At 32.9% G+C, this 57,671-nt stretch carries 52 protein-coding genes and 1 riboswitch (2 of these 53 only partly in view); of the genes, 10 read left to right on the top strand and 42 right to left on the bottom strand.

Going from position 1 to position 57,671, the window contains the following annotated elements; genetic code table 11:
* The 4 genes from gcvP to FUA26_RS09920 all read left to right on the top strand — a co-directional run.
* Positions 1 to 721, top strand: the end of a protein-coding gene (gene gcvP / locus FUA26_RS09935) for an aminomethyl-transferring glycine dehydrogenase (RefSeq protein WP_147135224.1). It extends 2,129 nt beyond the left edge of the window; the window shows 721 of its 2,850 coding nt (coding positions 2,130–2,850); its start codon lies beyond the left edge, outside the window; the stop codon is at positions 719 to 721.
* A 93-nt stretch (positions 722 to 814) separates the two neighbouring features.
* A complete protein-coding gene (locus FUA26_RS09930; protein ID WP_147135222.1) occupies positions 815 to 1,873 on the top strand; it encodes a 3-oxoacyl-ACP synthase III family protein in 1,059 nt (352 codons plus the stop codon).
* A gap of 1 nt (position 1,874) precedes the next feature.
* The gene (locus tag FUA26_RS09925; protein WP_147135220.1) at positions 1,875 to 2,402 is read left to right on the top strand and encodes a class I SAM-dependent methyltransferase; all 528 of its coding nucleotides are present in this window, start codon (positions 1,875 to 1,877) and stop codon (positions 2,400 to 2,402) included.
* 49 nt (positions 2,403 to 2,451) lie between these two features.
* Positions 2,452 to 3,300 carry a glycosyltransferase family 2 protein gene (locus FUA26_RS09920; protein WP_147135217.1) on the top strand — a complete coding sequence of 283 codons (849 nt, stop codon included), beginning with the start codon at positions 2,452 to 2,454 and terminating at the stop codon, positions 3,298 to 3,300.
* A gap of 29 nt (positions 3,301 to 3,329) precedes the next feature.
* Here FUA26_RS09920 and FUA26_RS09915 read toward each other — a convergent pair whose 3' ends face one another.
* Positions 3,330 to 4,136 carry a DNA/RNA non-specific endonuclease gene (locus FUA26_RS09915; protein WP_147135214.1) on the bottom strand — a complete coding sequence of 269 codons (807 nt, stop codon included), beginning with the start codon at positions 4,134 to 4,136 and terminating at the stop codon, positions 3,330 to 3,332.
* 1 nt (position 4,137) lies between these two features.
* Positions 4,138 to 5,760 (bottom strand): alkaline phosphatase PafA, encoded by a 1,623-nt coding sequence (pafA, locus tag FUA26_RS09910; RefSeq protein ID WP_147135211.1) that lies wholly within the window; start codon positions 5,758 to 5,760, stop codon positions 4,138 to 4,140.
* Positions 5,761 to 5,874: 114 nt separating this feature from the next.
* Between pafA and FUA26_RS09905 the strand changes: the two genes are divergently transcribed.
* Together FUA26_RS09905 and FUA26_RS09900 are read left to right on the top strand one after the other, a co-directional pair.
* Complete coding sequence (locus FUA26_RS09905) at positions 5,875 to 6,612, top strand: MlaE family ABC transporter permease (protein WP_147135208.1); 738 nt, start codon at positions 5,875 to 5,877, stop codon at positions 6,610 to 6,612.
* Positions 6,612 to 7,379, top strand: a complete 768-nt coding sequence (locus FUA26_RS09900) for an ABC transporter ATP-binding protein (protein WP_147135205.1) — start codon at positions 6,612 to 6,614, stop codon at positions 7,377 to 7,379. The genes FUA26_RS09905 and FUA26_RS09900 overlap by 1 nt, the downstream gene beginning before the upstream one ends.
* A 12-nt stretch (positions 7,380 to 7,391) precedes the next feature.
* On the opposite strand, the gene FUA26_RS09895 is transcribed toward FUA26_RS09900, so the two are convergent.
* From FUA26_RS09895 to rsgA, 13 genes are all read right to left on the bottom strand, one after another.
* On the bottom strand, positions 7,392 to 9,803 hold the full coding sequence (locus FUA26_RS09895) for a glycoside hydrolase family 88 protein (RefSeq protein ID WP_147135202.1): 2,412 nt from the start codon (positions 9,801 to 9,803) through the stop codon (positions 7,392 to 7,394).
* Between the two features lie 104 nt (positions 9,804 to 9,907).
* Entirely contained in the window at positions 9,908 to 11,380 is a 1,473-nt protein-coding gene (locus tag FUA26_RS09890; RefSeq protein WP_147135199.1) for a DUF389 domain-containing protein, read from the bottom strand.
* A gap of 6 nt (positions 11,381 to 11,386) precedes the next feature.
* The gene (locus FUA26_RS09885; RefSeq protein WP_147135195.1) at positions 11,387 to 12,466 is read right to left on the bottom strand and encodes a mannose-1-phosphate guanylyltransferase; all 1,080 of its coding nucleotides are present in this window, start codon (positions 12,464 to 12,466) and stop codon (positions 11,387 to 11,389) included.
* Positions 12,459 to 13,067, bottom strand: a complete 609-nt coding sequence (locus tag FUA26_RS09880) for a SprT-like domain-containing protein (RefSeq protein WP_147135192.1) — start codon at positions 13,065 to 13,067, stop codon at positions 12,459 to 12,461. Before FUA26_RS09880 ends, FUA26_RS09885 begins: the two co-directional genes overlap by 8 nt.
* Before the next feature lie 91 nt (positions 13,068 to 13,158).
* Positions 13,159 to 14,136 carry a polyprenyl synthetase family protein gene (locus tag FUA26_RS09875; protein ID WP_147135189.1) on the bottom strand — a complete coding sequence of 326 codons (978 nt, stop codon included), beginning with the start codon at positions 14,134 to 14,136 and terminating at the stop codon, positions 13,159 to 13,161.
* Between the two features lie 117 nt (positions 14,137 to 14,253).
* On the bottom strand, positions 14,254 to 15,297 hold the full coding sequence (rlmN, locus tag FUA26_RS09870; protein WP_147135187.1) for a 23S rRNA (adenine(2503)-C(2))-methyltransferase RlmN: 1,044 nt from the start codon (positions 15,295 to 15,297) through the stop codon (positions 14,254 to 14,256).
* A 263-nt stretch (positions 15,298 to 15,560) separates the two neighbouring features.
* Positions 15,561 to 16,610, bottom strand: coding sequence for a tRNA preQ1(34) S-adenosylmethionine ribosyltransferase-isomerase QueA (queA, locus tag FUA26_RS09865; protein WP_147135184.1), 1,050 nt, complete (start codon positions 16,608 to 16,610; stop codon positions 15,561 to 15,563).
* Between the two features lie 136 nt (positions 16,611 to 16,746).
* Positions 16,747 to 17,973, bottom strand: coding sequence for a 3-phosphoshikimate 1-carboxyvinyltransferase (locus FUA26_RS09860; RefSeq protein ID WP_147135181.1), 1,227 nt, complete (start codon positions 17,971 to 17,973; stop codon positions 16,747 to 16,749).
* Between the two features lie 116 nt (positions 17,974 to 18,089).
* A complete protein-coding gene (locus FUA26_RS09855) occupies positions 18,090 to 18,416 on the bottom strand; it encodes a nucleotide pyrophosphohydrolase (RefSeq protein WP_147135178.1) in 327 nt (108 codons plus the stop codon).
* Complete coding sequence (locus FUA26_RS09850) at positions 18,416 to 20,356, bottom strand: DUF3857 domain-containing protein (RefSeq protein ID WP_147135175.1); 1,941 nt, start codon at positions 20,354 to 20,356, stop codon at positions 18,416 to 18,418. Before FUA26_RS09850 ends, FUA26_RS09855 begins: the two co-directional genes overlap by 1 nt.
* Positions 20,357 to 22,264 (bottom strand): DUF3857 domain-containing protein, encoded by a 1,908-nt coding sequence (locus FUA26_RS09845; RefSeq protein WP_147135172.1) that lies wholly within the window; start codon positions 22,262 to 22,264, stop codon positions 20,357 to 20,359.
* A gap of 140 nt (positions 22,265 to 22,404) precedes the next feature.
* Entirely contained in the window at positions 22,405 to 22,857 is a 453-nt protein-coding gene (dtd, locus tag FUA26_RS09840; RefSeq protein ID WP_147135169.1) for a D-aminoacyl-tRNA deacylase, read from the bottom strand.
* Complete coding sequence (rsgA, locus tag FUA26_RS09835; RefSeq protein WP_147135166.1) at positions 22,854 to 23,807, bottom strand: ribosome small subunit-dependent GTPase A; 954 nt, start codon at positions 23,805 to 23,807, stop codon at positions 22,854 to 22,856. Before rsgA ends, dtd begins: the two co-directional genes overlap by 4 nt.
* A gap of 216 nt (positions 23,808 to 24,023) precedes the next feature.
* Here rsgA and FUA26_RS09830 point away from each other — a divergent pair, with 216 nt between their 5' ends.
* The gene (locus tag FUA26_RS09830) at positions 24,024 to 24,476 is read left to right on the top strand and encodes a hypothetical protein (protein ID WP_147135163.1); all 453 of its coding nucleotides are present in this window, start codon (positions 24,024 to 24,026) and stop codon (positions 24,474 to 24,476) included.
* Positions 24,477 to 24,530: 54 nt separating this feature from the next.
* Here FUA26_RS09830 and FUA26_RS09825 read toward each other — a convergent pair whose 3' ends face one another.
* From FUA26_RS09825 to FUA26_RS09810, 4 genes are all read right to left on the bottom strand, one after another.
* Positions 24,531 to 25,613: a bifunctional 3-deoxy-7-phosphoheptulonate synthase/chorismate mutase type II gene (locus FUA26_RS09825; protein ID WP_147135160.1), complete on the bottom strand. Its 1,083-nt coding sequence runs from the start codon at positions 25,611 to 25,613 to the stop codon at positions 24,531 to 24,533.
* Positions 25,614 to 25,693: 80 nt separating this feature from the next.
* The gene (locus FUA26_RS09820; protein ID WP_147135157.1) at positions 25,694 to 26,545 is read right to left on the bottom strand and encodes a prephenate dehydrogenase; all 852 of its coding nucleotides are present in this window, start codon (positions 26,543 to 26,545) and stop codon (positions 25,694 to 25,696) included.
* Positions 26,546 to 26,627: 82 nt separating this feature from the next.
* Positions 26,628 to 27,776 (bottom strand): pyridoxal phosphate-dependent aminotransferase, encoded by a 1,149-nt coding sequence (locus FUA26_RS09815; RefSeq protein WP_147135155.1) that lies wholly within the window; start codon positions 27,774 to 27,776, stop codon positions 26,628 to 26,630.
* Complete coding sequence (locus FUA26_RS09810) at positions 27,773 to 28,600, bottom strand: prephenate dehydratase (RefSeq protein ID WP_147135152.1); 828 nt, start codon at positions 28,598 to 28,600, stop codon at positions 27,773 to 27,775. The genes FUA26_RS09815 and FUA26_RS09810 overlap by 4 nt, the downstream gene beginning before the upstream one ends.
* A 376-nt stretch (positions 28,601 to 28,976) precedes the next feature.
* Here FUA26_RS09810 and gldA point away from each other — a divergent pair, with 376 nt between their 5' ends.
* Positions 28,977 to 29,870 (top strand): gliding motility-associated ABC transporter ATP-binding subunit GldA, encoded by an 894-nt coding sequence (gldA, locus tag FUA26_RS09805; RefSeq protein WP_147135149.1) that lies wholly within the window; start codon positions 28,977 to 28,979, stop codon positions 29,868 to 29,870.
* Positions 29,871 to 29,932: 62 nt separating this feature from the next.
* Here the strand turns inward: gldA and FUA26_RS09800 are convergent, their stop codons facing one another.
* Positions 29,933 to 31,549, bottom strand: a complete 1,617-nt coding sequence (locus tag FUA26_RS09800) for a T9SS type A sorting domain-containing protein (protein WP_147135146.1) — start codon at positions 31,547 to 31,549, stop codon at positions 29,933 to 29,935.
* Positions 31,550 to 32,006: 457 nt separating this feature from the next.
* On the opposite strand from FUA26_RS09800, the gene pta reads away from it, so the two are divergent.
* Positions 32,007 to 34,094, top strand: a complete 2,088-nt coding sequence (pta, locus tag FUA26_RS09795) for a phosphate acetyltransferase (RefSeq protein WP_147135145.1) — start codon at positions 32,007 to 32,009, stop codon at positions 34,092 to 34,094.
* Between the two features lie 4 nt (positions 34,095 to 34,098).
* On the top strand, positions 34,099 to 35,286 hold the full coding sequence (locus FUA26_RS09790) for an acetate/propionate family kinase (RefSeq protein WP_147135142.1): 1,188 nt from the start codon (positions 34,099 to 34,101) through the stop codon (positions 35,284 to 35,286).
* On the opposite strand, the gene FUA26_RS09785 is transcribed toward FUA26_RS09790, so the two are convergent.
* The 22 genes from FUA26_RS09785 to thrA form a co-directional block, all read right to left on the bottom strand.
* Entirely contained in the window at positions 35,272 to 36,018 is a 747-nt protein-coding gene (locus FUA26_RS09785; protein ID WP_147135139.1) for a head GIN domain-containing protein, read from the bottom strand. The genes FUA26_RS09790 and FUA26_RS09785 overlap by 15 nt on opposite strands.
* A gap of 33 nt (positions 36,019 to 36,051) precedes the next feature.
* Entirely contained in the window at positions 36,052 to 37,149 is a 1,098-nt protein-coding gene (locus FUA26_RS09780; RefSeq protein ID WP_147135136.1) for an acyloxyacyl hydrolase, read from the bottom strand.
* A gap of 31 nt (positions 37,150 to 37,180) precedes the next feature.
* Positions 37,181 to 38,134 (bottom strand): methylenetetrahydrofolate reductase, encoded by a 954-nt coding sequence (locus tag FUA26_RS09775; RefSeq protein ID WP_147135133.1) that lies wholly within the window; start codon positions 38,132 to 38,134, stop codon positions 37,181 to 37,183.
* A 517-nt stretch (positions 38,135 to 38,651) separates the two neighbouring features.
* Positions 38,652 to 38,888 carry a hypothetical protein gene (locus FUA26_RS09770; RefSeq protein WP_147135130.1) on the bottom strand — a complete coding sequence of 79 codons (237 nt, stop codon included), beginning with the start codon at positions 38,886 to 38,888 and terminating at the stop codon, positions 38,652 to 38,654.
* 8 nt (positions 38,889 to 38,896) lie between these two features.
* Complete coding sequence (metH, locus tag FUA26_RS09765) at positions 38,897 to 41,596, bottom strand: methionine synthase (protein ID WP_147135127.1); 2,700 nt, start codon at positions 41,594 to 41,596, stop codon at positions 38,897 to 38,899.
* A 2-nt stretch (positions 41,597 to 41,598) separates the two neighbouring features.
* Positions 41,599 to 41,955 (bottom strand): four helix bundle protein, encoded by a 357-nt coding sequence (locus FUA26_RS15770; RefSeq protein ID WP_222611759.1) that lies wholly within the window; start codon positions 41,953 to 41,955, stop codon positions 41,599 to 41,601.
* A 60-nt stretch (positions 41,956 to 42,015) separates the two neighbouring features.
* Positions 42,016 to 43,017, bottom strand: coding sequence for a homocysteine S-methyltransferase family protein (locus FUA26_RS09760; protein WP_147135124.1), 1,002 nt, complete (start codon positions 43,015 to 43,017; stop codon positions 42,016 to 42,018).
* A gap of 131 nt (positions 43,018 to 43,148) precedes the next feature.
* A riboswitch (SAM riboswitch) is annotated at positions 43,149 to 43,257 on the bottom strand.
* Between the two features lie 82 nt (positions 43,258 to 43,339).
* Positions 43,340 to 44,230 (bottom strand): cysteine synthase CysM, encoded by an 891-nt coding sequence (cysM, locus tag FUA26_RS09755; protein WP_147135121.1) that lies wholly within the window; start codon positions 44,228 to 44,230, stop codon positions 43,340 to 43,342.
* Positions 44,217 to 44,957, bottom strand: coding sequence for a serine O-acetyltransferase EpsC (gene epsC / locus FUA26_RS09750; RefSeq protein WP_147135118.1), 741 nt, complete (start codon positions 44,955 to 44,957; stop codon positions 44,217 to 44,219). Before epsC ends, cysM begins: the two co-directional genes overlap by 14 nt.
* A 102-nt stretch (positions 44,958 to 45,059) precedes the next feature.
* A complete protein-coding gene (locus FUA26_RS09745; RefSeq protein ID WP_147135115.1) occupies positions 45,060 to 46,115 on the bottom strand; it encodes an NAD(P)/FAD-dependent oxidoreductase in 1,056 nt (351 codons plus the stop codon).
* Entirely contained in the window at positions 46,112 to 46,702 is a 591-nt protein-coding gene (locus tag FUA26_RS09740) for a precorrin-2 dehydrogenase/sirohydrochlorin ferrochelatase family protein (RefSeq protein ID WP_147135112.1), read from the bottom strand. Before FUA26_RS09740 ends, FUA26_RS09745 begins: the two co-directional genes overlap by 4 nt.
* Positions 46,703 to 46,705: 3 nt before the next feature.
* Positions 46,706 to 47,467 carry a uroporphyrinogen-III C-methyltransferase gene (cobA, locus tag FUA26_RS09735; protein WP_147135109.1) on the bottom strand — a complete coding sequence of 254 codons (762 nt, stop codon included), beginning with the start codon at positions 47,465 to 47,467 and terminating at the stop codon, positions 46,706 to 46,708.
* 13 nt (positions 47,468 to 47,480) lie between these two features.
* Positions 47,481 to 49,574, bottom strand: coding sequence for a HEPN domain-containing protein (locus tag FUA26_RS09730; protein ID WP_147135107.1), 2,094 nt, complete (start codon positions 49,572 to 49,574; stop codon positions 47,481 to 47,483).
* Between the two features lie 171 nt (positions 49,575 to 49,745).
* Positions 49,746 to 50,993, bottom strand: a complete 1,248-nt coding sequence (locus FUA26_RS09725; protein ID WP_147135104.1) for a sulfate adenylyltransferase subunit 1 — start codon at positions 50,991 to 50,993, stop codon at positions 49,746 to 49,748.
* Positions 50,994 to 51,074: 81 nt separating this feature from the next.
* Positions 51,075 to 51,980, bottom strand: a complete 906-nt coding sequence (gene cysD, locus FUA26_RS09720) for a sulfate adenylyltransferase subunit CysD (protein ID WP_147135102.1) — start codon at positions 51,978 to 51,980, stop codon at positions 51,075 to 51,077.
* Positions 51,981 to 51,992: 12 nt separating this feature from the next.
* Positions 51,993 to 52,613: a phosphoadenosine phosphosulfate reductase domain-containing protein gene (locus FUA26_RS09715; protein ID WP_147135099.1), complete on the bottom strand. Its 621-nt coding sequence runs from the start codon at positions 52,611 to 52,613 to the stop codon at positions 51,993 to 51,995.
* Between the two features lie 11 nt (positions 52,614 to 52,624).
* Positions 52,625 to 52,882, bottom strand: coding sequence for a DUF2061 domain-containing protein (locus tag FUA26_RS09710; protein WP_147135097.1), 258 nt, complete (start codon positions 52,880 to 52,882; stop codon positions 52,625 to 52,627).
* A gap of 167 nt (positions 52,883 to 53,049) precedes the next feature.
* Positions 53,050 to 53,463 (bottom strand): RrF2 family transcriptional regulator, encoded by a 414-nt coding sequence (locus FUA26_RS09705; RefSeq protein ID WP_147135094.1) that lies wholly within the window; start codon positions 53,461 to 53,463, stop codon positions 53,050 to 53,052.
* Between the two features lie 93 nt (positions 53,464 to 53,556).
* Positions 53,557 to 54,027 (bottom strand): Hsp20/alpha crystallin family protein, encoded by a 471-nt coding sequence (locus tag FUA26_RS09700; protein WP_147135091.1) that lies wholly within the window; start codon positions 54,025 to 54,027, stop codon positions 53,557 to 53,559.
* 51 nt (positions 54,028 to 54,078) lie between these two features.
* Positions 54,079 to 54,465 (bottom strand): hypothetical protein, encoded by a 387-nt coding sequence (locus tag FUA26_RS09695; protein ID WP_147135088.1) that lies wholly within the window; start codon positions 54,463 to 54,465, stop codon positions 54,079 to 54,081.
* A gap of 267 nt (positions 54,466 to 54,732) precedes the next feature.
* Entirely contained in the window at positions 54,733 to 55,905 is a 1,173-nt protein-coding gene (locus tag FUA26_RS09690) for a trans-sulfuration enzyme family protein (RefSeq protein WP_147135085.1), read from the bottom strand.
* Positions 55,906 to 56,117: 212 nt separating this feature from the next.
* Positions 56,118 to 57,671, bottom strand: partial view of a bifunctional aspartate kinase/homoserine dehydrogenase I gene (gene thrA, locus FUA26_RS09685; protein WP_147135083.1) — the 3' end only. 1,845 nt of this gene lie beyond the right edge of the window; 1,554 of the gene's 3,399 nt are visible here — the last part of the coding sequence; the start codon falls outside the window, past its right edge; its stop codon occupies positions 56,118 to 56,120.

Raw genomic sequence — 57,671 nt, 5'->3', positions numbered from 1 at the left:
CCCAGGTGTTGGCCCAATTTGTGTTGCCAAACAGTTAGCACCATTTTTACCTGGTAATCCATTATTTAAAACTGGTGGCGAAAAAGCTATTTCTGCTATTTCAGCTGCCCCTTTTGGGTCTGCATTAGCATGCTTAATTTCATATGGCTATATAAAAATGTTAGGCGCTGAGGGTTTAACACAATCTACTAAAATGGCTATTTTAAATGCCAACTACATAAAACACAGGTTAGATGGTCATTTTAACACACTATATTCAGGTGAACGCGGTAGAGCTGCACATGAAATGATTGTAGATTGCAGACCTTTTAAAGCAAATGGTATTGAAGTAACAGACATTGCAAAACGCTTAATGGATTACGGTTTTCATGCCCCAACAGTATCATTCCCGGTAGCGGGCACATTAATGATTGAACCTACTGAAAGTGAAAGCAAAGGCGAAATTGATAGATTTTGTGATGCCATGATTTCTATTAAAAATGAAATTGATAACACTACAAAAGATGATGCTAACAATGTATTAAAAAATGCACCACATACTTTAGATGTTATTACCGCCAATGAGTGGTATTATCCTTACTCTAGAGAAACGGCAGCTTTTCCATTAGATTACCTTAGAGATAATAAATTTTGGCCAACCGTAAGACGTGTTGATGATGCCTACGGAGATAGGAATTTAATATGCTCTTGCGCACCTATAGAAGACTATATAGAGGCTTAATTTTGCTTGTTGAACATCGTAATAAAAAAGTAATTAAAATTGCTTTTTTGTTTTTACAAGGTAAATTAGCCTTTTAGTAAACTAAATTGCATTATGACTATTAAAATAACCGGCACAGGAAGCTATATACCTGACACCATTGAAAAAAATGAACGTTTTCACAACCATGAATTTTTAAACACAGATGGTTCTGTAATTAATGCCCCTAATGAGGTTATTGTTGAAAAATTTAAAGCTATTACCGGCATTTCTGAACGTAGATATGCAAAAAAACATCACACCTCATCTGATTTAGGTTTTTTTGCTGCCGAAAAAGCTATTAAAGATGCCAACATAGATCCTGAAACTTTAGACTATATTATTGTAGCTCATAACTTTGGTGATGTAAAACACAACACCATTCAAGCAGATATAATTCCTTCTTTAGCAACCAGAATTAAGCATAGTTTACGCATTAAAAACCCAAAATGTATAGCCTACGATATTCTTTTTGGTTGCCCTGGCTGGGTAGAAGGTGTTATACAAGCCCAAGCTTTTATTAAAGCTGGTATGGCTAAACGCTGTTTAGTAATTGGTACCGAAACACTATCTAGAGTGGTTGATAAACACGATAGAGATTCTATGATATTTTCTGATGGCGCTGGTGCTACTATTGTTGAAGCTACAAATGAAGAAGGCGGTATTTTAGCACATGAATCGGCTAGTTTCACCTATGATGAAGCTTATTATTTATACTTTGGAAATTCAAATAATCCTGATTTAGATAAAGACACGCGTTATATAAAAATGGACGGCCGTAAAATTTATGAGTTTGCACTTTTAAACGTTCCTAAAGCCATGAAAGCGTGTTTAGATAAAAGTGGAACTGATATTTCTGAAGTTAAAAAAATATTCATTCATCAAGCCAATGAAAAAATGGATGAAGCCATTTTAAAACGTTTTTATAGGCTTTATAGAACCGATATTCCTGAAAACGTCATGCCTATGAGCATTCAAAAATTAGGAAATAGTTCGGTTGCAACCGTTCCTACACTATTTGATTTGGTAAAAAACAACCAATTAGAAAACCACAACATTAACAAAGGCGATGTGGTTATTTTTGCAAGTGTGGGCGCCGGTATGCACATAAACGCCATTGTTTATAAATATTAAAATGTACGAAAAAAGCTTTCCTAATAAACGCTTTAAACACACGTTAACGTTTTTACAAAAGCATATAAAAAACACCGAAACAATTTTAGATTTAGGTGTACAAAATCCGTTTTCTGAAATAATGAAAACACAAGGTTTTTCAGTTAAAAACACTAATGGTGAAGATTTAGACGAAGATATTAGCACCATAATTAATGCAAAAACAGATGTGGTTACTGCCTTTGAAATTTTTGAACACTTACTGTCGCCATACACTGTTTTAAAAAATATAAAAGCCAATAAATTGGTGGCTAGCATACCATTAAAGCTATGGTTTTCTGCCGCTTACAGAAGCAAAACAGATGTTTGGGACAGACATTACCATGAGTTTGAAGATTGGCAATTTGATTGGTTACTTGAAAAAACTGGCTGGAAAATTATTGATAGTAAAAAATGGACTAACCCAACTAAAAAAATTGGTATTCGTCCCTTTTTACGCTGGTTTACCCCAAGGTATTATATTGTGTACGCTGAAAGAATACACAAATAAGCCTCATAAAAAACTTGCTGTTTGATTTTTTTATATTGAAATTTATCAAATGAAATTTTATGTTGTAATACCAGCACATAACGAAGAAACCTCAATTGGTTTAACCTTAAATTCGCTTATTAATCAAACGCTTCAACCCAAACAAGTTGTGGTTGTAAATGATAATTCTACTGATAAAACAGGAAGTATTGTTGAGGCTTTGGCTAACAAACACCCTTTTATAAAACTCGTCAATTCAAAATCTACCAATCAACATTTACCCGGAGCCAAAATTATAAACGCTTTTTACAAAGGTTTTAATGTTTTAGATGATGATTATGATGCTATTTGTAAGTTTGATGCAGATTTGATTTTTCCAGAAAATTATCTTGAAACCATAGCTAATCATTTTCAGAAAAACCCAAAATTAGGTTTGGCAGCGGGCTTTTGTTATATTAAAAAAAATAACGATTGGGTTTTAGAAAACCTTACCAGAAAAGACCACATTCGTGGAGCCCTTAAAACCTATAAAAAAGACTGTTTTTTTGATATAGGAAAACTTAAACCATCAATGGGCTGGGACACTGTTGATGAACTTTTAGCTAAATACTATAATTGGGAAATTTTAACGGATGCTTCGTTACATGTAAAACACTTAAAACCAACGGGAATTAGTTACAACAAAGCTTCAAAATACATGCAAGGTGAAGCTATGTACAAAATGCGTTATGGCTTTACTATAACTTGTATTTCTGCATTAAAACTTGCTTACAAAAAGAAAAGCTTCAAACTTTTTAAAGATTATATGAGCGGTTTTTTTAAAGCTGCAAAAGAAAAACCAGAGCAACTTGTAACCAAAGAACAAGGTAAATTTATTAGAAATTTACGATGGAAAGGTATGCTTGGTAAGATACTTTAGTTTTAAAATGTTTTTACAAAAAAACTAAACTAAAAGCTCCAACCTTTATAACTTTTTGAAGCTTCTAAAGTGTTTTCAATAGTATCATTTAAAGCAGGGAAAAAATCTATACCTGTTAAATTTTCAATAGTATCAACTGGCACAACAAATTCATATAAAGGTTTGTTAGAATCTTTATGCGGTAGTAAAAAAGCTATCATTTTTGGGTTAGCAGTATTGGCATCAATCAACACTTTATAAAACTGGTTTGGTACAGAAACATTTTCATTACCAATAGTTTTCATATTGCCCTTTAAAACACCGCCTGTAACCACGTAAACACCATTGTATTTTTGAGCCCAATACCTCACTTTTTGCTCTAACCTATTCCAAATACCTGAATTAAAGGCATGATTTTGCGGGCTAATATTGCTTGTTAAAAATGTTTCATCATGAGCTTCTTTACTAAATCGTCTATCTGCAGCAGGACATAAATGCCCTTTATCATATCCGGAATTTTTATAATTACGCCAATGTGCGGCATCGGTTTTTACAGCTTTATCAATTTCAAAATATGGTCTTTTAAAATTTGTATTTGAAAGGTGCGTTTTTTTTAATTCATAAGCAACCCATTCAGCTTGCTCATGTAGTTCGCTATATGATAATGAGTAATTATTATGATGTATTATTTGCCCCGTAGTTGATGTTGGTAAAAAATACGAATTAGTAGTGTTTTTTACCTTTGTACCATGAGTTACTATTTTGGCTTTTTCTTCTTCATTTAAAAGGTTTTCATAAGTAAAAACCACTAAAAGAATGAGTATTGCCAGTATTGAAAAAAATGTTTTTTTACGCATATTATTTTAAAACAAACTCTAAAGGTTGCCCTGTAGCACCGTTAGGAAAACTTATACCTAAAAGTGCTGAAACTGTTGGTGCAATATCAGGAATTACTGTTTTTTGTAATGTTTGTCCGTTTTTTATGCCGTTACCAAAAAACAGTAATGGTACATGTGTATCATAATTAAAACCTGTACCGTGTGATGTACCTGTGGCTCTGTAATAAATGTGCCCTGGATATGGTATTATTAAAACATCACCAGATTGTTTTTGGTTATAGCCGTTTTGTAAAGTATTTTCAATGCCTTTATCAAATGATGTGGTACTCATTGTTGTTGCCGAAAATACTTTATATACATTTTTGTATGCAATGAGTTCATTAACTAAGGTTTCCTGAACTTCAGATAATTTTAAACCTAAACTTAGTAATTTTTCTCTATTTAAAAAAACCTGATGATTACTAACATTTTTAATTAAACTATCTGCTTTAAACATACGCAGCATAAACGCATTTAGTTTTTCTTTAGTTTCGGTGTAGGTTACATAACCCGCAGGAATTTTTACAGATTTTAAATAATTAGGCACATCTACAGCACCATGATCGGCAGTTAAAAACACCGTATAATTTCCTGTTCCTACTTCATCATCTAAAACTTTAAACAAACGTTCTAATTCTTTATCTAAACGTAAGTAGGTGTCTTCAACTTCTTTTGAATTAACACCAAACTTATGCCCAACATAATCAGTACTTGAAAAACTAACAGTAAGCACATCTGTATCACTATCTTTTCCTAAGTCTTCATTTTTAATGGCTTCAATTGCAAAATCTGTTACAATGCTATTACCGTAAGGTGTTTCTTTAAGTATATCATAACCGCCATTAATTAAAAACATAGATTTTAAATTATACGGAAAAGTAGCTTCTTTTTTACCATTAAACTTACCTTCAAATGTATTTAAATCGGTACCACTTTCAGTGTAAGTATCAATATCATATAAAGTATTCCATTCTTTTAAATATGACTTAACAACGCCTGAGTTATTAAATTTTTGAACCCATTTTGGTAATGTTTTCATATAATAAGTGCTGCTAACAAAATTACCTTCTTTTTTACCCCTAAACCAGTATGCTGCATTGGCAGTATGTCCTGCTGGTAAAATAGCACCTCTATCTTTAATTGATATCCCTATACTTTTTCCGCGCATTTGAGTAAACAATCGGTTTTCATCAGCAAAGGTGGTGGTTTTCATTCTATGAGGAGACATGCGCTCTTTTAAAGAAGTTGTTCCAACGGGCATAACACTATCATCTTGTGCGCAATATACCATTGCATCAATTGCTTTATCATACCAATCGTTAGCTATTATACCATGATGTTTGGGTGTTGTTCCTGTATAAATTGAGGCGTGACCTGGCCCTGTGTAGGTTGGTATGTAATTGTAATGATGGTTTTTGCAGTTATAGCCTTCTCTTATCATTCGTTTAAAGCCGCCATTACCATATTTACTTTCAAAACGTGTTAAATAATCATACCGCATTTGATCTACAACAATACCTACTACTAACTTTGTTTTATTATTTTGAGCTTGAACAAATAAACTCATAAACACCATAATTATGGATACAAAACCTCTATTCATTTTCTATTTATATATTTTAAAGGCACCAAAAATAGTACTTTTAAAATAGCATTATTTAAAATTAAGGTTAAATACCACTAAGTTTTTTTTACTTTAGCAGTAACAAAATTTTCTATGAAATACCTTCATAACATTGGTTTATATTTTTTAATGATTGCAGAAATGTTTAAAAAGCCAACAAAATGGCCTGTTATGCGCTCATTAATACTAAAAGACATAGACGATTTAATAATAAACTCGCTAGGTATTATTGCTTTTATATCGTTTTTTGTTGGTGGTGTTGTAACCATACAAACTGCTTTAAATATAGATAACCCTTTAATACCACGGTATTTGGTTGGTTTTGCCACTAGGCAATCGGTTATTTTAGAGTTTGCACCAACATTTACCTCTATCATTATGGCTGGTAAAGTAGGCTCTTTTATAACGTCAAGTATAGGTACCATGCGTGTTACAGAACAAATTGATGCGCTTGAAGTTATGGGTATAAACTCATTAAACTACTTAGTTTTTCCAAAAACAGTAGCTTTAATGCTTTACCCATTTGCCATTGCTATTGGTATGTTTTTAGGCATTTTAGGCGGTATGGCTGCTAGTATTTTTGGTGGTTACTCTACCCTAACAGATTATATAACTGGTATACAAACAGATTTTGATACATTTCATGTAACCTATGCTTTTATAAAAACCTTTGTGTTTGCTTTTATTTTAGCAACAGTACCGTCGTTTTATGGGTATTACATGAAAGGTGGCGCCCTAGAAGTTGGTAAAGCTAGTACCACGGCCTTTGTGTGGACATCTGTAGTTATAATTCTTTTAAACTATATAATAACCGGAATGCTTTTAGGATAATGATAGAGGTTAAAAATTTACATAAATCATTTGGTAATACCGAAATTTTAAAAGGTATTAGCACCACTTTTGAAAAAGGAAAAACCAATCTTATAATTGGGCAAAGTGGCTCAGGTAAAACTGTATTTTTAAAATGCTTATTAGGTTTATTTAGTTATGAAGAAGGAAGCATTGCTTATGATGGTAAAATTTTTTCTAGTTTAACCGAAGACCAAAAACGCGATTTACGTGCCGAAATTGGCATGGTATTTCAAGGAAGTGCTCTTTTTGATTCTATGACCATTGCACAAAACGTAATGTTCCCGCTACAAATGTTTACTAAAATGAGTAAAAGCGAAATGGAAGATAGAGCCGACCTTGTTTTAAAACGTGTAAACTTACCCGATGCTCATAATAAAATGCCTAGTGAAGCCTCTGGTGGTATGCAAAAACGTGTAGCTATAGCACGTGCCATTGTAAATAACCCTAAGTACTTGTTTTGTGATGAACCAAACTCTGGTTTAGACCCTAAAACAGCCATTGTAATTGACAATTTAATACAAGAAATAACCGATGAGTACCAAATTGTAACAGTAATTAACTCTCATGATATGAACTCGGTTATGGAAATTGGCGAAAAAATTGTGTTTTTAAGAAATGGATTAAAAGCCTGGGAAGGTTCCAATAAAACCATTTTTAAAACCGATAACGAATCTGTTACAGACTTTGTGTATTCTTCAAATTTATTTAAAAAAGTACGTCAAATGTACTTAGAAGAAAACGCATAAATTAATTTAAATTTACTCGGGTTTTTCTAAAATTATACCTTGAACATTCGAGTTGTAATTTTCATAATCATACCATGGGCCATTAAGCCACAACAATACTTTATACCCTTGGTTAGCAACTACTATAGGGCGAATGTTTCTGTAATTTGAATTTGAAGTAACTGCTTTCCATGAAATAGTATTAATATCATCGTTTAAACCAATATTAGCTTCATAAATTTCGTGTACACCACCCAAATCGTTTCCTGTTGAAGGATCAACATCTGATGAAATATATACTTTACTAGGATTTTCAGGATCAAAAGCCATTAATCCTGTATAGCTGCTTTCTTCTTTATATAAATACTTTCCTGCATAGGCAATTTCTCTATCATGCCATTGTTTTCCGTCCCATGACACTATTCTATATCTATGGTCAGCATCATTTATATATAAAGAATATCCAATATGTGGGTTATTATTTTCATCGGTGGCCATGGCACAAGTCCATGCACTATTTGGTACGCTTTCGGTTATAATAGATTTATTGTAAGTATTACTTCCAATATATAATTTTTCGCCTTCAGAAGTTCTTAAAGCACCCGCTTTTAAATCTTTAATTTTTGTGCCATCGGCTTTATAAAATGCGCCATTTTTAAATTCTACATAAAAAAGATTATTTCCGTACTGACGTGGATGACCATCTGTATACGAAATACCAACAGTATTATCATTCACTTGAAAATATCTAGCATACGGACGCTGGTAGCCTTTAATATCATTTGCTATAAAATGGGTATATTCTCCCCAGGTGTTGCCATGGTTTGAAGACGTTATAAACGAAGGATTGAATGTTTCACCGCTTCTGAAAAAATTATATAATTTATCTTCATTTTTTAAATAGTACAAGTTCATGTAAGTAACACCATTTTTATGGTTATACTCATGCTTTATAGTATTTGTTTTTTCCCATTTTAAGTAATTTGGAGCAGAAGCTGTACTGTAATAATGCACCTTTTCATTACCATGTTTTGCCCACACTGCCAGAACGCTTTCATCTGGTTTTACATATAATGCTGGTACATTATGGTCATCTCTTTGTAATTGTTTGTGTAACGTTATGGTACTATCATTTTTTTCAGATTTTAGGTCGTAAACCCCCAAACGCACATCTCCACTTTGCCCACTTAATCCTGCAATTAATAATTTATTATTATTAATAATAGCTCTTGGGTCTTGATACCAACACCAGCCACCATCAGTCATAAAGGTTTTGTATTGTGTATCTCTAGCTAATGGATGAAATGTGTTTAAATATTTATACATTTGGGCTCCTGCAGCTAAAAAAGCACCTATACCATATACTTCTGTGTAATCTTTAAAACTCTCTCCTGGTGCTGCACCAATTGGTTGTACGTAGCCCAACATGCCGTTTTCATTTACACATTTTGTTAGAGCGTTCCAAGCTTTAAATAATACAGACTCATATGTAGCCTTATCAAGTAAACCGTTATTAATACCCCATGCAATTCCGTAAGTAAAAAACGATGTGCCGCTGGTTTCTACAGTTTCATAAACATCTAGCCCTCCTAAAATACCTGCAGACCAAGTACCATCATTACGTTGTGTTTTTAATAATGTTTGTGCTATTTTTTTAAAAGTATCTTCATAAAACGTGCGGCCTTTCCAATTTTTAGGCAAATCTGGAATCATGAGTGCTAAACCACCAAAAACCCAACCATTACCGCGTGACCAGAATATCTTATTACCATTATTTTCACGTTTATCAAAATACGATTTATCTCTAAAAAACAACTGCGCTTCTTCATCCCAAAGTTCATTATAGGTTTTGTGGTATTGGGTATCCATGTAATGTAAGTACGTAGTATCTTTAGTTATTTTTGCTAGTTTAGCCCAAACTGGTGGTGCCATAAAAAGGGCATCGCACCAATTCCATTGATATTCTTTTCCTCTTTCACTTTTTATTATAGAATCGAACCTTTGTTTTGTGGGTTGTATTTTAGCTATATGTTTTAACCTAATATTTTGATGAAGATTGAGATACATTTGCCCAACAGCATGATCATCGGCATGGTACATACGTTTATGTAATTGCCATTTATTTTTGTTACCAATTTGCGTGAGCCAGTTAATATATTTTGGATAGTGTGATACTTCTGAAAGCTGAAACATACCTGCGTAAAGTGCAGCGTTTGTCCAATCTAATTCATGATGTTTTTTTCTGTTATGCCATTTTTTTCTATGTTCTTCAGATGGCAAAGCTCTATACTTGCCCATGTCTTCAAAAGTTTCAATTTGCCAATTGGCCACTTTTTCTGTAAGTTTTAAAACTTCTTTAGGATTTGGTGTTTTTATAGTTTCGTCTTTTGTTTCGCAATTGAAACATAAAAATATAACCATCAAATAGAAGATAATTTGTTTCATGAAATAGTTTAGTTTAGTTGAAATAACATACTATACAATCGATTGTATTTTTCAAAAATAAAAATATAATTCATTTATAAAAAATATTTTTATTGTAGTGTTTTTTAATTGGCCCTTTTAACTACCAAAGAATCTAAATCTAACTTTTGTTTAAACCATTTTTCAAGCTTAGCTCTTTCGGTTTTTCGGGTAGCATCGTTAGTTAGTGAATCAATCCATTTAACTTCAAAAACTGATATGGTATCAATTTTTTTAAAGTTAGATTTTATAACATTTGAAAACGAAATACTTTCTATTTTTTCGTAGTTAATTTGAACTTCAGCAATGAGTTCTTCAAACGGAATAAAGTTTTTTTCAAAACGTTCTAAAGATTTTAAACGTTGTTCTAAATAGTTAATTTTACCTTGTTGCGAAAGTAAATCTAAAGAATCTCTTAATCGTAATTCTTTCATATACTTAAACCCATCAACCGAACTATTACGGTTTTGATTAAAGACAAGTTGTGTGTTTTCTTTAATCAATGCAGGGTAATCTTCAAGTCTTTTTTTAAGTATTGTAATGGTTGACTCCGGAATTTCATCTAAACCAAAAGAGTTTAATTCAATAATACCATCAGCTTCATCACCATATTTATATGTTGTATTCTTTTTAATATATTCGGCATGTGGTAATGCGCCTAATTCGGTTTCTATAAATCGTATAGCATCTCTGTTAAATGTACTTTCTTTGTAAACACTCCAAAATGTAAATGATGCCGGAATCATTACTATTATTGCTATTAATGATGCTAGTTGTGCTATACGCTTACGCTTTTTAGAGTTGGCATATTTAAGCATTGGAAAGCGTAAAATTTTAAGCACTAAAAATGTTGCAAGCGCAATAAAAATGGTATTTATTGTGAATAAATACATAGCTTGCCCAAAGTATTCCCAATTTGCTTTTGCTAAACCATAACCTGCTGTACACAATGGTGGCATTAAAGCCGTTGCAATAGCAACACCAAAAATTACTGATGCTATTGTGCCTTTTTTGGTACGTGCTATTATTAATGCTGAACCACCAAAAAATGCTATTAAAACATCACGTATATCTGGCTTTACACGTCCTAAAAGCTCTGAAGTATCTTCACTTAACGGGAAAAACCTAAAAAACAAAAACGCTGTTAGCAAACTTAAAACTATCATAATAGCCAAGTTTATTAACGAGCGTTTTAATGTATCAATATCGTTTATAGCAATAGAAAGCCCCACGCCTAAAATTGGCCCCATAAGTGGCGAAATTAACATGGCACCAATTACAACTGCTGTTGAGTTTGCATTTAAACCAATAGAAGCCACAAAAATAGAACAAATTAAAATCCAAGCGGTGGCGCCTTTAAAGGGTATATCACCTTTAATGGCAGCAATAGTGGCATCTCTATCAGTATCATCTCTAAAATCTAATAGTTCACTAAAAAAGGTTTTTATACTTTTAAATAAACCTTGCGCATCTTTTTTTACTGCTTGTTTAGATTGCTCTACGCTTTTTTGTGGTTTCACCTCATCATCAGTGAAATTGAATTTGCTTTCTTCGCTCATAAAATTTTACCCGTATTGTTCTCCAAATTTGTCTTTTACTTTTTGAAGTACTTTTTTAATGTCTTGTTCTTTTGCTTTAGGATAAATAAGTAAAACATCTTCTTTATCTACCACAATATAATCATTTAAACCATCTACAACTACAATTTTATTGTTTTTGGTTCTAATCATATTTCCTGAGGCATCCTCGGTTAAAGTTCGGGCATTTACAACGGCATTCCCATTGTTATTAGCGCCTAATTTATTGTATAAACTTCCCCAAGTTCCTAAATCGTTCCAATCAAATTCTGCAGCAATAACCTTTACGTTATTAGATTTTTCCATAATAGCATAATCTACAGAAATATTTTCGGCTAACGGATAATTTTCTTTAATGAAAGCTTCTTCTTCATCTGTGTTATACACTGAAATACCTGCTTCAAAATGTTTGTATAATTCGGGTTGATTACTTTCAAAAGCTTTTACAACGCTTTTTGCACTCCACATAAAAATACCTGCATTCCATAAAAAATTACCTTGAGAAATGAACGATTTAGCAGTTTCATAATCTGGCTTTTCTCTAAATTGATTTACTGCTTTTATAGCTTCAGAAGCATTTTTATCAAATTCAATATAACCGTAACCTGTATTTGGAAATGTTGGTTGAATACCAAGTGTCATTAACGCCTCATTATCGGCACAATAATCAAATGCTGTTTGTACGTTTTTGGCAAAGATTACTTCATCTTCAATCCAATGATCACTTGGTGCCACAATCATTACAGCATCTGGATTTTCTTTTTGAATTTTTAATGATGCATATAAAATACAAGGCGCCGTATTACGCATTGCGGGTTCTAAAACTACTTGGCGTTGTTTAACTTCGGGCAACTGCTGTAAAACCAAATCATTATAACGCTCGTTAGTTAAAATGAAAATATTTTCTTTAGGAATTAAGCGTGATAATCTTTGAAATGTTTTTTGAATAAGCGTATCGCCTGTTCCTAACATGTCATGAAACTGTTTAGGAAATTCTTGTGTGCTTACCGGCCAAAACCTTGAGCCTACACCTCCTGCCATTAAAATGGCGTAATAATTTTTATTCATGGTTGTTTTGTATAAGTTCTACTTCTGCATTTGGGTTAAAAAGATACAATTTTCCTGTTTTTATTTCAACACATTCAAAACGTTTTGTACGTTTTTTCCCTTTTTTAAATATTTTACCGTTATAGAGTTTAAAAATACTGTTTAAAGGTAACTGAAACACATAAACTTTATTATTGGGCGCGTTAAATTGCTTTAATGCTAAGGCCAATTGCGTATCTGTATCGCTAGATGCTTTAGGGTTTTTAAAATGATTGGCCAACAAAGGCAACAAATTATGGGGAAATACCTGAGGATTTAAAAATGGTAACATTAAACGCTGGAATGTATATTTCCACTCTTTACCATGTGGTTTTATGTGTGTTCCGTATGTTTTATAGGCTTCAAAATGGGCAATTTCATGTACAAGTGTTATTAAAAAACGGTAGCTATTTAAATTAGCATTTACGGTTATTTGATGTTTACCATTTGGCAAAGACCTATAATCTCCGTGACGGGTTTTACGCTCATTTTTAATTTTAACTACTAAATTATCATGTGCTAATAATTGTTGTAATTGTGCCCATGCCGCTTGCGGAATATAGTTTTGTATTGGGGTATGCATTGGGGTAAAGTTACAAGAATTTTTACATGCAAAAAAAGTAGGCTTTTAATAAAAAGTTATTTTTAAGAAAATAAAAAAGGGTTGGTATTGCCTATTTTTTTCTATCAATTACATAATTTACCATTAACTCTAAAGAGGTTTTAAACTCTGAATCTGGGTAATCATTTAACATTGATAAGGCCTCCGTTTGAAATGCTTTCATTTTATTAATAGCATACTCTAAACCTCCATTATTTTTAACAAACTCTATAACTTGCTTTACCCGCTTTGTATCTTTATTATGATTTTTTATAGAATTTATTAACCAACGCTTATCTTTTTTATTGGCATTATTAAGGGCGTAAATTAAAGGCAAGGTCATTTTTTGCTCTTTAATATCAATACCGGTTGGTTTTCCTATAGCTGCATTACCATAATCAAATAAATCATCTTTAATTTGAAATGCCATACCTATAAGCTCACCAAACTTGCGCATTTTTTCAACATGTTGAGACTCTGGTTTAACGGATGCCGCCCCCAAACTACAACAAGCTGCTATTAAAGTTGCTGTTTTTTGACGAATAATTTCATAGTAAACTTCTTCGGTAATATCAAGTTTTCTGGCCTTTTCAATTTGCAACAACTCGCCTTCACTCATTTCGCGTACAGCTACCGAAATTATTTTAAGCAAGTCAAAATCATTATTATCAATTGATAACAACAAACCTTTAGACAGTAGAAAATCTCCAATTAAAACGGCTATTTTATTTTTCCAAAGTGCATTTACAGAGAAGAATCCGCGTCTTCGGTTACTATCATCAACAACATCATCATGCACTAAAGTAGCTGTATGAATAAGCTCTATTACTGAAGCACCACGATAAGTACGCTCTCTAACCTCGCCACCAGATACCATTTTAGCAACTAAAAACACAAACATTGGCCGCATTTGCTTGCCTTTGCGGTTTACAATATAATGGGTTATTCTGTTTAACAATGCCACTTTACTAGACATTGAAAGCTGAAACTTTTGTTCAAAAAGTTCCATTTCAAAAGCTATGGGTTGTTTAATTTGCTCTACTATTTTCAATGTGTAGTTTTTGAGAGTTTACAAAGATAGCACTTCAATTGTACTTATAATTATTTTTAATGCCATTTTATGTATCTAGCGCATAGCATTTAACACTACAGTTTTAGATAAGAGTTGCTATTTACTTTTATTAGCTAATTGACCGCAAGCGGCATCAATATCTTTACCACGGCTACGGCGTACGGTTACTGTAATATTATTTGCCTCTAATACGTTTTTATACATGTTTAAAGCTTCAGGGTTTGCTTGCTGAAACATACCGTCATCAATGGGGTTATACTCAATTAAGTTTACTTTACTTGGTGCAAACTTGCAAAAGTTAACTAATGCATCAACATCTTTACGTTTATCATTAATACCACGCCAAACAACATACTCATAGGTTATTCTGTTTTTAGTTTTTGCGTACCAATACTCTAACGCTTCTCTTAAATCTTTAAGTGGAAAATTTTCATTAAATGGCATTATTGTAGTGCGTACCTCATCAATTGCCGAGTGTAATGATACAGCTAATTTGAATTTAACACCATCATCGGCCATTTTTTTTATCATTTTTGGCACACCTGATGTTGATACTACTATACGTTTTGGCGACATTGACAAGCCTTCGGGTGATGTTATTTTATCAATGGCTTTTAATACATTGTTGTAATTCATGAGTGGTTCGCCCATGCCCATAAATACAATATTGCTTAATGGCCTGTTGTGGTATAGTTTGCTTTCTTTATCTATGGCCACTACTTGGTCATATATTTCATCGGGGTTTAAATTACGCATGCGTTTTAGGCGTGCGGTGGCGCAGAATTTACAGTCTAAACTACAACCTACTTGACTTGACACGCATGCGGTGGTTCTGGTTTCGGTTGGTATTAAAACAGATTCTACTACTAAACCATCATGCAGGCGTATGGCGTTTTTTATAGTGCCATCTGTACTGCGTTGCATGGTATCAACTTCAACGTGGTTTATTACAAAGTTGTTTTCTAGCATTTGGCGTGTTTGTAATGAAATGTTTGTCATATCATCAAAACTGTGTGCTGATTTTTGCCACAACCACTCATAAACTTGATTGCCACGAAATGCTTTATCGCCTTGTTTTACAAAGAAATCTCTAAGTTGTTCTTTGGTTAAAGCGCGTATGTCTGTTTTATTTTGTGCCATATGTTTGCAAAAATAGTGAAAGGAAACCTAAATACGATTTTTGGTGTAGAATTATGCTTGGTTTTGCATTAGGGATTGAGGCTTTTGTTGAAGCTCTTTTTGTGTTGTTGCACCTATGCAACACAAAAAAGCGACTGCCGAAAGCCCGACCCCTTGTGGGTAATGCCCTAAATATTTTTAGCTAATATATTGTGAGGTGCTTTGTGTTTTTATTAAAAAAAAGCCCCGATTTACGAGGCTTTTTATTGTTTATATTTTGTTTGTTAGATGATTAACATGGCATCTCCGTAGCTGTAGAAACGGTATTTTTCTTTTACTGCTTCTTCATAGGCGTGCATTACAAAATCATGCCCTGCAAAGGCTGAAACCATCATTAATAATGTTGATTTTGGTGTGTGAAAATTGGTTATCATTGAGTTTGCTATACTGAAATCATACGGCGGGAAAATGAACTTGTTTGTCCACCCTTGCATTTCATTTAACATACCACTTGATGATACTGAACTTTCAATGGTTCGCATAGCGGTTGTACCTACAGCACACACGCGTTTTTTGTTTTGTATTGCGGTGTTTACGGTGTTTACTGCTGGGGTTTCTATAGTAATTTCTTCACTATCCATTTTGTGTTTAGATAAATCTTCAACCTCAACAGGGTTAAATGTACCTAAACCTACGTGTAGTGTTACCTCGGCAAAGTTTACGCCTTTAATTTCTAAACGTTTTAGTAGGTGTTTTGAAAAGTGTAAACCAGCTGTTGGTGCTGCTACGGCGCCTTCGTTTTTAGCGTATATGGTTTGGTAGCGGTCTTCGTCTTCTGGTTGTACATCACGTTTTATGTACTTTGGCAGTGGTGTTTCGCCTAATTCTTTTAGTTTACGACGAAATTCTGTGTATGAGCCATCGTATAAGAAGCGTAATGTTCTTCCGCGTGATGTTGTGTTATCTATAACCTCTGCTACTAGGGTATCATCATCACCAAAATAGAGTTTGTTACCAATTCTTATTTTACGTGCAGGATCAACTAAAACGTCCCAAAGGCGTTGTTCTTCGTTTAATTCTCTTAATAAAAACACTTCTATTCTTGCGCCAGTTTTTTCTTTGTTACCGTAAAGTCTTGCAGGAAATACTTTGGTGTTGTTTAGAATTAACACATCATCTTCATTAAAATAATCAATCACATCTTTAAACAGTTTGTGCTCAATAGTTTGCTCTTTTCTGTTTAAAACCATTAAACGAGACTCATCTCTGTTTTCTGATGGGTATTCTGCTAAAAGCTCATTTGGTAAGTCAAAACCGAAGTTAGATAATTTCATGTACGCTTGTTTTAGTTATTTTATTTGTTTCTTAAAAAAGAAACTAGCATAAAGCAACATTTTACTTTATGTTATTATTTTTCACAAAGTTGCAAATATACAATCTGAGAATAGGGGTTGTCAAGTATTTAAGTAATTATTTAGTATCTATTTTAAAACCAATTGTTTTTAAGTCTTCCCAAAAGGTTGGGTAACTTTTTGAAACCACCATGGCATCTTCAATTACCACCGGTGCTTTTAGTGCTACTGGGGCAAATGCCATAGCCATTCTGTGATCATTGTAGGTAGCAATTGATACCATTTCATTTATTGATGTGGCTGCTTTTAAATGTAAAGACTTATTTGTTATTTCAACATTACCACCTAATTTTTCAATTTCGGTTTTTAAGGCCACTAGCCTATCGGTTTCTTTAATTTTTAGGGTATGAAGCCCCGATAAATTACAGGCTACACCTAGCAGAAAGCAAGTTACAGCAATGGTTTGCGCAATGTCTGGTGCGTTTTTTAAATCTAGCTCTAATGGTGCTACATTTAATCTTACTTTTTTAAGTGTTATTGTATTTTCACCAAAAGAGGTTTCTACACCAAAATGCCTATAAATATCAACCAGTGCAGAATCTCCTTGTAGTGATGATTTTTTATATGCTGACAATGTTATTTCTGTTCCTATAGCACTAATTGCCACAATACTAAAGTAGTATGAAGCCGATGACCAATCTGACTCAACGGTTAAAGTTGTTGCTTGTTGGCTGTTAGTTGTTGGCTTAACTTTTATAACATTATTTTCAAATGATGTTTCAATACCTATTTGATTTAATAAACTAAGTGTCATTTTAATATATGGCACTGATGTTATTTCACCTTCTAAAGTAAGCTCTAAGCCATTTTCTAATTTTGAAGCTATTAGCAATAATGCTGAAATGTATTGACTACTAACATTAGCTGCTAATGATACTTTGTTTTTTGTTAGCTTTTTACCGGTTATTTTTAATGGTGGAAACCCTTCGTTTTCAACATAGGTTATATTAGCACCCAAGGTTTTTAATGCTTCAACAAGTACTTTTATGGGGCGTTCTTTCATGCGTTTAGAACCCGTAAGTGTTACTTCTCTGCCTTCTTGAATTGAAAAATAGGCTGTTAAAAAACGCATAGCAGTACCTGCATGATGAATATCTACTATGTTTGATGATGTAGCTAATGCATTTGTCATTAAATTACTATCATCAGAATTTGAAACATTTTCTAAATTAAAAACCGGATAAAGCGCTTTTAATAGTAATAATCTGTTTGATTCACTTTTTGAACCTGTAATTTTTACTGAAGATTTTTGAAGTACATCAGATTTTTGAAGCGTAATTTGCATGCTAATTATGGTTTGTTGTAAACAAGCGTCAAATTTACTTTTTAATACAGATTTATACTATGAATTTGCGTGTTTTTTTAGAAGTTTTTATGCTGAAAGCTATATTCACTTAAGCATTATTTTAATTTTTGATTATTGTGGTGCCTATCATGGTCTCGTTTTGCTTTTTTATCCATGCGTTTATCAAAAGCGGCTTGCAAATCAGTATCAGTTTGGTTTGCTAAGCATAATAACACGAATAATACATCAGCTAATTCTTCACCTAAATCTTTATTTTTATCGCTTTCCTTTTCACTTTGCTCACCATATCTGCGCGCTATAATACGGGCAACCTCACCTACTTCTTCGGTTAATTGTGCCATATTGGTTAACTCGTTAAAATAGCGTACACCGTGTTCTTTAATCCAATTATCTACTTCTTTTTGGGCGTTTTTTATATTCATTATGCTTTAGTTAAAACTATTTGTTCGGCTTCTTTTTCTATAATTTGATTGAAAAATTGTTTTAAAAATAAATATTTATCGGCATTTATAACGGATTTTTTTATTTTAAACTCTACCATTAGCTTAAGCTTGTTACCAAGCAGTGTTGGCATATATTTAAATTCCCCCAAACTATTAGGCATTTTAAATAATACTGGCTTTGGTTGCGTTTCGGCTTTGTAGCCTTCGGGTATTTCAATTGTTAAAACACTTCTTTCTAAGAAAGCATATCCAAAATCAACAGGAAATAAACGCTCATTGGGTTTAAAAGGGTTTTCTTCAATTTTTAAAATTGAAAATGGTTGAATGTATATTTTATTGTTAATTACCTCGGCACCATTTTCTTGATAGTAATTGAATGATTCTTGGACTGCTCCACTAAACGTTTTTGCGTTTTCAACTTTATAATTTGATATTTCAATATTATTATAAGTAGATTCTCGGTTAGCAATAAAGTCTTCTAAAACTTGATCTTTAAAAGCTTCTCTAAACTCATAAGCTTTATGCTTTAAATATTTAGCCTTAAAATTACCTTCAATAACACCTTCTTCGTCTAACTTAGCATTTATGGCGTATTGGCCAATTGCCATTTCTGGTTCTTTCAAATTTATTTTTTGCCAAACTTTGTTGGGGTTATCAATTAATATACCGGACCAATTATAATCTTTTACAGGCATAACATTAATATCACTAAACTCTTCAGTGGCATCTAAAAAATATTCTTCGTTGTTAATTTTAGCGTAGGCAATTACGGTGTTTAACCTATCAACAGTAGGAAAATAAGGTTTCACATTATCTTTGGTACTTATTGCAACTGGATTTGCGTGTATACCAGCTACTCTTAGCATTGCTACTAATGTTAGGTTAATATCGGCAGAGTTTCCTTTTTTTTCTTTTAATGCTTTTCTTATACCATTATAAAAATATTTTCCATCCATTCCATTCCAAGCAATATTATCTTTAACATGCTTGAATATTAATTTCATTTTATCTACTTGATTGATTGTACCTTTAATGAGGCTTTCTAAATCATCATCAAAAGATTTTGTTTTATCTAACCCGTTTCTATAATCATCAGTGCTTCCTATTGTTTTGGCCACATCTCCCCATGATTGTGCATAATATTTACTAAAAGTTCCTGGAAGTGTTATAGATACAAGTTCAAACATTACGCCTGCTCTGTAATTATCTATATTATCTACATATTTTTCTTCTTTTAAGGCTGGTACGTTTTCTAATTCATAGGTGTTAATGACCATTCCCATATCTAAATTCAAATCATGCTCTGAGCTTCTTTTAGGGTATGCTTGTAAATACCCTTTTGATGTTGTTTTAAAATCAATACCATCAATAGTTTTTAGCCTTAAAAGCTCTTTTTTTACGGGAATATTATATTGCAATACAAAATCATCTATACTCCAAATAAAAGGAGAAGCTACTCTATACCTAAACTCTATTACAGCCCCTTCTTTAACGTTAGGCATGGTGAACTTAACTTGATCATTATTCATATTTACTTCTTCTCTAAATATTTGATCTTTTTTAAGCTCAGTTTTTTCTATTTTACCATTGTTTAAGTTGTAAGTGTAAGCTTTAAGCTTACTTAAAAACTCATTACTACCGTTGGTTTTAAAAAGGTTTATTTCTTCGGTAGCACTATCAAAACCGTCTTTATTGTAAATTTTAATGCGCTTATGAATCTCAGTATACAACTCTAAACCAGTGTTGGTAAGGGTAAAGTATGTACTCCTATAGTTATAAAGTATTGCGGCATTTGCTGATGAATCTATTGGGCATGTTTTTTCCAAAAGTTCTTCTTTTGATACTTTGCCAAACTTAAAATCTTGCGCATTTAAATACAACCCTAAAAAGAATAGGATAATAGTTATTTTGTTTTTCATTTATTCTGTTTTACGGATTACCAAACTTAAATTATCAAACTTTGCTACACTTTTACGGAAACTTCGGTATAAAGCATAGTCTTCTTTTGGATAATTTCCTGCCTTAATTAGTAATTTTCTTTTGTATAGGATTTCTTTTTGATTTATTTCAAATGATATTGAATATTCGCCAAATTTATTTGTTAATTGCTCATTGTTTGGTACAGCTTCTAATGTGTAACCTGCTGGAATTTGAATAGTAAATTCATCTTCATCAAAGTAGCCGCGTTGTATTTTCAATGGCATTTTTCTATTTCTATACCGGTTAGGTATGTATAAATTTCTATTGAAGGTGTTGGGTTTAAAAATTAGTCCGTCGCCTATTTTAGCAGCATAATGTTGTGCATTTATTTTTAACGATTCTGTAAATTCTACATGCTTTTTATCATTGGTAAAGGCATAATTGTTTACGCTTAAATTATTAACATAATCCCACAATTCTTTATAAAATTCATTTATATTTTTATCAGATTCACTTTCAACAAAAAATCTTCTATCATAGTTAATACCATATGATTTAATATTTACATTAGCCTGAATATCTCCTGTTTCATCTAAAAAAATATTTGCTTTTGTTTTTTTATGATTTATTTCATTTATATAAGCTGTAGTTTTTACCACCTGACTTGCATTAGGCTTAACAACTAAAACGTTTCTATCATCGGTAAAATCTCCAATAAAGCCAAACGGGTGTTTTTGACTTGTGCAATCTATCCATACATTATCATTGGAGTTTGGAATACACAAGATAATATGATTACCTTGAGCTAAGGAATAGAAATCATCATAAAAATCTACTTTCTCATTACCGGCTTCTACTATTGTATAGTATGATTTTACGCCGGCAATATTTAATAAAGATTGTGTGTAATTTGTTAGGCCTTTACAATCTCCATACTTTAATCTATCAACATCCATTGCTGAAATAGGCTGTACACCGCCAATACCTACTTGAACACTTATATACCTTGTGTTGTCTTGAACATATTTATATACAATTTCGGCTTTTTTTAAAGGGTCACTATAATCTTTTGTTAAGCTTATTATTTTATTTTTTGTAGCTTCAGACACTTCTCTTCTATCTTTTAAAAGCTTGTTCTCTACCCAGTTACCAAACTCCAACCAATTGCTTGCCTCACCATTAACCCCGTAGAAATGAAAATTTTCTGAAGTAAATATAGCTTTGGGGGTAAACCATGATAAACTTGGGCTTAGAGCTTCTGGTTTAATAGCTTTAGTATTTACTAGTTTAAAAATTGATGTATTATTAATTTCATTAGTTTCAACATTAAAATCTTCAAAATTAATTGGTTTAGTTTTTAAACCTAAATTTGCATTATCTGTAATAGAGTAAACATCTTTTTCAATACTTAAATAATAATCATCAATTGGGCGCCAACTAGGAATTGCTGCTGTATTAGGCGTTTCTACTTCACAGAAAAAAGCTATTGTAAGAGGGTAACTTACTGGCATGTAAGACATATATAAAACTCTTGAATCTGAATACAAAGTACCACCATCAACAGCGCTATGATCAACAAAGTCTTTCTTTTTTATTTTTTTTATTTCGTTACCATTTTCATCAAAAATTATGGCTTCAATTTTTTTTATTTTCCTGTATTTATCATAGCCTAAATATGCTCCAACATGTTTAAAACCCGCTTCATTTAAAACCGTAATTATTCGTTTTGATGTTATTACCATTTCTTGCTGAGACTCAATAGAAACGGCAATTTCATTAAGCCTAATAACAGCATTTGCATTAGTTAATAAACTTTCTGGTATTGCTTTAGTTGTGTATAAATTTTCTTGTGCTAAAATAGTAAAGTGAATAGTTAGCAGTAGTGCTAGCACAAAATATTGCTTCATGTAATTAGGTTTAGTTGTTTAGTAAGATTTTAAGCAATACGCCCTCAATAAAAACTAAACTTAAACCATTAAACATTTAGCGAAACAAAAAATCTTACAGCTAATATAAGAAAATTTATTTGGTTACAGTTATACGTTTTTTAAGCTCTATTTTTAGAATCTATTATAATGGTTACGGGGCCATTATTAACTAAAGCAACCTGCATATCTGCACCAAACACTCCTGTTTGTATAGGCTTACCTAAATCAGTTTCTAATTGTTTTACAAATGTTTCATACAGTGGTATGGCAACATCTGGTTTTGCTGCTTGTATATAACTTGGTCTATTCCCTTTTTTGGTAAGTGCATGTAAGGTAAACTGGCTTACAACTATAATGTTGCCATTAGCATCTTTTATGCTGTTATTCATCACACCATTTTCATCTGCAAACACCCTAAGATTCACTATTTTATTTGTTAGCCATTTTATATCTTCAATAGTATCATCATTAACAATACCTAACAGTATTAACAAACCGTTTTCAACATTTGCTACTTGTGTTTTGTTAATAGTTACGCTAGCTTGCGATACTCTTTGTATTACAATTTTCATTTATCTTTATCCCAATTATCGGTTCGGTAATGCTCATCTTCTCCTTCAAGAATTTGCAAATAGCTTCTGTATCTAGAGAAGGCTATTTCATCATTATCTAAAGCATCTTTTACTGCGCATTTAGGTTCTTTTACATGTAAACAATTATTAAATTTACAATGCTGTTTTAGGGCAAAAATTTCAGGAAAATAATCACCTACCTCTTCTTTGTCCATATCAACAACACCAAAACCTTTAATGCCTGGTGTGTCTATAATTTTCCCTCCAAAATCTGTATCATACATTTCAGCAAATGTTGTGGTATGCTGCCCCTGCATGTGTAAGTTTGATATTTCTTTAGTTTTTAAATTTAAATCTGGTTGAATGGCATTTACAAGGGTAGATTTACCAACACCAGAGTGCCCCGAAAACATACTAACCTTATCTTTCATTAAGGCTTTTATTTTATCTACATTTTTACCAGTTTTAGCCGAAACCCCAATACATTCATAACCAATTTTTCGGTATATGTGGGCCAAATACTTAACTTCAAGTAACGTATCATCATCATACGCATCAATTTTATTAAATATTAAAACAGTTTTTATTGAATAAGCCTCGGCAGTTACTAAAAAACGATCTATAAAACTTGTTAATGTTGGCGGATTGTTAATGGTTACAAGCAGAAAAACCTGATCTAAATTTGCGGCAATTATATGTGTTTGCTTTGATAGGTTTACAGATTTTCTAACAATGTAATTTGCTCTATCATGAATATTAAATATGATACCAGACTCTAAATTGTTAGCTTCTTCTAACTCAAAATCTACCACATCACCAACAGCAATTGGATTTGTACTTTTAATACCCTTAATACGAAATTTACCCTTAATTCTGCATTGATAGGTTTCACCTAATTGAGTTTTAACGGTGTACCAGCTTCCGGTAGATTTATAAACGCGTCCTGTCATTAATTTAATTGTTTTACAAAATTAACAATATTTATAATGATTAATACTACAGTTAAATTGCTTTTTTATAATTGAAAAAAATAAACAATTTATGCAACCTTTAAAAAAATGATTTGTCTCTATAAGAAAGCTATTAAATTATTTAAGTTAAAATAACATTTAACTTGATTGTATTTTTTTATTTAGCTTTATCGTTTAATAACAAACATCAACAACATGAAAAAATTAATTTTAAGTATTGCTATTGCCGTTTTGGGCTTAGCTGAAATGAATGCACAAGTAGAGTACAAAGTAGTTACAAGTGTAGAATCTATTGTACCTAACGGATTAGGGCGTTCTAGAATTATTAGTGCCAATGACACTAAAGATTATAAAGAATACACCTCTACTCAAACTGAAGAAGATAATACCCGAAACAAATCTAAACGCAGTGATATTAGGGTTAAAGGCTTTGATGAAACTAAGCTTTTAAATTTTTACAACTTAGGTGGTATTAGATTTCAAAACATTGCGGCAAATGATGCTATTATAGAATCTAAAATAAACACAATGATAGAAGAAGGCTGGGAACTTGCTTTTGTAACTAGTGCTGTTGAAAGTGAAGGCGGTAAAGGCGACGGGCAAGGTATTTTTATAACCAGATATCTTTTTAAAAGACCAAAACAATAAAAAACAAAAAGCCTCACATTAGTGAGGCTTTTATATTTCTATTAAACTATTAAATTAACCGTTAATAATTTTTTCTTGGTGATTAATAGATTCTTGATGAACAGCTTTAAACATTTTTAAAATAAACTCTTCACTTAAACCGTGTTGTTCACCTTCTAAAACCATTCTGCCTAAAATTTCGTTCCAACGTTTGCTTTGTAATACAGCCACGTTTCTGTCTTTTTTAAGTTGCCCAATACCATCTGATGCTTGCATACGTTTACCTAACATATCAATAATTTGATTATCAATAACATCAATTTGCGCTCTTAAATTATTCAATTTGCTGTTGTATTCAGCTTCAGCATCACCTTCTTTTTTCACTTTTAAATCACGCATAATTTGCACTAAGGTAGATGGTGTTACTTGTTGTGCTGCATCACTCCATGCATTATCAGGATCAAAATGCGTTTCAATCATTAATCCATCAAAATTTAAATCTAAAGCTGTTTGGCATACATCAAAAACCATATCGCGCTTTCCTGTAATGTGCGATGGGTCATTAATTAAAGGAATGTCTGGAAATTTATTTTGAAACTCAATAGCCATTTGCCATTCTGGGTTATTTCTATATTTAGTTTTTTCGTATGTTGAAAATCCTCTATGAATAGCACCAATATTTTTTACACCCGATGCATAAATACGTTCTATACCACCTAACCATAATGCTAAGTCTGGGTTTACAGGGTTTTTAATTAATACGGGGTTATCTGTACCTTCAAGGGCATCGGCAATTTCTTGCATGATAAATGGACTAACAGTAGAACGTGCACCAATCCAAAGCATATCAATATCATGCTCTAAAGCTAATTTTACATGTGCTGCATTTGCAACCTCGGTACAAACTTTCATACCTGTTTCAGCTTTAACTTTTTGTAACCACTTTAAGCCTAAAGCGCCTACACCTTCAAAGTTACCTGGTCTGGTTCTTGGTTTCCAAATACCGGCTCTAAAGTAGCTAACATCAGTATCTTTTAAATCGTGTGCAATTTTAAGCACTTGTTCTTCAGTTTCAGCACTACAAGGTCCTGCAATTACTAACGGATGATTTAAGTTTAAATCATCTAACCAAGCTCTCATTTCTTTGTTGTTTTCCATAATCTTCAATAAAATTTCAAATTCCAAATTTCAAATATATTTTCTCTTGAAAAATGGGGTTTACTAGTTGTATTCTTGTTTTAATTTATTCCGTTTAAAATATCTTTTATATGATTTGTGTCTTGCATTTCTTTAAAAATGGCATCAAAATCATCTTGTTCCATAAACTCTTTAAATTGAGTTAAGTTGTTTATGTATTCATTTAAAGTTTCAATAACGTTTACTTTATTTTGTTTAAAAATAGGTGTCCACATTTCTGGAGAACTTTTAGCTAAACGTACTGTTGATGCAAATCCGCTACCTGCCATATCAAAAATATCACGTTCATTTTTTTCTTTTTCAATAACAGTTTTACCTAACATAAATGAACTTATATGCGATAAATGCGATACATAGGCTATATGTTTATCATGTGCCTCCGGATTCATGTAACGAATGCGCATGCCTAATGCTTTAAAAATTTCTAGAGCTTGTTCTTGCAATTTAAAAGCCGTTTTTTCAACCTCACAGATTATATTAGTTTTACCTTCAAACAAGCCGCTAATTGCTGCATTAGGGCCTGAGTGCTCTGTACCTGCAATTGGATGTGCCGCTAAAAAATTACGGCGTTTTGGGTGATTTTCAACCACTTTACAAATGGCTTCTTTGGTTGAACCCGCATCTATAACTAAACCTGTATCGGGTATTTTATCTAATATAGATGGCAATAGTTTTACGGTAGCATCAACAGGTATTGATACTATAACTAAATCGGCATACTGAACATCATCTAAAGTAGCTTTTTTATCTATTAAGCCCAATGATAATGCTTGCTCTAGGGTAGCATCTTTTCTACTAATGCCGTGTATAACCACATTGGGGTTGTGTTGCTTAATATCTTTTGCTAAGCTACCACCAATTAAACCAACGCCTATTACGTATATATTTTTCATATCATTTCTCAACCCACACAAAAAAAGCGGGTTATAGAATTTTTATTATTATGTTGTTTGGTAAACTGTCATTAACGTTTGTTTACCTATTTACTCTTGCTATACATTCTTCAATAGCTTCTGTTGAAGCGCATAAAGAAAACCTTATGTAACCTTCGCCTTGGCTACCAAAAATAGTTCCTGGTGTTATAAAAATGTTATTTTCTATTAATACAGTATCTATAAATTCTTCGGCTTTTATACCTTGTGGTAGTTTTGCCCACACAAACATGCCTGTAGCGTTTTCATCATAGGTGCAGTTTAATGCTTTGGCTAGCTTCCAAATTAATTCGCGGCGTTTTTTATACACACTATTTAAAGTAACATACCACATTTTAGAGCATTTTAGCGCCTCAACAGCTCCTTTTTGAATGCCATAAAACATACCAGAATCCATATTACTTTTTACTTTTAAAATATTTTGAATATGCGTACTGCTACCCAACACCATACCTACACGCCAACCGGCCATATTAAATGTTTTACTTAACGAATTAAGCTCTAAACAAACATCTTTAGCACCTTCTACACTTAAAATGCTGGTAGGATTTTCATTAAGCACAAAACTGTACGGATTATCATTTACTATTAAAATATTGTTACGTTTTGCAAAATCTATTAACCCTCTAAAAGCTATTTTTGAAGGTTGCGCGCCTGTTGGCATATGCGGATAATTAACCCACATTAATTTAACCTTACTTAAATTTAACTTTTGAAGGGCATCAATATCTGGTAACCAATTGTTTTCGGCTTTTAAATTGTAAAAAACGGCTTTAGCCCCAACCAGTTTTGTTACTGATTGATATGTTGGATACCCTGGGTTAGGTATTAATACTTCATCACCTTCATTTAGGTATGCCATTGATATGTGCATGATACCTTCTTTACTACCCATTAATGGTAGCACCTCGGTATTGGCATTGATGTTTACCGAAAAATGATCTTTATAAAAAGCTGCCATAGCTTCGCGTAACTCAGGTAAACCCTGATAGCTTTGATATTTATGAGCTGTTGCATCTTGCAAACTATTTACAATAGCCTCAACAACCTTTTGCGGCGGTTGTAAATCTGGGCTACCAATACCTAAATTTATTACAGGTTTACCGCTAGCCACCATTTGGCCTACTTCGCGTAATTTCCTTGAAAAGTAGTATTCTTCTACGGTATGCAACCTGTTAGCAACTTGTATCATAACTTGGCATTTTTATATTCGCCTAAAACTTTAAAGCCTTCGGCCATAATTTTTATTAATGATTTTGCTTTATCAAAATCGGCGTATGTTTCAAAAGTAACATCAACAAAAAAGGCATATTTCCACGGCGTATCAATAATTGGTAACGATTGTATTTTTGTTAAACTCAATTTACAGTCGCTCATTACATTTAAAATGGCTGCTAAACTGCCGCGTTTGTGGTTAGCTTCAAACTTAACCGATGCTTTATTAATGGCTTCTTTTGCTACTTCAGAATTTGTTCGCTTTACAATAGCAAAACGTGTTTCGTTGTGTTTAATAGTTTGAATACTATGCGCCAACACATCTAAATTAAATATATTAGCTGCTAGTACACTAGCTATTGCGCCAACACCTTTTAGTTTATTTTTATGTATTCTATCAGCAACTTCGGCAGTGTCTTTATCTTCTACCAATTTAATATGCGGATGATTTTTAAAAAACTCTTTGCACTGTAGCAATGCCATTGGGTGCGAGTATACTTCTTTAATATCAATTATAGTTTGCCCTGGCAATGCCATTAAATTATGCTGAATATCTAAATAATGCTCTCCAACAACATGCAAATTATAATTATCAATTAATGCATAGTTGGGTATTATTGAACCTGCTATAGAGTTTTCTAAAGCCATTATAGCCGCATCACATTCTTTAGTAATTAGGGCTTCAACAACTCTATCAAAGGTTAAGCACTCAATTAGGTTTACGTTTTCATCAAAAAACTGTTGAGAAACAATGTGATGAAAAGATCCTTTAACTCCTTGTATTGCTACTGATTTTATCATAAAAAAAAGTCTCGATTTTCACCGAGACTTATACTTTAATTTATTATTTAAATTTATACATACAATGTCTCGTTCCTTTTGCTAAAAAAGAAATAATAAAAACCAAAATATGTATAAACTGCTGTTGTTCTCATAATTATGTGGCTAAAGTAAATAATATTTTAGGAAATCAAAATTGTAAAAATACTTTTTTATTCATTTTAAAACAGTTTTATAGATTTTACAGTAAATAACACTTTACGTTGAGTTATCGTTTGTTTTTACTGTACAAAAAACTAAATTTTTCATTGAAAAATCATATTTAAGGGTTTAGCCAAGGCATATAATACTTCAAATAAAAAAAAACGTTTACTTTTGGTATAAACAATATAGTATTATGTCTATTACGGTTAACGGTATTTCAAAACATTACGGCAACCAAAAAGCACTTAATAATGTGTCTTTTGAAGTAAAGAAACCCGAAATTGTTGGGTTTTTAGGGCCTAATGGTGCAGGTAAATCTACCATGATGAAAATTTTAACCACCTATTTACAACCAACTAACGGCAGAGCAAGTGTTAACAACCATAATATAACCAACAGCAAACATGTACAATTAAGTGTTGGCTATTTACCAGAACACAATCCGTTGTATTTAGATTTATACGTAAAAGAATATCTTGCTTTTAATGCTGGTGTTTATAAAGTAGAAAAAACACGTATTAATGATGTTATTGAACTTACAGGTTTAACACCCGAAGCGCATAAAAAAATTGGACAACTATCAAAAGGTTACAGGCAACGTGTTGGATTAGCAACTGCACTTTTACATAACCCCGATGTTTTAATTTTAGATGAACCCACTACAGGCTTAGACCCTAACCAGTTAATTGATATTAGAAACCTTATTAAAACCATTGGCAAAACCAAAACAGTATTTCTTTCAACACACATAATGCAAGAGGTTGAAGCCATGTGCAACCGTGTAATTATAATTAATAAAGGCGAAATTGTTGCCGACAAAAAGCTTTCAGAATTACGAAACGATAAAGAACAAACTGTTATTGTAGAGTTTGATTACCGTGTTGAAGATGCCTTTTTAAAACAACTACCAAAAGTTAGTAAGGTTACCAACACACATGATTTTGTTTACGAAATTACGTTTAACACCTCAGAAGATATGCGTGCGCATGTTTTTGATTTTGCGCATGATAATAAGTTAAAAATTCTTCAACTAAATCAAAAAAACGCAAGCTTAGAAAATTTATTTAGAGATTTAACTACATCTTAAAAAAACAAAAGAAGCTACCTTTTATTTTAAGGTAGCTTCTTAAAATTTAATAGAATTTAAATTTACTCTACTACTAATTTCATTATTTTGTGATTACTTTTTGATGTTACATCTACAAAATACAAGCCAGCTGTTAAACCCGTTGTACTAAATGCAGCTTTTCTACTTTTTAAAATAAGTGAACCATTTAAATTATAAACTTTTATATTTACATCTTCTAGGTTTGATCCTAAACTAACAACATCTCCTGACTTTACTGGATTAGGATACAATTTAATTGAAGTAACATCATTGCTAACCTCTGCTTTACTTTTTGTATTTTTAGCTGTACCAACTATTGTATAAGAAAACAACTCCCAATCACCTCGTTGCGCGCCTTTAGTGTTTAAGGTAGCCGTGTTTTTATTTTGATTTTGAGGAATTTGAATCCATTTTCCTGTAGCCACACTTTGCAAACCAAAAGTGTTACTACCTACTTTAACCCATTTATATTGTGCTCCAGCAGCTGTTGCAGAAGTTCCGTTTACTAAAGCATTATCTCCTGAAGTAGTTAAATATCTATATCCATTACCAAAGTTTTTAACTTTCAATCTTACATTTCCATTCGCTCCTGCTTCAACTACAAATTTTTCCCATTCTCCAGCTCCATTAACATTTGGGCGAACTATACCATTTTCATTGAATCTTGCAGATAGATTATCAAACGTATTATTAATCCATGAAGCTTTTACAGGTTTTATAGTAATTGTAGCCCCAACAGGGGCATCATTAGAAGAGCCTCCTCCATTTCCAGGATTTCCTCCTTGCCATACTTTAACAGATCTGATTTGAAAAGACGGAAGAATATCTGAAACTTTTGGAGCATAAATAGGTGGTGTATCTTGATGAGTAACTACATGAGGACTAGAAGAGAAAATTAGTTTTAAAGGAATATTTTCTTGAGCAGCATCTCCAGGTCTATCAGAAGAACCATAGGGAACTCCATCATAATAAAAAGTAACTTCAGTAGGCGTCCATAGCATACCCCATTTATGCCAATTAAATTCATCCCTAGGAGAGTTCTTATCTGTTATGGCAAATTTTTGAGCTCCGTTAGGCCCAATAGCTGCTTTATTTCTATAATGATGTGAGCTTGTGGCATTATCATCTGCTTTAAAATTAGTCCATCTGCTATACTCCATTATATCAAACTCAGTTGGTGTATAACCATTTTGCTGAGACTGCCATATCCACCATGTGGGCCATATTTTTCCTCCTATCCAATTAAAGTTAATACCTTGTCTATTTATCCTTATATCTGCCTCAAAATATCCATACTTGGGGAATGTTCCTCCATTACCAAAAAAAACTTTGGAATCTACCCATCCTCCTCTTCTACCAGCTTTATTATCGCTAACAAGGTTATTGCTAATGGTTAAAATACCGTTAGAAACGCTTACCATATTCTCTCTAAACTGCGCTTCATCTCCACCTGTACTATCATTATTATTTTTCCACCTCCATTTTGCAGGATTTAATCCTGTTGGTGTATTATAGTTCCCCCAAAAATCATCTTGAAATACAGGGTTACCCCAACCACTTCCAGGTGGCTGACCAAAAGAGACTTGCCCTACAAAAAGACAAGTAAAAAGTAAAAATGTAATTTTAAGTTTTGCTGTGAATTTTTTAAATTCATTCATAATTATTTGGTTTTATTTAGTTTAATTTCAATAAAATTAATTATTGAAAATCAAGTTTTTATCAAATCCAAAAAAAATAAACACTTCTTTTACGAAAACTAACGAAACCCTTTCGGCGTATTGATAATTACTCAAAAATCTAATGATATTAATTTCACAACAAAGCATTGATATTATTACTTTACTACCAAAACACGATACTTATACTTTTTGTTTTGGTTATACAACAACGTAAAATAAATAAAATATAAGCCTGTAAAATTTATTTAGAGATTTAACTACATCTTAAAAGCACTTATTGGTTAACCAATTTTCATGTTTCTGTAAATTCATGATAATTGTCATCTTAAAAAAAACACACCTACATTACATTTGTTGCATAATATAAAATTAAACTAGTAAAGGTGCGTGTTTTGCTAAGCTACAAAGCGTATCTTTATAACATAAATCAGGTATAATGAGCAAAGGAATTTATGTAGCTACCATAGAGCCTAATAGTGGTAAATCTGTTGTGGTTTTAGGGCTTATGCGTATGCTTTTAGGTAAAACAGCAAAAGTTGGATATTTTAGACCCATTATTGAAGATGTTGCTGCTGGCGAAATGGATAACCATATTAACACCGTTATTTCGCATTTTGAAATTGATATTAATTACAAAAAAACGTACGCCTTTACACGTAGTGAAGTTTTAGATTTGTACAACCAAGGCAAATCTGGGTATGTTATTGATGAAGTGATAAAAAAATACAAACGCCTTGAAGAACATTTCGATTTAGTTTTGGTTGAAGGCACCGATTTTTCTCACGAAAACTCTAGTTTAGAGCTTGATATTAACATGCTCATATCAAAAAACCTTGGTTTACCTGTTATTATTGTTATTCATGGTGATGGCAAAAAAAATAGAGATATTTTAGACAGCGTTCAGTTAGCACATGATACCTTTAAAGAGGAAGTTGATGTACTTTCAATAATGGTTAATAAAGTAAATAATGATGCTATTACTACTTTAAAAACCGAACTTAACGCACGTATTAACAGTACAGATTTTGCTGTAATACCTAAAATTGAAAGTTTAGCAAACCCAACCATAAAAGAAATTGTTAAAGCCCTTGATGCCAAAGTACTTTTTGGTAAAGATATGCTTAACAACCAAGTACAAAACTCGGGAGTTGGTGTTATGCAATTAAGAAACTATATTACAAAATTAAAAGAAGGCTCGTTGGTAATAACATCGGGTGATAGAGCCGATATTATTCTTGGTGCGTTACAAGCGCACACATCAAAAAATTATCCACAAATTTCAGGTATTGTTTTAACTGGTGGCTTACTACCCGAAGAACCTATTTTAAAACTTATTGAAGGACTATCAAGCGTTGTACCTATTATAAGCGTTAACAAAGGTACATTTAATGCTACCAACGCCATTGGCAAAGTTAAATCTAGAATTTACGCTGAAAACACAGATAAAATAAACACCTCTATTGCTACGTTTGAAAAGCATGTAGATACTGACAAGTTAGCCGATAAACTTGTAACCTTTCAATCTGAAATATTCACCCCTAGAATGTTTCAATACAATCTATTACAAACAGCGCTTAAAAACAAAAAACATATTGTTTTACCAGAAGGTTATGATGAACGCGTACTTAGAGCCACCGCTAAACTAGTTGGCGCACAAGTTGTTGATATTACACTAATTGGCGAAAAAGAAAAAATACAAGAACGTATTGTACGATACGATATTCCTTTAGATATAAATAAAGTAAATGTAGTTTTCCCAACACAATCACCACATTTTGATGATTATGTAAATACGTTTTATGAATTAAGAAAACATAAAGGTGTAAACCTTGATATGGCAAAAGACGCCATGTCTGATGTGTCATACTACGGCACAATGATGATTCACAAAGGGCATGCAGACGGCATGGTATCTGGTGCTGTACACACTACGCAACACACCCTTAGGCCTGCACTTCAATTTATAAAAACAAAACCTGGCGCAAACATTGTTTCATCAGTATTTTTTATGTGTTTAGAAGACAGAGTTTCTATTTTTGGCGATTGCGCCATTAACCCAAACCCAAATGCAGAACAATTAGCCGAAATTGCTATTTCATCAGCTCAAACTGCAAAAAAGTTTGGTGTTGAACCTAAAGTTGCCATGTTATCATACTCATCGGGTTCATCAGGAAAAGGTGAAGAGGTTGATAAAGTTAGAAAAGCCACAGAAATTGCTAAAAACTTAGCGCCTCATTTAAAAATTGAAGGCCCAATTCAATATGATGCAGCTGTTGATATGCGCATTGGAAAAAGCAAGCTACCAGAATCTGAAGTAGCAGGACAAGCTAGTGTTTTAATTTTTCCAGATTTAAATACCGGTAACAACACCTACAAAGCTGTTCAACGCGAAACCGGTGCCTTAGCCATTGGCCCTATGCTACAGGGCCTTAATAAACCTGTAAACGATTTAAGTAGAGGTTGCACATCTGATGACATTTACAGCACTGTAATTATAACTGCCATTCAAGCCCAAGACCAATAAAATTATGCAAGTATTAGTATTAAACTCCGGAAGTTCATCATTAAAATATCAATTATTTTCAATGCCAAATGAACGCATAATTTGCTCTGGCCAAATTGAGCGTATTGGTTTTAATGATGCTATTTTTAAATTTAAATCTGAAAAAGAAACCTTTGAAAAAACTACACCTATTGCTAACCATAAAGAAGGCTTAAATTTAGTAGCACAACAACTTTTAAACAAAGAAACGGGTGTAATTTCATGCACCAATGATATAGCTATTGTTGGGCACAGAGTTGTACACGGTGGGAAACACTTTAGCAAAACCACACTTGTTGATGCTGAAGTAAAACAAAAAATAAAGGCATTATTTTCATTAGCACCCTTACACAATCCGCATAATTTAGAAGGCATTGAAGTAGCCGAAGGCATTTTCCCTAATGCAAAACAGGTAGCTGTTTTTGATACAGCTTTTCATCAAACCATTCCTGAAATTGCTCATAAATACGCTATTCCTCAAAAATTTTTAGATGAATATAATATTCGTGTGTACGGATTTCACGGCACTAGCCACAAATACGTTTCAGAAAAAGCCATTACGCATTTAGGCAAAGAAAATTCAAAAATCATCACTATTCACTTAGGAAATGGTTGCAGCATGACAGCTGTTAAAAACGGCAAAAGTATAGACCATAGTTTAGGATTTTCACCTGTTGGTGGTTTAATTATGGGAACACGCTCTGGCGATGTTGATTATTCGGTTATTTTCCATTTAGCACAACGTCATGGTTTCGATTTAAATAATATTAACACCCTATTGCAAAAGCAAAGTGGCATGTTAGGTCTTACAGGCTTTAGTGATTTACGAGATATACAAGAGCACGCTGAAAAAGGTAATAGATCCTGTAAACTAGCTTTAGATATGAATGCTTACCGTATAAAAAAATATATTGGAAGCTATGCGGCCATAATGAACGGACTTGATGCTATTGTTTTTACGGCAGGTATAGGCGAAAACTCTTCTATAATTAGACGTTTAGCTTGTGAAAATTTAGACTATTTAGGTATTAATTTAGATAGTGAAAAGAATAAATTACGCTCTAGTGATATTAGAACAATAAACACCAAAACTTCTAAAGTAAAAATACTTATTGTACCAACTAATGAAGAATTAGAAATTGCAAAACAAGCTGTTAATTTACTTGAAAATTAAGCGCCCTTTGTAAAGTTCTTGAATACTAACATCTGCTGGTTTATTTAACGAAATTACATTTCCTGTTCCTGAAATTTTACCAGTTAAACGTTGTTGTGGGTTTACAATAATATCATTTGAACTTCGGTTATTAACAAATACGTTTTGCGCAATTAAGTTTTGCCCTTCAAAACGCGAAGTTCCTGCTGCAAACGTAATATTTAGATTATTTGTTTTTCCTGAAACAAAACAATTTGATAAATTATTAAATACAACTCTAAACGTATCAGTATCAATTTCTAAATAAAAATTGGCACTGGTAATTGTATTAGGGCTTCCAAAATCTTCAGATAAAATGACTAAACTAGGATAGCTTAACACCCCTTTTGATTTTATATCAAATTGTGTTGAGCTTCTAATTTCTGTAATATTTGGGGCTGTTACGTGCACTTTTGTAATACCATAATTGCGCACGTAATTACAGCTGTTATTATCGGTTAATATTAATTTGTTTTCAACAACTTTTGCTTCAACATCATTTATTAAATTTTCTCCTGTTTCAATAATAACTTTTTGTGTTGGGCCTTGTTCAATAACTAATTCAATATCTCTATTTACAAGTATTTTTGTAAATACATCTACTAAAACTTCTTCTTGTATAATAGTACCTGTTTTCTGGAAACAGTCACCTGCATTTTCACTATCACAAGAGAAAACAAAAGTTAAAACAATTATATAAACTAGTTTTTTCATTTATGTTATAAAATTGAGAAACAACATTAAAAATTACAACCTAACACCAACCCCAAACTCAACAGCTTCGGCTTTGGCTCCGTGCGATTTCAATGTTAAAGCACCAAAAAACGTTTTACCAAAATAGCGTTTTAAACCAATACGTATATAAGTGCGTCCTTCAAAATCAAAAGGGTAATATACATAATACCCAAACTGGGTTAGTAATGATGTTTTATTTACAAACAATTCATGCCCTGCAAATATGCCAACGCGTTTATAGTCATCATCAGCAGAGACATCTTCCTCAGGAAAAGACACACTTTTGTAATAAATTAACTCTTTTAAAAATTTTGAAAAAAACACATCGGTTCCTATTTGTAAAGCACTTTTTCTATTAATACGTTTATCTGCATACACTGAAGCTATGTAAAACGGAAATTGCCCGCTACCTACCACATCACTTTCATTTATACCAAACCTAAAAGCAACGTTATACTTTATGGGTTGTGTAAATTTCCTATCAGTATCACTTAATGTTTGTTGATAATTGGGTTCAATTTCATTTAAATTATAAGTAACACCTACATTAAAAGCAAGGGTATTTGTACTGGTATTTGGCGCCTTTACATTGGCATTAGAATAATGAATTAAAGTTAAACCCGCTTGCAAACCAAACTTATTAAAAATGCGCTCTTTTTTATAACCTAACATAGCAAAAGTGCTACTCATTATATGGCTGCCATAAGCTACATTTCTAAAGTTAGTTTCTTTATCGTAAATATTATTAGCGTATGCTAAACCCTGCCCTACTTTAAACATTAAATGTCTTTTAAAAAAGTAAAAGTTATAGTGCGCGTATAACGATGCAACTGTACCTAAAACATCAGGATTTTTCATGTTTTGGTAAGCATACGTTACACCATAGTCTGGGTAATTAAAACGTTGCTCCCAATCTTTAAAACCAAAAGTTTTTTTGTTCCAACTTATAATATACCCTTCAGGATGCCCTTTAATTAAGTGCAAAATATCACTGTTATGCTCCGCTATGTTTCCTTTAAAATAATTAACATCAATATAAGATGTATAGTGCTTTTTTTGAGCAAAGCAACATACACACAACACGTATAAAAAGTAGGTTAAATACCTCATAAACTTTGGCTATAATACCTAAAAGCATTAATTAAAACAATGCTTGTGCAATAGCTTGTACGTTATCACTTTTACCCATAGAGTAATAATGCAACACCGGTACTCCGGCCTCTTTTAATTCTTTAGATTGTTGTATAGCCCATTCTATACCCACTTGCCTAACTGCCGCATTATTTTTACAATTATCTACAGCATTAATTAAATCTTCTGGTAAATCTATACTAAACACATGTGGTAATAATTGCAAATGCCTATTAACGGCAAGCGGTTTTATACCTGGAATAATTGGAATATTAATGCCAGCTTCTTTAGCCATTTTTACAAAATCGAAGTACTTTTGATTATCAAAAAACATTTGTGTAACCACATAATCTGCACCCGCATCAACCTTAGCCTTTAGGCGTTTTAAATCAGTTTGTAACGATGGTGCTTCCATATGTTTCTCAGGGTAACCAGCAACACCAATACAAAAATCGGTTTTAAACTCGGTTAAATTCTCTTCGTGCAAAAACTTACCGTTATTTAAATCTGATATTTGATGCACCAACTCACAAGCATAGGTATGTCCGCCTTTAGTTGGCTCAAAATATTTTTGGTGTTTCATGGCATCACCACGAAGCGCCACCACATTATCAATTTCCAAATAATGGCAATCTACCAACATATACTCAGTTTCCTCTTTAGTAAAACCACCACATAAAATATGCGGTACAGGATCAATATTGTATTTATGTTTTAAAGACACCGAAATACCTAAAGTTCCAGGGCGTTTTCTAACCGTTTTACGATCTAAAAGCCCATCTTTTTCAACATAAACATATTCTTCACGCGAGGTGGTTACATCAATAAATGGCGGATTAAACTCCATTAACGGATCTATATTATTATACAAATCCTGAATATTTTTACCCTTTACCGGGGTTACAATCTCAAACGAAAACAAGGTTTTTCCGTTAGCGTTTTTAATATGGTCTGTTACCTTCATAACTCGCTTTTGTAATTTCCGCAAAGGCAGAAATCTCTTCAATAATTATTATTTATTTTTTTGCGTTACCCTATCGGGTCGCGCTTTCCGTTATATCTTTTTCTCGTACCTCAAAAAAGGATGCCACTACAATCGTTAACGCGGGCTTGCCAAGGGTACAATTTGATAAAATTATGTCCTTTGGCTAACCTTGGTTTAAAGCTTTTTTCAGTCCTGTCAGGCTATAAAAACCTTACAGTTCTAATACCGAAATTTTGTTACAATCCCAACAAAAAATCAGAACAAGAAAACAACGTTAACTTTAAAAAGATCCTGAAACAAGTTCAGGATGACACATCCAACGTGTTGTTACACAAAATAAGAAACCGTTAACGCAGCAACTGTTAACATTAAAAGCTGAATAAAAAATTTAACCTCTGCAGAAAATTTAAGTCTATTCATTTTCATCGTTTTTTTGCTGCAAAATTCTTATTTGTAAAGCTTCAATTTGTTACCGAAAAAGCAACAAATTGTTAAGTTAACCATTCAATAAATTTTTTACCGTTTCGTAATCATCTTCATATTCCCAATACACCCATCTACCATCTAAATAATCGATTAAAATATATTTTTCACTCACCGATTTTATTCTAGAAACAGCAACCAACTTTTTTGAAAAACCATCTAAATCAACACGTTCTAATATTTCTTTATTATTTTCATCAAAACCATGGCATACCATATGGCTTCCTAAAGTTAACTCTATAAATTTCATCTTATTTTCTAATCTGCTAAATTGGGGTGCAACCATTTTCTAGCTTTCTCTAAAGCTATACCTTTTCGCTCTGCATAATCTTTAACTTGGTCATCGGTTATTTTACCTAAACCAAAATACTTTGCTTCAGAATTTGCAAAATAATACCCCGAAACCGCAGCTGCTGGCCACATGGCTAAACTTTCTGTTAGCGTTACGCCAATAATTTTTTCAACCTCCAGCAATTCCCAAATGGTTTCTTTTTCTAAATGATCTGGACACGCAGGATATCCTGGTGCTGGACGAATGCCTTTATAGCTTTCTTTAATTAAATCGTCGTTGGTTAAATCTTCATTTTCAGCATAACCCCAATGTTTTGTTCTTACTTCCTTATGCAAATATTCGGCAAAAGCTTCAGCAAATCTATCTGCAATGGCCTGTGCCATAATGGCGCTATAATCATCGTCTTTAGCTTTATAACTTTCGGCTAATTCTTGAGCCCCGAAAATAGCAACACAGAATGCGCCAATATAATCGGTTTTTCCAGAACTTTCTGGTGCAATGAAATCGGCTAAAGCATGATTTGGTATACCTTCTCGTTTTTTTAATTGCTGTCTTAATGTTCTAAAAACGGCAATTTCTTCACCCTTCTTTTTAACAGAAATATCATCATCGTTTATGGTATTAGCTTCAAACAAACCGAAAACCGCTTTAGGTTTTAATAGTTGTTTAGCTATAATGTCTTGAATCATGTCTTGTGCTTCATTAAAAAGCACTGTAGCTTGCTCGCCAACAACATCATCTTTTAAAATATTTGGATATTTACCGTGCAAATCCCAACTTCTAAAAAACGGACTCCAATCTATAAACGGCAACAATTCTTTTAAGCTTAATTGCTTAAACATTTGCACTCCCATAGCTTTGGGCTTTACAATTTCGGAAGTTTCCCAATCGATGTTATATTTACGCGCTCTAGCTTCGTTTATAGTTATATACGATTTCTCTTTACCTCGTTTTAAAAACTTAGTCCTAAATTCGTCGTAATCTTGTTTAAGTTTAGCAACATATTCATGTGCTGTTTGTTTGTTTAACAAATCACCCACTACTGTTACCGCCCTAGACGCATCATTTACATGAACTACCGCGTTTTTATACTGCGTATCTATTTTTACAGCCGTATGCGCTTTAGATGTTGTTGCACCACCTATTAACAATGGAATGTCGAAATTTTCGCGTTGCATTTCTTTAGCTAAATACACCATTTCATCTAACGATGGTGTAATTAAACCAGACAAACCAATAGCATCAACACGCTCTTTTATGGCTGTTTCAATAATTTTTTCTGGTGGCACCATAACGCCTAAATCTACAATTTCGTAGTTATTACAGGCCAGCACCACACTTACAATATTTTTACCAATATCGTGCACATCGCCTTTTACTGTTGCCATTAAAATTTTACCAACAGGCTCTGAGTCTTCAGTTTTTTCGGCTTCAATAAAAGGATTTAAGTAAGCCACGGCCTTTTTCATTACACGTGCCGATTTTACTACTTGTGGTAAGAACATTTTACCTTCGCCAAACAAATCGCCAACCACATTCATACCAATCATTAAATGGCCTTCAATAACATCAATTGGTTTTTCGGATTCTTGTCGCGCTTGTTCAATATCTTCAATAATAAAAGCATCTAAACCTTTTACTAAAGCATGCGTAATTCTTTCTTGTAACGGGTTTTCTCGCCAAGATAAATCGACTGTTTTTTCGGCTTTTGAGCCTTTTACAGTTTCAGCAAATTCTAGCAAACGTTCGGTAGCATCGTCTCTTCTGTCTAAAATAACATCTTCAACATGCTCTAATAAATCTTTAGGAATATCGTCGTAAACTTCCAACATAGTTGGGTTTACAATACCCATATTCATACCTGCTTGAATAGCATAATATAAAAATACGGAATGCATTGCTTCGCGAACCGCATTGTTTCCTCTAAACGAGAACGACACGTTACTTACACCTCCACTTACACTAACATTTTCAAGATTTTGACGCACCCATCGGGTTGCTTCAATAAAATCGATAGCGTTTTTGCGATGCTCTTCCATACCGGTTGCTACCGGAAAAATATTTAAATCGAAAATGATATCTTCTGATGGAAAACCTACTTTGTTTACCAGAACATCGTAAGATCGTTCGGCTATTTCAATGCGTCTTTCATAATTATCGGCTTGCCCAACTTCGTCAAAAGCCATTACAATTACTGCGGCACCGTAGCGTTTTATTTGTTTGGCTTCCCAAATAAATTTTTCTTCGCCTTCTTTTAACGAAATGGAATTTACCACACATTTACCTTGTACTACTTGAAGCCCAGCTTCGATAATTTCCCACTTAGAACTATCAATCATTATTGGCACACGACAAATATCTGGTTCTGCGGCAATAAGATTTAAAAAACGAACCATAGACTCTTTACCGTCTATAAGTCCGTCGTCCATATTAATATCGATAATTTGCGCACCGCCATCTACTTGATGACGTGCTATATCTAAAGCTTCATCAAATTTTTCTTCTTTAATTAAGCGTAAAAATTTACGTGAACCTGCTACGTTAGTTCGCTCACCTACATTTATAAAGTTGCTGTTTTCGTTTAAAACCAAAGGCTCTAAACCAGATAACTTCATATAACGACTTTGGTTAATTGTTGTTCGTTGCTTGTTACTTGTTGTATCCATGCTTATAACTTCTTGTAATAGTTGATAAATCCGTTAAGCAACTTCATACAAGCTTCTATTTGTTCTAATATTTTATTTAGTTTTTCTTCAGAAAGAAAATTTAAATCTTTAGACAAAAAAGATTGTGTTTCTAACTCATATAAAGAACCTCTTGAAATATATAGAAAATGTATTGTTTCTTTTGAAGATTGCCTACCACATCCTTCTGCTATATTTGAAGGGATAGAAATTGCACACCTTCTCATTTGGCTTACTATTCCGTAAATTTCTTCTTTAGGATATTCTTGAGTTGATGCATATACAATACTAACCAATTTTCTGGCTTCCTCACATACATCTAAATCTCGATATGATTTCATTTTTTAAATTATTCTATTTTAGTTGTCGATATTTAATAACTAATCACTTCTAACTGACAACTAACAACTAACAACCGATTCCCTCGGTTTATATTTCGCCGCAATATTAGCTATAACGCGAATATGTTCTGGACTTGTACCACAACAACCACCAATAATATTTATTAAATTCTTTTTTAAGTAAGCTTCAATTTGCTCGCCCATTTCTTCTGGAGATTCATCGTACTCACCAAAAGCATTAGGTAAACCTGCATTTGGATGTGCCGAAATTGCAAATTCGGTTTTATTGGCAATGGCCTCTAAATGTGGCTGTAACAAATTAGCTCCTAAAGCACAATTAAACCCAATAGAAAGCAATGGCACATGCGACACCGAAATTAAAAACGCTTCGGCGGTTTGGCCTGATAAAGTTCGCCCTGAAGCATCGGTAATGGTACCACTAAGCATAATTGGAATATCTAAATTTCTTTCGTCCTTTACTTCTTCTATTGCAAACAAAGCTGCTTTTGCATTTAATGTATCGAAAACGGTTTCAACTAATAAAATATCTGCACCACCATCCATTAAAGCTTCAACTTGTTGTTTGTATGCTATTCGTAATTCATTAAACGTTACGGCTCTGTAACCCGGATCGTTTACATCGGGCGACATACTTGCTGTACGGTTTGTTGGCCCAATTGAACCTGCTACAAAACGTGGTTTATGCGGTTCTTTTTTTGTGAATTCTACAGCAACTTCTTTGGCTATTTTAGCAGATTCGTAGTTAAGTTCGTAAACCAAATCTTCCATTTGATAATCGGCCATAGCAATGGTTGTACCCGAAAAGGTATTGGTTTCAATAATATCGGCACCGGCATCGAAATACTTTGCGTGAATGGTTTTTATAGCTTCGGGTTGTGTGATAGACAACAAATCGTTGTTTCCTTGTAGCGGTATAGGGTAATCTTTAAAGCGTTCGCCTCTAAAATCATCTTCGGTGAATTTATACTGCTGTAGCATGGTTCCCATGGCACCATCTAACACCAAAATACGGTTTTGTAAAGCCTTTCTAATATCTGACATTTCGTTTGCATTTTTCATCTGAAGACAAATCAACAGAATGAATTTATTTAATATCAAACCTAAGCGCGTTAAGATTGATATGTTTTATTATTGTTCTGTAAGTTATCGTGAAAAGCAAATAGAAAAACGCTTCGTTATCTTCCTAATTTTATGAATTAGTAGAATTTAGCACCTTCTTTACAAGTTAAAGGGTTGCCAAGGTTTCATTGGGTCTATTCCCTCTACCTTTCTTGATAACAATATTACATTTAAGAACTCATACCTAGTTTGGAGCACAAAAATACTAACTATATTTTTGTTTTCCTATTTAATTAAATTTCTATTATTCAAACAAATCTGATGATAGATATCTATCACCCCTATCACAAATAATAGCAACAATAACACCTTTATCAATAGATTTTGCTACTTGCGACGCACAATACACTGAGCCGCCACTGCTCATACCAGCAAAAACGCCGGCTTCTTTAGCTAAACGTTGGGTTGTAGCTTTTGCATGTGCTTGTGTAACTTCAATAACCTGATCTACTTTATTTCTATTAAAAAATTTAGGCACATATTCTTCTGGCCATTTACGAATACCCGGAATTCTAGAATTATCATCGGGTTGCGCGCCAACAATGGTTATATTTTTATTCTTTTCTTTTAAATAGGTTGAAACCCCCATAATAGTTCCTGTGGTTCCCATGGCAGACACAAAATGGGTGACTTTGCCATTAGTATCATTCCAAATTTCAGGCCCTGTGGTTTTGTAATGCCCTTTCCAATTATCGTCATTTTCAAACTGATTTAAAAGCGTGTAACCTTTTTCATCTCGTAATTTGAATGCTAAATCTCGTGAGCCTTCAATTCCAACATCTGATGACGTTAAAATTACTTCAGCACCGTAAGCTCTCATAGTTTTAACGCGTTCTTCGGTAGAATTTTCGGGCATAACAAGTACCATATTCAACCCTAAAACTTGCGCAAATAATGCCAAAGCAATACCTGTATTACCACTAGTTGCTTCAACCAACGTATCTCCTTTTTTAATATCGCCACGTTTTAACGCTTCATTAATCATATTAAAAGCAGGCCGATCTTTAACACTACCTCCAGGGTTATTACCTTCTAATTTCAAAAGTAATGTTACGTCTTTTTTAGACACTAAATGACTAGCATCAACTAAAGGCGTATTGCCTATAAAATCAATAATTGTGTTATTTAATGCCATTTTTTTTTGGTCTGATTTTTATTTCGGTTTGATACGTTACTAATGAATTTTCAGGAACTGATTGTGTTATCCAAACATTGGCACCAATAATACTGTTTGCTCCTATAACAATATCGCCCCCTAAAACGGTTGCATTTGCATAAATGCATACATTATCTTGAATGGTAGGATGCCGTTTTGTTGATGCTAAACTTTTAGCCACCGATATGCCCCCCAATGTTACACCTTGATAAATTTTTACATTTTTACCAATTATTGAAGTTTCTCCAATTACAATACCTGTTCCATGATCTATATAAAAAGAATCATTAATGGTTGCCCCTGGATGAATATCAATACCTGTAATACCATGAATATATTCACTCATCATTCTTGGTAAAATTGGCACTTTCAATTTGTAAAGCGCATGACTTAAACGGTAAATTGAAATGGCATGAAAGCCTGGGTAAGCCAAATAAATTTCTTCTAAACTGTGTGATGCAGGATCATTGTTTTCAAAAGCAATAGCATCTAAATCTAACCGCCTTCTAATATCGGGCAAGTTAGTTTTAAAGGTTTTCCAAATTTGTTCGGCGTTTTCAACGTTCAATTTTTTTAGAACTTTTAAAAACGTTTTTTCTAAATATTTACCGTGTTCTTCTTCCTGTTCACAATCAAACAACGAATAAAACAATTTTTTAGTAAATGTTTTAACGGTGTCTTTTAAACAAACGTTGTAACTTTTCATTAGTTTATTATTTATAAAGAAACGTATGTTTCAAAAATATTAAATCCTACAAGGTAAATGAAGCCTTGCAGGATTTAATTTTATAGTATTTTACTGAACGTTTTAATCTATAGCTTGCACTACTGCTTTTGGGGCTTCTTTACGTGTACCATCAAAACCATCTACACCTGAAACTGTTGTATATTTTAATACGAATTTTTTACCAGGATTGATAATTTTATATGCTGCTTGACACATAATTGTTGCTTCGTGGAAACCACAAAGTATTAACTTTAACTTTCCTGGGTAATAATTACCATCGCCTATGGCGAAAATACCTGGAATGTTAGTTTGATAATCTAAAGCATTATTAACTTTAATAGCATTTTTTTCAATTTCTAAGCCCCAGTTTGCTATTGGACCTAGTTTTGGCGATAAGCCAAATAGTGGAATAAAATGATCGGTTTCTAAAGTATAAGGAGCTTCACCTTGTTTTGTAATTTCAATAGCTTCAACTTTACCGTTGCCTAAAATATTTGTTACTTCGGCAGGTGTAATAAGGTTTATTTTCCCTTCTCTTTTTAATTCTCCAACTTTTTCAACAGAATCTAAGTGCCCTCTAAATTCATTACGGCGGTGTACTAATGTTACACTTTTTGCAACATCGGCTAGAAAGATACTCCAATCTAAAGCAGAGTCACCTCCACCAGCAATTACCACATTTTTATCGCGGTACATTTCTGGCTCTTTTATCATGTACTCTACACCTTTATCTTCATAATCGGCAAGGTTTTCAAGTTGTGGTTTACGTGGCTCAAAACTACCTAAACCACTAGCAATTGCTACCACTGGCGCTTGGTGTTGCGTTCCTTTATTTGTTGTAACAATAAACGAACCGTCTTCTTGTTTTTCAATAGTATCAGCACGCTCGCCTAAAGTAAATCCAGGCTCGAATTGCTTACCTTGTTCTAGTAAGTTTTTTGTTAAATCGCCTGCTAAAATTTCAGGAAACCCTGGAATATCATAAATAGGCTTTTTTGGATATAACTCAGAGCACTGTCCACCTGGTTGTGGCAATGCATCAATTAAATGGCATTTTAGTTTTAATAATCCAGCTTCGAATACTGTGAATAACCCTGTTGGGCCTGCTCCAATTATTATTATATCTGTTTTAATCATTTCTCTGAATCTTTGTTTTCAATTATTCCTTTGGTGAATTCATTAAGTTTTTCAACTTTTTCTTCAAAATCCCCTTTTATTGTTTTTCTATATTCATTTAAATTTTTCACAAGATCATCAATGTTTTCAGGAATGACTTCCTCAAAAAACTGTCGTAATCTTTTTGCCATTGTTGGCGATTTCCCATTGGTACTTATTGCCACTTTAACGTTGCCTTTGGTAACAATACCACCCATGTAAAAATCGCAATAGGGCGGGTTATCTGCTACGTTTACCAATTTAGCTTCTGCCCTACAATCTTTATACACTTGTACATTTACCTCTGGAACATCGGTAGTAGCAACTACCATGTGTTGCCCTTGTAAATAGTCTTTTTTATAAACATCATTTATTAGTGTAACATTACCTTTTTTTGCTAAATATACAGTGCCGTTTCTAAACATTGGTGACACCATTGTTACACAAGCATCTGGACTAGACTTTAATAAGAACGTTAATTTTTCTTCAGCAACATTACCACCGCCAATAATTAGTACATTAAGCTGTTTTACCTTTAAAAAAATAGGGTATAAATTATTGCGTTCCATAATTTAATTTCCAGTTACTTCTTGGTAAACCTGAGTTAATATTGCTCTTTCTTTTACAACATCTCCAATAACAATAATTGCTGGGTTTGCTAATTGTTTTTCTTCAACAATTTTTTCTATGGTTTGAATAGTGCCAATCCCTACACTTTCGTTATCTCGCGTACCATTTTGAATAATAGCAATGGGTGTGTTTTGTTTATTTTCTTTTGAAAATATGTTTACTATTTCACCTAGCTTACCCATACCCATTAAAATAACTATTGTGGCCGTTGATTTTGCAGCTAAAGCAACATCATTAGATAATTTATGTTGTTTGGTTGTGCCTGTAATTACCCAAAAACTTTCGGCTGCGCCACGTTTTGTTAACGGAATACCTTGATATGCCGGCACCGCAATTGATGACGAAATGCCAGGAACCACAAAAGTTTCTAACCCAAATTGTCTCACATAGTCAATTTCTTCGGCACCACGACCAAAAATAAATGGATCACCACCTTTTAACCTTACAACATGACCTTTTTCTTTGGCTTTTGATACAATGAGTTCATTTATTTGCTCTTGCTGAAACGCATAGCAACCCCTACGTTTACCTACAAAAATAAGTTCTGCATCAGCAGAAGCATATTTTAGTAAACTTTCATTTATAAGCGCATCATATAGGATAACGTTTGCAGATTCTATAGCCTTAATTGCTTTAAGTGTTATTAAATCTTCATCACCTGGGCCCGCGCCTACAACTGTTAATATTGGGGTTTTTATACTCATTTTATTTTATTGCTTAAGCAGTTTTAGTTTGTTCAGCTTCTCTAAAAGCTCTTACTGCAGCTAAGAATTTTTCGGCACTAGCAATGTAGTTTATAGCAAATTCTTTAGACGGCGCATTTTTATTTATTTGATAAATTATATCAGAAAAAGATGCTCCTAAATTAATTTTTTCGCTTTCAACAAAAACTTCATCAAACTGTGAAATAATACCTGCATGTGTGTTTGTTTTTTTGTTTTCTGCTAGCAATAGTGCCTTGGCAGAATTTACAAACGACTGATATGCTAAATAGATTGCCCCCGAATATACTTCATTTTCAAAAGATTCTTTAGCATTATCTATTTTCTCTTCGCTTTCAAAAAACAATGTAGCAATTAAATCTATAACTACACCGGCACATTCACCTACACCAATAGCTTTAACGTACTTTTCTTCTGTACCCCAATCAATAAAATCTAATTCTGTTAAATTGGTTGCGTCTTGTAAGTCTTGTAAGAAGTCGTAAAAATATTTCTGTCCTTTCTCTAAATAGTACTCAACAAACTGTTTTCCGTTTGCATTAGCTTCATAATCATTTAAAATTCTTCGTAAAGCTTCAGGCCCTCTTCTACTTGGTACTTTTACAACTTTATCAGCAAAAGTTGCATTTCCATCTCCTTGGTTTCCTCCACCTAAAAGCACTTGTAAAGCGGGCGCCACTAATTTATCTGGTGTGCGCACTGTCATACCTTGGAAACCAATATTTGCCATATTGTGTTGCCCACAAGCATTCATACAACCACTAATTTTAATAACTAAATCTTCGTTTTTTAAATATTGCGGATATTCGGTTTTTATAACGCGCTCTAACTCTTCGGCAATTCCTGTACTACTTGCAATACCTAAATTACATGTATCTGTACCTGGGCATGCTGTAATATCAACTGCTTTGTTGTAACCTGCCTCTACAAAACCTAACTTTTCTAATTCTTGATAGAAAAATGGCACTAATTCTTCTTTAACAAAAGGAATTACTATGTTTTGGCGTAATGTTAAACGCACTTCGCCAGCTGCATAATTATCTACTAATTTGGCTAATAAACGTGCTTTATCTGTATAGAAATCACCTAATAAAACTTTAATACCAATAGCAACATAACCTGCTTGCTTTTGAGGTATTAGGTTTGTAGATTTCCATAAATTGAACGCTTCTTCGTTTTTAATTTCAACTTTAGGTGCTTCAACTTGAACTGGTTTAGATGCTACGTAAGCATTGGCATCAATTGGAACACTTTTAAACTCTATGGCTTTTTGTTCGTTATCAATTAGTTCTTTAAATGCTTCTAAACCTATATCTTTTACTAAGAATTTCATTCTTGCTTTGGCACGACTTTTACGCTCACCGTAACGATCAAAAATTCTTAAAACACCTTCCATTATTGGGATGATTTTATCGGTTTCAACAAAATCATACAACACATCGGCATGACGTGGCTGAGACCCAAGTCCGCCAGCTACCATCACTTTAAAACCACGAACACCATTTTTTTCTTTAGCAATGTATCCAATATCATGTAAATATGATAAACCTGTATCTGCATTAGAAGACGAGAAAGACACTTTAAATTTACGGCCCATTTCTTGGCAAATTGGGTTTCGTAAAAAGAATTTATACAAAGCATCTGCATATGGTGATACATCAAAAGGTTCATTAACATCAATACCTGCAGTTTCAGAAGCAGTTACGTTTCTTACCACGTTACCACAAGCTTCACGCACGGTAACTTCATCTTTTTCAAGTTCTGCCCAAAGCTCTGGTGTTCTATTTAAATCTACGTAGTGAATTTGGATATCTTGACGTGTTGTTATGTGCAAACGCCCACGAGAATATTCATCAGAAACATCAGCAATACGGCGTAATTGATTACTTTTTAATTTACCGTAAGGCACTTTAATACGAATCATTTGAACGCCTTCTTGTCTCTGCCCATACACACCACGCGCTAAACGAAGACTTCTAAATTTTTCTTCATCAATTTTTCCGTTGTGAAATAATTCAATTTTTTTAGCTAATTCAATTATATCTTTTTGAACAACCGGATTTTCTATTTCTGTTTCAAAACTTTGCATTTGTATAAGTTTTAAAGTTGAAAAGTATAAGGTTTAAAGTTCCGTGCTACAACTTAATACGTTTGCACTTTACTTTAATATTTTATGCTTTTAACTTGTTATTCTTGTTTATAAATTTCTTTTTAAATTAAAAAGCTGACTAACTTTTAACTTATTACTTTTAACTAAATTTTACTGTATAAAACCTGCACCAACTGTACTGTTTGACTGCGGATCTATAATTATAAATGAACCGTTTGTTCTGTGATCTTTAAATTTATCGTAAAAAATAGGTTTGTTTAATTTGAAGCTAACCTCAGCAATATCATTCATTCCTATACCTGTTACATCTTCTTCTATACCTGAATAGTCTGGGTTTATTTTATGGTGAATAGCATTTACTTTAGCTAATACTTTATTTACACCATGTTGTACTGTATATTTTGCACCTGGTGTTAATTGCTTAGAATCCATCCAACATACATTTGCTGTAAATTGCTTTTCAATTGTTGGTAAATCATCAGCTTTAACAATCATATCGCCTCTGCTAACGTTTACATCATCTTCTAAAGTTATAGTAACTGAAGAGCGTCTTGATGCTGTTTCAAACTTTTCGTTGTAGAAATAAATATCTTTTATTCTAGATTTTGTTTGCGATGGTAATACCACAACCTCATCACCAACACTTAAATTACCACCATAAACTTTACCAGCATACCCTCTGTAATCATGGTACTCTTCAGTTTTTGGACGAATTACATATTGCACTGGAAAACGCGGTGTGCCTGTGTTAAAAATATCGGCTTTATCTAATTTTTCTAAATGCTCTAATAATGATTCTCCTTTATACCAAGACATTTTTTCAGATTTATTTACAACATTATCGCCCTTTAAAGCGCTTACTGGTATAAATGAAATGTTTTGTCCTTGGTAATCTCGTTTACTCATTAAATCTTCAAAATCTGCTTTAATTTTGTTGTAAACTTCTTCAGAGTAATCAACTAAATCCATTTTATTAATAGCAACTACAACATCTTTAATGCGTAATAAGTTATTAATAAAAAAGTGACGATTGGTTTGCTCTATAACACCTTTTCTGGCATCAATTAAAATAATTGAAGCTTGTGATGTTGATGCACCAGTTACCATGTTACGTGTATACTCAACATGCCCAGGTGTATCTGCTATTATGTAACTTTTCTTTTTTGTTGAAAAATAAATATGAGCTACATCAATGGTGATACCTTGTTCTCTTTCTGCCACTAAACCATCGGTAGCTAAAGAAAAATCTAAATAATCATACCCACGTTGTTTACTTGTTTTTTCAATAGCTTCAAGCTTATCTGTAGTTAATGATTTTGTATCATATAGAATTCTACCTATTAATGTACTCTTACCGTCATCTACACTTCCTGCTGTTGCAATTTTTAATACTTCCATGTTATATTGTTGTTGGCTTTTAGCCTAAATTTTAATTCGTTTAAAAGATTTCCGCTTTCGCGGAAATGACAAATCGGTCTATTAAAAATACCCTTGTTGTTTACGTTTTTCCATAGCGGCTTCAGAACGTTTATCATCAATTCTGGCACCACGTTCAGAAATTGAAGAATCTCTAATTTCTTCAACTACTTTGTTTATAGTTGTAGCGTCAGACAATACAGCTGCTGTACAACTCATGTCTCCAACAGTTCTAAAACGCACCATTTCTTCAATTACTTCTTCTTCGTCGTCTCTATAAACAATACCATCTTCAGCAGACCAAATCATACCGTCTCTTAAGAATACTTTACGTTTGTGTGCGAAATAAATTGACGGAATTTCAATGTTTTCTTTTTCAATGTAAGACCACACATCTAACTCTGTCCAGTTTGAAATTGGGAATACGCGAACGTTTTGCCCTAATTCAATTTCACCGTTTAACATATCAAACAATTCTGGTCTTTGGTTTTTTTCATCCCATTGCCCAAAATCATCACGAACAGAGAAAATACGTTCTTTTGCTCTTGCTTTTTCTTCATCTCTACGGGCTCCACCAATACAAGCATCAAATTTAAATTCTTCAATAGCATCTAAAAGTGTGGTTGTTTGCAGCATATTTCTACTTGCATAACGGCCAGATTCTTCTTTTACTTTTCCTTGATCAATAGAATCTTGTACGTTTCTAACAATAAGCTCTAAACCTAATTCTTCAACTAGCCTATCTCTAAATTCTATAGTTTCAGGGAAATTATGTCCTGTATCAATGTGCATTAAAGGAAACGGAATTTTTGCCGGATAAAATGCTTTTTGCGCTAACCTTACAAGTGTTATAGAATCTTTTCCTCCTGAGAATAATAAAACTGGTCTTTCAAACTGAGCAGCTACTTCTCTAATAATGTAAATAGCTTCGTTTTCTAAAGCGTTAATATATGATGTATCTTTCTTCATAATCTTATGTTGTTAAGCGTGCAATCCGCATTCTCTATTTGCTAATGCTTTTGTTGGATCAAAATATTTAAATTCGTTTGGTAAATTATTTTCTTCTAAATAGGCATCTAATTTCTCATCAGACCAATAGTAAAACGGACTTACTTTAAGAACACCATCGGCACTTAAACTAAAAATATCAATACTATTTCTAAAAGCTGTTTGCCCTTGGCGCAAGTTTGTAAACCACACTTTTGGCTTATGCGCCTCCATAGCTCTTCTAAATGGTTCTAATTTAACTTGCTCTGTAAATTCAGCATGTTTTGGATCATCTATACTTGGTATACCCATAACCACATCTCTATGTGAGGCTGTTTGTTTTGGCACATACAAGAATACGTTTAAACTCAAGTCTTTAATAACTTGCTCTGCATGTTTATATGTTTGCGGTGTATTATAACCAGTATCACACCATACTACAGGAATATCTTTAACCTCTTTACTAACTGCATGTAATATAGCAGCTTCGTACGGCCTAAAATTTGTTGTTACTACAGCTTTAGTATTAAGTTCAAAAGCTTTTTTTATAATTTCTGAAGGTGTAGCGTTTTTAAATTCCTTGTTTAAACCTTGTATTTGTTCTTCTGTAAACATGTTTTTATATATTATTTTCCCCATTTAATAGCGTTCCACACGCGTTCATGAAAAAAGTATAAAATTAATTTTGTAATAAAATCTACCGATGCAATTGACGCTGCAACCGCTATTTTTCCTGTTAAAAAATAAGAAACAACTAACGTATCTAAAGTACCAACTACTCTCCAACTTAATGCTTTAGCAACGCTTCTAATTGGTTTTTCACCAGCAGTATCTTCTTTGTAAGTAGATTTTTCTTTACTTTTTAATAACATTTGCGCTATCATTTGTCGTTTTATTATATTAATCCTATCAATTTAATAGGGATTACAAATGTAAAACTTTTTTTTAGATAAAAAACCTAATTAACAACTTTTTAGAATAATGAAACTATTTTAGGTTTAACGTACCAAAATACATAATGATTTTTTTAAATTTTGAGAATTTGCTAATACTAAACACCCGACAAATCGGCTAAGGTTGTGTTTTTAAACACATTAAGCGTACTATCTCTAACTTCAATCATTAATTTATGCACGCTGCATTGATGTTCGTCTGGGCAATCATCGCACTTTTCGTAAAAATTTAAGCTTACACATGGCACCATAGCTATTGGGCCTTCAAGCACGCGCATAACATCAGTCATTAAAATATCAGCTGGTTCTTTTCGTAAATAGTAACCACCGTGTTTTCCTTTTTTTGATCCTAAAAGTCCTGCTTTACGTAAGGTTAGAAGAATGCTTTCTAAAAATTTTTGTGGTATGTTTTCGCTCTCAGCAATTTCACCTACTCTAACAGGATTTTCTCCTTCGTTTCTAGCAATAAAGGTTAAAGCTTTTAGCCCGTATTTAGTTTTTTTAGATAGCATGTTGCTAATATAGATAAAATAAAAAACTAAATACAAATTAGATTAAACATAAAAAAGCCTCAATAAATGAGGCTTTTAATTCACTTTTTAAAACTAAGATATTGTTATTGTACGTGGCGGTTTTTGTTTGGCTTCTTCTTTTTTAGGCAAGTGCACACTCAAAATACCATCATTATAAGTTGCTTTTATTTTAGACTCTTCAATGTATTCTGGTAACGAAAATGTTCTTTTAAAAGAAGCATAACCAAATTCTTGACGGATATAACTTTCTTCAACCTCTGCCTTGTTCGTTTCAGAGGCAATAGACAATACTTGATTATCTAAATCAATAGAGAAATCTTCTTTTTTCATTCCTGGCACTGCCATATCAACATAAAAGGCATCAGCCGTTTCTTTAATATTAACTTTTGGCAGGGTTATACCCGTGTTAAAGTTTGACATCATAATTGACGGTAAATCAGATGTAAACATTCTGTCAATCCAATTTGACCAAGCTGGAAAATCAGCAAACCCATCTGCTTTCGCTAAACTTCCATTTTTTTGAGTTGTTACTAAGTTGCTCATGATTAAAAAATTTAGTTAAACAAATAAAATTAAACAGATATTATTTTAATATTATGCCACGCCTGCTACGTTTGTTCTTGAAACAAAAGGCATGTCATTATTTTTAGCTATTGTTATAATTAATTCATTATTATGAAATTTTGCATTCAAAAGTTCGCTAAATTCTGAACTAGGCAAAACTAAAAAGCTTTCTACAAAAACAGGTTTCTTTTTAACAACACCAAAATTACTTTCAATTTTTGCAATCATTACTTTTAATGTTAAAATTCCATTAGAAATATCAACTTTGTAATTGCCATTATTTAGCAAAGGTGCTTTTAATTGAACTTTGAGTAGGTTATCATTTTCAAAATCCATTTTTAGTTGCGTAAGCTTAAAGCTATTTATTGGCTGAGATTTTAAGCTTTTCACATACTTATTAAAATTATTTATTTCCATAATAAAAAATTATAATAATTAAACAAAAAACTAATAACTGGTTGTAGTTAAAACTATTCTAAGAAGATGATTTTTCTACAAATCTTTATAGAATAATTTTAACAAAAAAAATACCAAAACTATTTACAACTGTTTTTTTAACAAGATGTGAAATCATAAATGAAAATTTGTCAGTTTTTTTAAACAAAAAAAACAGTAATTATTTAAAATTACTGTTCAATATTACATTTAAATAGCTGAAAAAATTTCAGGCTGACATTTTTTCAACTATTTCAAAGCCTGTTCAAAATCTGCTATAATATCATCAATATGTTCTAAACCAAGAGAACAACGCACCATGCCATCAGTAATGCCTACAGCAGCTTTAACCTCGGGTTCTACTTTGGCGTGTGTGGTACTTGCAGGATGTGTTACAATGGTGCGTGTATCACCTAAATTTGCAGAAAGCGAACACATTTTTATGTTATCAAAAAAATTACGCCCGCCTTCAATACCTCCTTCAACTTCAAAAGCTACAATATTACCACCTAAACGCATTTGTTTTTTGGCAATATCATATTTTGGGTGCGATTTTAAAAACGGATATTTAACCCATGTTATTTTTGGGTGCCCCTCTAAAAACGTTGCTAATTTTAAAGCATTTTCGCAATGCTTTTCTACACGCACAGCCAAGGTTTCTAAAGATTTTGATAATACCCAAGCATTAAACGGACTCATAGATGGCCCTGTTAAACGCGAAAACAAGTATATGTCTCTAATAAGTTCTTTTTTACCAACAGTAACACCACCTAGTACACGCCCTTGTCCGTCCATTAATTTAGTAGCCGAATGCACTACCAAATCTGCACCGTGCTTTATAGGGTTTTGTAAATACGGTGTAGCAAAACAATTATCAATTATTAACAATAAATTGTGCTTTTTACAAAGCGCACTTAAAAACTCTAAATCTAACACATCAACCCCCGGATTTGTTGGTGTTTCGGCATAAATAAACTTTGTATTTGGCTTAATTAAAGCCTCAATAGTTTCGGGTTCATTAATATTGAAATACGAAAAATCTATATGCCACTTTGGTAAGTATTTAGTAAACAACCCGTGCGTAGCACCAAAAACCGAGCTGCATGACACCACATGATCTCCTGCACTTAGTAATGCCGCAAACGTTGAAAACACAGCTGCCATACCACTTGCAAAAGCAAAACCAGCCTCTGCCCCTTCCATTTTACATACCTTATCAATAAATTCATTTGTATTAGGGTTGCTGTAACGGCTATATAAATCGCGTTGTTTTTCTTCTGCAAATGATGCGCGCATTTCTTCAGCATCATCAAACACAAAACCAGAAGTTATGTATAATGGTACTGAATGTTCTGAAAACTGCGTGGTTTCAGACTGTGTTCGTATTGATTCTGTTTCAAACTGTTTTTTTTCTTTGCTCATCTTATCTATTCACTTTAAAAAGTCATTAAAACCTTAAAAACTTTAATTTAATTATTATTTTTTGGCATTCCCTTTCAGGTCGGGCTTTACGCTATATCTTTTTTGAGAAAAACAAAAAAGGATGCCGCTTCAATCCCTAATGCACCAAATGCTAAGTATAATTTCAAACCCAAACACCAGGTTTATTTACAAGCTTTTTGCTGTTTGTTTTACTAATTAATATACTTACTCAACCTTAAAATATCACCAAAAACACCACGCGCTGTAACTTCAGCACCTGCACCAGCACCTTGTATTACAATGGGTTGTTTGCCATAGCTCTCAGTAAAAATTTCAAAAATAGCATCGCTCCCTTTTACATGCCCCAAGGTACTATCTTCGGGTATAGATACTAATTTTACTTCTAAATTACCTTTATCCTGCGATAAATCACCCGATAAATCGCCCACGTAGCGCAACACATGTCCTGCTTTTTGGCTATCTTTTATTTGTTGGTATTGCGCATCCAGAACATTTAACTGACTTAAAAAATCTGCAACCGATATGTTTTGATAAGCCTCTGGAATTAAATTCTGCACAGCAACATCTTCAAACTCATTTTGCAAATCTAACTCTCTGGCTAAAATCAATAATTTTCTAGCCACATCATTTCCAGAGAAATCTTCCCGCGGATCGGGTTCTGTAAAACCTTTATCAATTGTTTCCTGTATAATTTCACTAAACGGCTTATTTTCAACCGAAAAATTATTGAATAGATAACTTAAGGTTCCAGAAAACACACCGCGTATCCTGGTTATATTTTCACCAGACTCATGTAATAATTTAATTGTATCAATTAAGGGCAAACCTGCACCAACAGTAGTTTCATAAAGGTATTGCTTTTTATGTTCTTTTAAATGCACTCGCAAATCTTTGTAAAATGCATGCGAAATAGTATTTGCTATTTTGTTTGACGACACTAAATCAAAACCAGCTTCAACTAAAGGTTTGTAGTTATTATGAAATGTACCGCTAGCAGTATTATCTACAGCTATCAGGTTTTCTAAATGATTATTTTTAGCAAACAATATAACATCATTAACACTACTTTCTGTATGACTATCAATTATAGCTTGCTCCCAATTGGCATTTACGCCTTGTTTATTTAGCAGTAGTTTTTTTGAATTAGCAATAGCAAACACATTTAAATTGATGCCCTTGCGTTTTTCAATATCGTTTTTTGATTTTAATATTTGATTAATTAACGCACCACCAACACCACCATGACCAAAAATGGCTATGTTTATTTTTTTAGAAACTCCAAATACTTCGCCATGTATAACATTTAACGCTTTGTGTAATTGTGCTTTTTTAACAACTAAACTTACATTTTTACCCGTTACTGTATTGTTAAATAACAATGGTGTAATTTGGTTTTTTATTAATGCGTTGAAAGGTTTATGAAACGAGGCCAACTCAATACCTACAATAGATATAACAGCCACATCATTATTTACAGCAATATTGTTTACATCTTGCGATTGAAAATCGGTTGCAAACTCGCGCTCTAGAGCAGCTACCGCTTGTGCTGCCTGATTTGCATCTATAATTAAGCCAATACCTCTTTCAGAAGAGCCTTGAGATACAATACTTACACTAATACCCGAACTACCTAATGCACCAAAAATTCTTGCATCTACGCCAATTTTACCCAATAACCCACGGCCTTCTAAGTTTAAAAGCGCCACATTATCTAACACAGATAATGATGTTACTTCCTTGGCACT

The sequence above is a fragment of the Seonamhaeicola algicola genome (genome assembly GCF_007997385.1).
GTDB classification, from domain to species: domain Bacteria; phylum Bacteroidota; class Bacteroidia; order Flavobacteriales; family Flavobacteriaceae; genus Seonamhaeicola; species Seonamhaeicola algicola.
Note: the sequence above shows the minus strand (reverse complement) of the source record. Positions and strands in the feature narration are given on the sequence as shown.

Bases quoted from the DNA above. Each gene is read 5' to 3' on its own strand.
- FUA26_RS09930 (WP_147135222.1), top strand. From the start codon at position 815: ATGACTATTAAAATAACCGGCACAGGAAGCTATATACCTGACACCATT.
- FUA26_RS09925 (WP_147135220.1), top strand. From the start codon at position 1,875: ATGTACGAAAAAAGCTTTCCTAATAAACGCTTTAAACACACGTTAACG.
- FUA26_RS09920 (WP_147135217.1), top strand. From the start codon at position 2,452: ATGAAATTTTATGTTGTAATACCAGCACATAACGAAGAAACCTCAATT.
- FUA26_RS09915 (WP_147135214.1), bottom strand. From the start codon at position 4,136: ATGCGTAAAAAAACATTTTTTTCAATACTGGCAATACTCATTCTTTTA.
- pafA (WP_147135211.1), bottom strand. From the start codon at position 5,760: ATGAATAGAGGTTTTGTATCCATAATTATGGTGTTTATGAGTTTATTT.
- FUA26_RS09905 (WP_147135208.1), top strand. From the start codon at position 5,875: ATGAAATACCTTCATAACATTGGTTTATATTTTTTAATGATTGCAGAA.
- FUA26_RS09900 (WP_147135205.1), top strand. From the start codon at position 6,612: ATGATAGAGGTTAAAAATTTACATAAATCATTTGGTAATACCGAAATT.
- FUA26_RS09895 (WP_147135202.1), bottom strand. From the start codon at position 9,803: ATGAAACAAATTATCTTCTATTTGATGGTTATATTTTTATGTTTCAAT.
- FUA26_RS09890 (WP_147135199.1), bottom strand. From the start codon at position 11,380: ATGAGCGAAGAAAGCAAATTCAATTTCACTGATGATGAGGTGAAACCA.
- FUA26_RS09885 (WP_147135195.1), bottom strand. From the start codon at position 12,466: ATGAATAAAAATTATTACGCCATTTTAATGGCAGGAGGTGTAGGCTCA.
- FUA26_RS09880 (WP_147135192.1), bottom strand. From the start codon at position 13,067: ATGCATACCCCAATACAAAACTATATTCCGCAAGCGGCATGGGCACAA.
- rlmN (WP_147135187.1), bottom strand. From the start codon at position 15,297: ATGGCACAAAATAAAACAGACATACGCGCTTTAACCAAAGAACAACTT.
- queA (WP_147135184.1), bottom strand. From the start codon at position 16,610: ATGAAATTATCTAACTTCGGTTTTGACTTACCAAATGAGCTTTTAGCA.
- FUA26_RS09860 (WP_147135181.1), bottom strand. From the start codon at position 17,973: ATGCAAATTACGCTTCAAAAATCTGATGTACTTCAAAAATCTTCAGTA.
- FUA26_RS09855 (WP_147135178.1), bottom strand. From the start codon at position 18,416: ATGAATATAAAAAACGCCCAAAAAGAAGTAGATAATTGGATTAAAGAA.
- FUA26_RS09850 (WP_147135175.1), bottom strand. From the start codon at position 20,356: ATGAAAAACAAAATAACTATTATCCTATTCTTTTTAGGGTTGTATTTA.
- FUA26_RS09845 (WP_147135172.1), bottom strand. From the start codon at position 22,264: ATGAAGCAATATTTTGTGCTAGCACTACTGCTAACTATTCACTTTACT.
- dtd (WP_147135169.1), bottom strand. From the start codon at position 22,857: ATGAAAATTGTAATACAAAGAGTATCGCAAGCTAGCGTAACTATTAAC.
- rsgA (WP_147135166.1), bottom strand. From the start codon at position 23,807: ATGACAGGACGCGTTTATAAATCTACCGGAAGCTGGTACACCGTTAAA.
- FUA26_RS09830 (WP_147135163.1), top strand. From the start codon at position 24,024: ATGAAAAAATTAATTTTAAGTATTGCTATTGCCGTTTTGGGCTTAGCT.
- FUA26_RS09825 (WP_147135160.1), bottom strand. From the start codon at position 25,613: ATGGAAAACAACAAAGAAATGAGAGCTTGGTTAGATGATTTAAACTTA.
- FUA26_RS09820 (WP_147135157.1), bottom strand. From the start codon at position 26,545: ATGAAAAATATATACGTAATAGGCGTTGGTTTAATTGGTGGTAGCTTA.
- FUA26_RS09815 (WP_147135155.1), bottom strand. From the start codon at position 27,776: ATGATACAAGTTGCTAACAGGTTGCATACCGTAGAAGAATACTACTTT.
- FUA26_RS09810 (WP_147135152.1), bottom strand. From the start codon at position 28,600: ATGATAAAATCAGTAGCAATACAAGGAGTTAAAGGATCTTTTCATCAC.
- gldA (WP_147135149.1), top strand. From the start codon at position 28,977: ATGTCTATTACGGTTAACGGTATTTCAAAACATTACGGCAACCAAAAA.
- FUA26_RS09800 (WP_147135146.1), bottom strand. From the start codon at position 31,549: ATGAATGAATTTAAAAAATTCACAGCAAAACTTAAAATTACATTTTTA.
- pta (WP_147135145.1), top strand. From the start codon at position 32,007: ATGAGCAAAGGAATTTATGTAGCTACCATAGAGCCTAATAGTGGTAAA.
- FUA26_RS09790 (WP_147135142.1), top strand. From the start codon at position 34,099: ATGCAAGTATTAGTATTAAACTCCGGAAGTTCATCATTAAAATATCAA.
- FUA26_RS09785 (WP_147135139.1), bottom strand. From the start codon at position 36,018: ATGAAAAAACTAGTTTATATAATTGTTTTAACTTTTGTTTTCTCTTGT.
- FUA26_RS09780 (WP_147135136.1), bottom strand. From the start codon at position 37,149: ATGAGGTATTTAACCTACTTTTTATACGTGTTGTGTGTATGTTGCTTT.
- FUA26_RS09775 (WP_147135133.1), bottom strand. From the start codon at position 38,134: ATGAAGGTAACAGACCATATTAAAAACGCTAACGGAAAAACCTTGTTT.
- FUA26_RS09770 (WP_147135130.1), bottom strand. From the start codon at position 38,888: ATGAAATTTATAGAGTTAACTTTAGGAAGCCATATGGTATGCCATGGT.
- metH (WP_147135127.1), bottom strand. From the start codon at position 41,596: ATGGATACAACAAGTAACAAGCAACGAACAACAATTAACCAAAGTCGT.
- FUA26_RS15770 (WP_222611759.1), bottom strand. From the start codon at position 41,955: ATGAAATCATATCGAGATTTAGATGTATGTGAGGAAGCCAGAAAATTG.
- FUA26_RS09760 (WP_147135124.1), bottom strand. From the start codon at position 43,017: ATGTCAGATATTAGAAAGGCTTTACAAAACCGTATTTTGGTGTTAGAT.
- cysM (WP_147135121.1), bottom strand. From the start codon at position 44,230: ATGGCATTAAATAACACAATTATTGATTTTATAGGCAATACGCCTTTA.
- epsC (WP_147135118.1), bottom strand. From the start codon at position 44,957: ATGAAAAGTTACAACGTTTGTTTAAAAGACACCGTTAAAACATTTACT.
- FUA26_RS09745 (WP_147135115.1), bottom strand. From the start codon at position 46,115: ATGATTAAAACAGATATAATAATAATTGGAGCAGGCCCAACAGGGTTA.
- FUA26_RS09740 (WP_147135112.1), bottom strand. From the start codon at position 46,702: ATGGAACGCAATAATTTATACCCTATTTTTTTAAAGGTAAAACAGCTT.
- cobA (WP_147135109.1), bottom strand. From the start codon at position 47,467: ATGAGTATAAAAACCCCAATATTAACAGTTGTAGGCGCGGGCCCAGGT.
- FUA26_RS09730 (WP_147135107.1), bottom strand. From the start codon at position 49,574: ATGCAAAGTTTTGAAACAGAAATAGAAAATCCGGTTGTTCAAAAAGAT.
- FUA26_RS09725 (WP_147135104.1), bottom strand. From the start codon at position 50,993: ATGGAAGTATTAAAAATTGCAACAGCAGGAAGTGTAGATGACGGTAAG.
- cysD (WP_147135102.1), bottom strand. From the start codon at position 51,980: ATGAAGAAAGATACATCATATATTAACGCTTTAGAAAACGAAGCTATT.
- FUA26_RS09715 (WP_147135099.1), bottom strand. From the start codon at position 52,613: ATGTTTACAGAAGAACAAATACAAGGTTTAAACAAGGAATTTAAAAAC.
- FUA26_RS09710 (WP_147135097.1), bottom strand. From the start codon at position 52,882: ATGATAGCGCAAATGTTATTAAAAAGTAAAGAAAAATCTACTTACAAA.
- FUA26_RS09705 (WP_147135094.1), bottom strand. From the start codon at position 53,463: ATGCTATCTAAAAAAACTAAATACGGGCTAAAAGCTTTAACCTTTATT.
- FUA26_RS09700 (WP_147135091.1), bottom strand. From the start codon at position 54,027: ATGAGCAACTTAGTAACAACTCAAAAAAATGGAAGTTTAGCGAAAGCA.
- FUA26_RS09695 (WP_147135088.1), bottom strand. From the start codon at position 54,465: ATGGAAATAAATAATTTTAATAAGTATGTGAAAAGCTTAAAATCTCAG.
- FUA26_RS09690 (WP_147135085.1), bottom strand. From the start codon at position 55,905: ATGAGCAAAGAAAAAAAACAGTTTGAAACAGAATCAATACGAACACAG.